The following is a 45,354-nucleotide window of genomic DNA, read 5'->3' as shown; positions in this document are numbered from 1 at the left end:
AGCCGCTCAACTATCCCCATACGACGGTCAACGAGCTACCGCCAATCAAGACACCGTCTTAGACCGTGTCCTATGTGGTGAGGCGGACGTTGACCCGGCTTGGGGCGGGGAACGTGGAGTTGGATCGTGCCGGACGGCTTGTGGGGTATCGCGAGGCCGCTGACCCCAGAGCAACGAGCACGGCCACAGGGCGGCGGAACATCGAACACCCCTGATGAGACGCTGTTCGCGGCCATCATCTACGTCCTGGTCAGCGGCTGCGCATGGCGCCAACGTCCACCGTGCTTCGGCATATCGAAGTCGACGGCTCACCGCCGATTTCTGATCTGGTCGGGAGCCGGCGTCTGGGGCCGCCTCCACGAGGCCGTGCTGCACCGTCTCGACGACGCCGGCCTCATCGACGTCACCCGCGTCGTCCTCGACACCGCGCACGTCAGGGCTAAAAAAAAGGGGGCGAACACACAGGCCCGAGTCCCGTGGACCGGGGCAGGCCGGGTTCCACGATGCACGTCCTGTCGGACGCGAACAGACTGCCCCTTCTCGTCGGTATCTCGGCCGGCGACATCCACGACAGCGAAGGGCTGAAGCCCATGATCGAGGGTCACCAAACGAGACACGACCCCTACCGCGGCCGGCACTTCAAGCCTCAGCCCCTGCACGCTGACAAAGCCAACGACCGGGCCGACCTGCGCAGATGGCTGCGGTGGAAGCGGATCGGAGTGCGCATCGCCCGCAAAGGGACCAAGTCCAGCGAACGATCAGGACGCCCCCGCTGGGTCGTCGAGCAGACCATGTCCTGGCTGTCCGGCTACCGAAGACTCAGCCCCCGCTACGAACGCAACCCCCGCAACTACCCGGCCTTTCTCGGCCTCGCCGCAGCCATGTGCTGCTACAAGCGACTCGCCCGCCTCACCACACAGGACACCGTCTAAGGCGATACATGGTGCCTGCGGAGCTGTCAGCCTGCCAGCCGAGCTTTCCAGATCTCCTCGCTGGGCCATTGCCGGGCCCAGTCGGCGGAGACTTCTGCGTAGTCCCGCTGCGCAGGCTCGGGTGCTTGAATCTCAATCAGGTCTTCCACGACGAAGCCGCAGCCCCGCAGCAGACGGAGCATCTCACCGTGCGGCAGGACGAACTCCACGTGATTCCCCCAGTCCAGCCGCGTCAGGCCGAACTGGCCGCGGCACAGAGTGGTGGATGCCGGCCCCTCGGGCGGTACACACAGCGCGAACAGCGGTGAGTAGCGCGAGAACAGCAGCAGGCCTCCAGGTACGAGAAGCCGGGCTGCCTCCGGGATCCACTGGTAGGGGTCACACCACAACGAGGCGCCGTACTCGCTGATCGCCAGGCCGAACGTGTTGTCCTCGTAGGGCACCTTCTCAGCATTGCCCAGGACAAGGGGGAAGTCGATGCCGAACTCCGCCTGCATGGCGCGAGCAGTGGCGAGCTGCTTCTCCGAGAGGTCGATCCCGACCGGGTGGGCTCCTGCTCTGGCCAGCCAAGCGGAAACGTAGGCAGTACCGCAGCCCAACTCAATGGTGCGCATCCCGGCAAGGTCGTCGGGAAGCAGGGAAACCTGCGACTCAGGGGTTGCCCACAAACCCCAGGACGGTTCCGCCTGCGCCCAGTGATCGCGGGCGAGCGGCCCGTGCCACGCAGCCGCCTCTTCATCCCAAAAGCGTCGGTTCTGCTCCACATGGTCCGCCGGGCCGTCATGAGTCATGGAGACATTCGATCGAAGATGCCGGCGTTCCGGCAACGGAATTACAACTCAGCAGCTCCGTCGCCAACGGGCAGCCAGGACGATGGTGAGGCCCCTCAGGCGCGCACCACCCTCTGCGGCACGAGTGGCTGCCGATAGCTCCGCCATCTGGTCCTCGTCATCGGCGCAATCCACGTCCAAGCTGCGCGTTCTACCCCGGAAGCTCGGCCACCACCATGCAGTAGGCGTTGCTGCTTCTCGGTGGCACATATCTTGCGAAGAGCTGCCTCTTGATCTTCTTGATGCGGTTCACGGCGCCTTTCGTGCCGCCGGAGCTCCACTGCAGACTGAGTCCGGCTGTCACGGCATCAAGGTCGCGGCGCAGGTGCCTCGCGACGCGGGTAAGGCCGGGCAGTTGGCTGGCCTCGACGGTGTCGATCCAGGCAGGGAGCATGGCGCGCGGCTGGTGAGCACCTCGGCGAAGTCGTGGATATGTCCGGCGGCCGCGTCCGGCTCGGGGCAGTTGGTCAGGACGTCCTTCAAAGCGGCGCGGTCCTGCTCGCTTCTTACAGCGAGCCGTTGTCCGAGTGTGCCGCTTCCGACAGCGACAGTGGGTCGACGGTCAATGGCTTGTGTTGCGGCGTCAGTGTGTGCAGGCATTTTCGGTTGGGCAGCGAGGCCGGGGGGGAGGGCGAGGCGATGGTGCGCCGGTGGGTGATGGCCAATCCGCGCCGGAAGGGCGGCGGCTCGGGAAGGCCGCGCAGGGGGCGGCGGAGCGCGCGCAGCAGCTGGCGGCGATCGGCCCGGACTGGAACTGCCCCTGGCCTGCTGGACTGACAACGCCGCTACCGCGTGCTCGCCGACTTCGCCGACGCCGACAGCAGCCTGCCGGCCATCGAGCCGGGCGTCCTCTTCGAGGACGACAATCTGGGCGAGCGGCTCGCACGGCGACGGGAGGCGGACATCTGGACCCACTTGTCGGAAGAGCGACGGCGGCGGCTGTCCGAGCTGGGCGTGACACACACTGAACGGCCCGCCGCAGCCCCGGCTGCCAAGGATGCCGGGAAAAAGGGCGCCGGGAAGGTGTCAGCAGCCTTCCAGCGGGGCGTATACAGGCTCGCGCCCAGCACATCGCCCGCCCGGGTGTCGACAACCCGATTTCGCGTGGGCATGTCGAACGCGTCGTCATCGAGGGCCAGGAGCGCGAGCACAAGCTGGGGAGGGGTACGCGCCCGGACGCACGAGACCCTCACCGACCAGGATCGGTCGCGTACGAGTCGGCCCTCGTCCTTTCGGGCGGCGGCGAACTCCACCGCGACGCGCACTGCGCCCACGCCACCTAGGGCCTGCGCAGCGCGCTCCGCCTACGCCCACGGAGCCAAGGACAAGCAATCGGATCTGCATACCCTGCGGTCCGTGGTACCGTCGCGATGGCCTGACTCGATGCGGATGTCCGCCGCCCTGGAGTTGAACACCGGCGGAGCAACCCGCAGACCTACGACTACCGCAGAAGCATCCACTCCCTGGTGGAGGAGCGAGCCCGCATCGCGCCCGACGCCCCGGCCCTGCGGTTCCTCGGCCAGGAAACCACCTACCGGAGCCTGGAGCGGCGGGCGAACCGCGACGCGACTGCGCGCACACGGCGCCGGCCCCGGCACCACGGTCGCCCTCTGCATGACCCACGCCGTGGAGTCCGTGCTGGGGATCATGGCCATCCTCAAGTCCGGGGCGGCCTACGTCCCCTTGGACCCCGCTCACCCCCCTGAGCGGCTGGCCTTCATGGACGCCGACGCCCGCTGCGGCCTCGCCTCGGCCCAGAGCTGGACCGCCGACTTGCTGGACGGGACCGGCCTTCCGGTCTTGCTCTGCGACGACGCCCCGGACGAGGAACCAGGCGACGCCCCGACCACCCGGGACGGCACACCTCCCGCCCCACCGGCCGTCGGCCCCGCCGACGTCGCCTACGTCCTGTACACCTCGGGCTCCACCGGAGACCCGGAGGGCGTAGTCGTGGAACACGGAGGAGTGGTCAACCGGCTGCTATGGGACCAGAAGGCGTTCCCCACCCGCCCCGGCGGCCGGATCCTGCACCACACCTCGCTGGGCTTCGACATCTCCGTATGGGAGATCCTCGCACCGCTGGCGGCAGGCGCCTGCCTCGTCCTCGCCCCGCCGGCCGATCTCCGCGACCCGCTGTCCCTGCTACGCCTCGTCGAGAACGAGTCCGTCACGGCCGTCGGACTTACACCCTCGCTGCTCCGCGCGCTGCTGGACGCGGGACTCGACGACCAGGCGGGCCGCTCGCTGCGCTATGTCTTCTGCGGCGGCGAACCGCTGCCCACCGAACTGGCCTGCCGCACCGCCGACGCCACCGGCGCGGAGGTCTTCAACTTCTACGGGCCCACCGAGGCCACTGTCGATGCGACCTTCTGGCGCTGCAGCCCCGATGAGCGGACCCCGGTGACCCCCATCGGCCGCCCCATAGGCAACTGCACCGTGCAGGTGCTCGACCCGCAAGGCGCCCCGGCAGGGATCGGGACGCCCGGCGAACTGCTGGTCGGCGGCCCCGGCCTGGCCCGCGGCTACACCGATGGCGTCGCCACTGACCGGGCCTTCATCATCGTCACCGACGGCGGCACGGCACGGCGCATGTACCGCACCGGCGACCTGGTGGCCTGGCGCGATGACGGCGGGCAGGGCTGCAGCCCCGGGACATCGAGAGTCGGCGTAAGGGCCATGGACCGTATCCGTCCCCCGGCTCACCACCCGCTCAGCGTGGATCGACCACGGCAGCGAACTCCCCCTCCTGAAGAGGACGTTGATGCGACTGGAAGTCGACCGACTGCCGCCGACCGCTGGACCTGGCTCGTCATCACCGCCCACGCCCAGCTCGGACTCACCCGCCCGATCGCCGAAGACCTCCGCCAGCCCCGCCCGAGTGCGCCGGGGGTTCAGGAACTCCGCCCGGCCCGGGCCTGGCCTCAGCCCGTGCACCCCAACGAGACCATCCTCGAACGCGACCAGGCCAGACCGCAGAGCCGCGGTCCCGGGCCTATCGGTCGCGCCGGGCAGAATAAAGCCCCGTGAGCCTCCACTTCGAAGTCGTCTTCACCTGCTTCCTCCGGGACAACACGCCCGACACCGTCCTGGAGGCCCTACGTTGGCACCTCGGCCTGGTCCCCGAGCGCCCGAGTTGGCTCGACGCGGACGAGCACACGTACCCAGTGCTCGCACCGGACCCGGACGGCCGCCTGCCCGGAGGAGACTTCGCGTCTCTCCGGCGTCAGTCCCGAGGCTTCGCGGCCGGTCGCGAGCTCTACGCATGGGGGGTGTTCAGCCGCAACTACTGGCTCGATGACGAGATGGGAGAGCTGGTGACGATCCTTGACCTGCTCGCCCCCCACATCGAAGAGCCCGGTTACGGCGGATACTTCCGCGAGGAGTACGACTCTGAACCGACCGTCTTCACCTTCCAGGACGGCACCTACGGGCCATTGAAGCTCTGACCGAGGCCAACCGCTCGCCAGCGGTACAGGGCGGGCGCGGACTCGAACGCACCCGTCACTCGTTGTCCCGCCGATTCAGCCGCACGCAGCCCCACGTGCCTGTCACGACGACCAGCGCTGCCAGGCCGCCGATCGTCCCTCGGTACGAGCCGCTTTCCAGGTCCACTTCCATGTCCGCCACCGGACCGGCTGCGCCCTTGGGGTCGTACAGCACGCGCAGTTCGTCGCCTGGCTCGACCAATTCCTTGTCGCAGCCGTCGCCCTCCGACAGCTGAGGTGAGATCGCCCGGCCGTCGCGGGTGCGGAGCGTGCACTTGTCGGTCTTGCGGTTCTCGACCTCGACCACGACGGCCTCGGTCCACCGGCCCCGTTTTTCCAGTGCCCGCTCGTCGCCGGCCTGTTGGGTGATGATCGCCAGCACGACTGCCGCGACGAGGGCAACGGTGAGCGCGAAGACGGCTGGTTTCGGCGTCTGCTTGTGAGGGACGTGGCGAAGCCAGAAGGCCGGCACCAGGACGAGCGCCAGCGGTATCAGCAGCGCGGAGACGAGGAAGGCCACGCCGCGCAGCAGGGCCGGCAGTGGCAGCACCGGCGCGAGCCACGCCAGGCCCACCGAAGCCGCCACGCACACGCTGTTGAACAGAAACCAGTGAATCGGGCCCGTACGGCGTCGAGGAACAGCGTTCCCGGCCGGCTGGGCCGCTCGATCGGCTCCTGCCGCGAGCCCGCGTATGTCCCTGTCCCCCGCCATGCGCTCCCTCTCCGCCTGCGTCGAACTGTCGACGGACGAGCGTACGGGGTGCGAAATCGACACTGATCAACGAGGCCCCGTCAAGTGACTACTGGACGACGACCCAGTCCGATTCACCGTCCCCTTCCGCAATCTCTGGGGGCCGTCGTCCGCCTGGTACGCCGGTAGGAAATCACGCACAGGCGCGACCAGTCGTAGACAAGTGCCCCATGATCGACGCACATGAGCTACAACTGATGCCCTTGCCAAGGAAGCACCACCGGGGACGTGGATGACGACTACCTCCGCACCGCCACCAGGGGATGACGCGACAGAACGGACTGCCGATGTCCCCCATCAGAACGCTGGACAACAAGCAGATGCGGCAGGCACACCGAGAACAGCGGACGAGATCACAGAGGAGGAGAAGACCAAGCGAACGCGTGCTTTACGCAAGTTGCGGACATGGTTCCTCATGGCAGTTCTTCGCCGTGATGCCCACCCTGGGCCAGCACGTCAGCGGAATGCAGAAGACGGACTACCAGAACCCGGGCCTCTACGTCCTGGCAGCTAAAGCCGATCTCTTCGTAGTCTCCATGGGCTTGGCTGCCAACGCCCTGGTCCAGTCCTACGACCGTGAGCGCAGCGAAGCCTTGAACTTCTGGGGCATCGTCAACGTCCTTGTGCTGGCCTTCACCACCTTCCTGGCGGCGACGGCCAACGCCGACGGAGTGAACGAAGCTCGTGTCGGCTTCCAATCCTTGATTGTCCTCGGCATCACTCTCGTGAGCGCTGGCCGAACCACATACTTGTGCGAGCGAGAGGCGGCGAAGTAGTGGAAGACTGGATCTCCTGGCTTGCCCTGGCGCCCGTGGCTCTCTCAGCCGTCGGCGCCATCGCCTACGAGGTGCTGGGGCGCCTCAATGTCAGCGCTCGCCTGCACACCTTGGTCACTGCCTTACTGAGGTTCATGCCTACAGCGCACCGCCACCTGCCGCGAAAGCGCCACGAGGATGCACATGATGAGTAACAGCAGCGCCAGCGCCTGGGGCAGCTCGGAATCGCGCCGCTCCCGCCTGAGCAGGGGCCGCCCGCGATGACAAACTCGAAGTGTTCCTGACCTGAAGGGGCTTCGCTTCCCCCAGTGGACGGCTCAGCCCCTCGTCGTCCTTGCTGCTGAAGCAGACAGCAACTTGTGGGTGTGCTGGTGTAGTCGCCGTGCTTCCTCGACGGTGAACCCGGGCCCGTGGGGACTGAGCGGCTCGCCCTGCACGAAGGCGCTGAGGGGTGCGGTGGGCGGGTCGTCCAGCACTTTGAGGATCGGCATCATGGCCTCCTCGACCGACTGGGCGGTCCGGCGGATGACCTCGATCTGCGCCAGGGTGTCCGAGGCGTATTGCCCCGAGAAGCTGGTGTTGACCGTTCCCGGGTTCAGCAGCACGTACCGCACTTTGGTGTCCGGTCGACGGTCCGCGAAGTCGACGCCGAGCAGGTCATTGAGCCGACCGCCTTGCATGAGCGCCCGTTGCCCGTCGTACTCCCGGGTGAGTTGCAGGTCTTCCCAGTGGATTGAGCCCTGGCCGCCGGGGCCCGCGACGTTGAGGATGACCGGGGCGTCGGCGGCTTCGAGCAGATCCGCCAGCCCGTGGCTCAGCAGGAAGCGGCTGAGGTAGAAGTGCGCGAAGGTGTTCTCGAAGCCTTCGGCCGTGACCAGGCGGGTGGTCCGGAAATGCCGGGCGCACAGCGCCAGGGTGTCGACTCTGGCAAAGGACGACCGGACGCGGTCGATCGCTGCTCTGGTCTCGGCTATCAGGCTGAGGTCGGCATGGACGAAGTGTGCTCGCCCGGCCGCGTCTCGTTGCCGCGCGGCGTCCAGCCATGCCTTGCCCTTCTCCGCGTTGCGCCCGACGACCACCACCTGGTGCCCTCTGTCCAGGTAGTGGTGGGCGACGGCCTTGCCGATGCCGTCCGTGCCGCCGGTGATGACGTGAGTCTTCATCGCACTGTCCCTTCGTCGTTGCGGCGGCTCACAGGAAGCGGGCCGCGATCTTCTCCGGGGTGACGTGGATGGTGACCAGTTCCGGGAGCGTGGCGTACGACTGCGGGTTGCGTTCGGCGTAGGTCCTGCCGGTGTGCTTGACCGCCAGTTCGTCCAAGCGCTCGCGGGCTCCCGCGCTTTCGAATCGGGCGGTGCCGCTGATCACCGCGTATCCGTAGGGCTCGTCCGGCGGGTTGACCGTCACGCTGAGTCGAGGATCACGCCGCAGATTGCGCACCTTGACCTTGTCCACGCCGGTCACGAAGAACAGGTTGTCGCCCTGCCTGCCCACCCAGACGACGGACTGGTGCGGACTGCCGTCGGGCTGGAGGGTCGCCACGGTGACGAAGACCCTGGAATCGAGGGCTTCCTTCAACTTCTCCGACATGTGGACCGGGCTCACGTATGACTCCTTGGGTGGGGGACCCGACTTGACGGCCGGCGCACCGGACTGGCCGCCACAACTATGTGGCACTTGATTGCCAACTTGCAATACTCATGTGACACCAGCTGGGTGAACAGCCCCACTTCTGGGTATGCTTCCGTCACGATGAGAGCTGACGCGGCACGCAACCTGGACGCGGTCCTGCAGACCGGAGCACACCTGCTGGCACGCGACCCGAGCACGAGCGTCGCGGCGATCGCGGCGGCGGCGGGCCTCGACCGACGTACCGTCTACCGCCGCTTCAAGACCCGCGAGGCACTGATGGCCGCCGTCTACGTGGCCAAGCTCGATGCCTGCGAGAAGGTCGTCGCCCAGGCGCGGCTGGCGGAGGCCCCTGTGGCGGTGGCACTGCACCGGTACGCCGAGGGCATCATCGCCGCCAGCAGGCGGTGGCCCGTGAACGTCCAGCAGGCGGACGACGACGCGATGGCCGCCCGCCTCCAGCGACTGCTCGAGCAACTCGACGCCTTCATGGCGCGTGCGGTCCGCGAGGGTGTCATCCGGCCCGGTCTTCCTGACCGCTGGGCCCGCTCCCTACTCGTTCACCTCACCAACATTGCCGCACACGAGATGCCGGAGCTGTCCCCTGCCCAGGGAGCCGACATGGTGGTCCAGTCCCTGATCGCCGGACTCGGCGCCACCTGACCCGGCCGGCCCAGCCGCGCGCCGACGGGTTTCGAGGGCTGTCGTCCGACCTGCATTACCGCTCATCTGCCTCCCCCGGGCTGCGCGGCGTGCGCAGCGTGCAGATAGCTGCGGCATGGAAGTTGCCGCGCGCCGTCTCGGCGACTGACGCGCAGGCGTCGCCGCTGGCGGACTAGCCCGCCACGCCGGTGCAGATCTGCTTGCGGCCGCCTGAGTAGCGGCTGGTCTCCAGGCAGGCCTGCACGCCGCTGTTGGCGTACGCGGAGGGTGTGTTGATGCCCGGGTTGCCCCGGACGCCGGGAGTGGCGTGCAGGACGTTGAAGTCGGCGTCCTTCAGGATCGCGACGTCTGACTGATTGAGCGGCAACAGGTGGTTCCTGTAGTTGTGCACGTTGGTGTGGTACAGCGGCCCGTTGTCGTCGATGCACCGCACCACGCGGATGAAGACCCCGTCGTCGGCGCGGCTGGGCTGCTCGGCGATGACCACGCACACGGCGGCCTGCGCTGCCGATGCCGGGCTGTGGGCGTGGGCGGATGTCGTCGTGCCGGCCAGCGCCAGGCCGAGCAGCGTGCAAACGATCGAGCGCGGCGTTGTCATAGGTTTCCCCCTGGATCGGGCAGGCGGGCCGCGTGGTCGGGGGCGGCCCGCCGCGGTGACTGTGCGCCTGTGATGTCCGGCGCGCCGCACCCTCACACCGAATCTGTCGCCGCGTCAGCCGAAGAGGTGAAAGGGGGCGTGCCGGGCAACCTTGACCGCCTGGTCCGGTGGCGCCGCCCTTCAGGCGGCCCAGCTCTCCCCCTGCGGGCCGGTCACCTCGACGGCGTCGATGTCGGCCGGCAGCTCCCCGCCGACGGAACCGCTGATGCCGGACAGGGCCTGAGCCAGGACAGCATGGGCGGTCACCCGCTGCGGCAGAGCCTCCCGGACGCCGGCCCCGCAGGATCCGCTTTCCGCAGGGAGTTTCGTCACTGCGCGTCCTGATCCCCGGGGCGCCGATGAGTTTTCCGTCCGTCGGGCGTCTCAACATCAGCAGCTCACGCCACAGCAGTACAGCCCCTGTGCGAACCTATGCGACGGAGAGAAGGACATGTCCGCACCCCAGCAGCCGACAGCCAAGACTGAACGCGTCGTCTCCGCCGACGGCACCGAGATCGCATTCGAGACGTGGGGCAGCGGGCCGGCCGTCATCCTGGTGGCCTCCGCCCTGGCCGACCGCTCCGACACCACCAAGCTCGCCGCCCTCCTCGCCGAGCACTTCATGGTGATCAACTATGACCGGCGCGGCCGGGGCGCCAGCGGCGATGCCGACAGCTATGCCGTCGAACGCGAGATCGAGGACATCGCCGCCCTGATCGAGCACGTCGGTGGGTCGGCATCGCTGTTCGGCTCGTCCTCCGGAGCGGTGCTCGCGCTGCGTGCGGCCGCAGCCGGACTGAATATCGACCGCCTGGCCCTGTACGAGCCGCCGTTCGTGGTGGCGGACGGCGACGACGGCCCGCCGCGAGACCTTGCGGAGCAGGTCGCGGCGCTGCTTGCACAGGGCCGTGACAGCGACGCGGTCAAGTACTTCATGACGAAGGTGCAGGGCATGCCCGGCATCGCCGTGCTCTTCATGAAGCTCATGCCGAAGATGTGGGCGAACCTCACCAAGCTGGCACCCACCCTGCCCTACGACATCGCGGTCATGGGCGACACTCAGCAGGGCAAGCCGCTCGACCCCGACGAGTGGAAGGGCGCGGCTGTGCCCATCCGTGTGCTGACCGGCAGCAAGAGCCCTGCCGCCTTCCAGCGCGCCGCCAGCGCCCTCACCCAGATCCTGCCCCAGGCCGACCACCGCTCCCTGCCCGGCCTCAACCACGGCGCCGTCGTCATGGCACCGAAGAAGATCGCTCCGCCGATCACCGAATTCCTCAACGGATGAGCTTGTCGTTCATGCAGTTCGGCGGGGCAGCGGCGCAGCCGGGCGGCCCGCCGCTTCTCACCCAGTGACGCCCTCGGCGATGCGCCTGCTCAGCTCCTCGGCCGTCAGGCTGCCCGGCTCGCGGCTCCGGCGCACGCTCTCCTGGGCGGCGTGCAGCAGGGCCTCGTTGACCGGGGTGGGCACGCCGTGCTCGCGGCCGAGGAGGACCATCTCCCCGTTGAGGTAGTCCGTCTCGATCGATCCCGCGCCCCGCGCCAGACTCTGCCAGGACGAGCCTCGCGTGGGCTCGCCGGCGATCGGCTGCGGGTCGACCGTCCCGCTGCGCAGCTCGGTGATCTCGGCTTCGCTCGCGTAGGCGATGCCCGCGGCGTCGAGGGCCGCGGCACCCTCGGCCTTCGCCCGGGCGACCAGGTCCCGCGCGGTGGTGCCCGAGGCGGAGCCGCACACGGCCTCGACCACGTTGGCGAGGTTGCCGAGGAGTTTGCCGTACTTCCAGCGCATCACGTCCGCCACCACCGGAGCCAGGAAGCGGGACTTCTCCAGGTCGTCCGCGATCCGCCGGGCGGTGTCGTCCGGGCCCGTCCCGTACCGGCCGATGACCAGGGCGCCGGTGTACGGGCCGCAGGGTGCGACGACCTCGCCCGGGTTCAGGTGGGTGCTGGGCAGGATGACGCACACGCCGTACACCTCGCGGAAGCGGCGCAGCGCCAGGCGCTCGTTCTCCACTCCGTTCTGGGCGCACACCAGAGGCAGGCGTTCGCCCGCCGTGCCTCCGCCCGCCACGGGCCGCGCGGCCCAGGCGTCCAGGGCGGCCACGCTGTCCTGGGTCTTGACGGCGAGGACGAGCACGTCGTCGTCGCGCAGTTCGACGTCCTCGGGCCGTGCCACGACGGGCACGTCGAGGGTGAGCGTGCCGGTGGGGACCGTGAGCCGCAGGCCGTTGTCGCGCAGCGCCTGGAAGTGTGCGCCGCGGGCGACCAGGACGACGGATCGGCCGCTTTCGTGCAGCCGCCCCCCGATCGAACCGCCGACTGCTCCGGACCCGATGATGACGTAGCGCATTCCGCTCCCTGGTTTTCAGCTTCAGTGTGTGTCGATCGCGTCGTCCGGGTCCGGGACTCCGCGCTCACGCAGGGGACACGTTCCCAGCACCGGGATGACGGCTACGCGAGTGGGGCGACCAGCGCGTCGGATTGATTCGCCCGCCGAAGTGCGTCCGCGACGAATCCGCTGGCCTTCAGCTCTTCGATCAGGTCCCGGAGGAACTGGACGGTCTGCGGCCGTCGGGTCCTGGTCGTGCCCAGCGCCTGCTGGATCTGCATGAACCGGCCCTCGATCAAGCGGAGTTCGGGATGCTTCCCGACGAACTCGGTCATAGGCTGCCTGATACCCGCCGCGACCTCCAAGTCCTGAGCCAGGAACACGTCCGCTCCTTCCTCCCCGCGCACCAGGGTGGCGTGCCGAAGGGTGCGGGTGAGGAAGAGGTCGTAGGCAGACCCTCGCTTCACGCCGATGCGCACGCCCGGGCTGTCGACGTCAGCGGTCGTGGTGAGGGACGAACCGTGACGCACTGCGAACACGCCCTCGATCACGACGTACGGTGCGGTGAAGGCGACTTCGGTCTCACGTGCGGGCTCGATCGCCATGAAGCACAGGTCGGCCCGGCCCGCCGTCATCGCCTCGTACGACTTCCGCGCCGCGTCGAAGCACACGAACTCCACCGGCACGTCCAGCCGTCTGCCGACCTCACGCGCGATGTCGACCGTGACGCCGGTCGGCGCCGTCGGTGTGCCCTGAGCCAGCACCGGATTGCCCAGATTGATCGAGACGCGTAACGCGGCGCTCGGCGCCAGGTCCTTGATGACAGCAGTAGGTATCGTCACGCAGCGGAGTGTAGTTCTCGCCAGTGGCATGGACCCCGACGGCGGTGGGCTCCTCGGAGAGAGACAGGCCTACGCCGGGTCGACGTCGGTGTGCAGGAGGTGGTGGTCCGAGTGGGGGGTGGGAAGGACGCGGTGCCTGAGGGGGGTGATGCCTCGCAGGAAGACGTAGTCGAACTTGCTCTGCCAGTCGGTGGTCGGCTGGCAGGTGCCGGTGGGCGAGGGGTGGCACTGGGGGTCTGTGTCCGTGGCCAGGGCCCATATCGGGTCGAGTTCCGGGGCGTCCGGCACGGCGTTGAGGTCGCCGAGAACGATCGCGCGGTCGTGCCGGGCGACGTCCGCGGCGAGTACCCCGGTCTGGCCTGCTCGGACTGACTCTTGGCGTCGCTGGGCGAGGTGGGTGTTGAAGACGCGGACGGGCCGGCCGCCCACGAGGGTGGTGACGGCCATGTATCCACGGTCCTCGGATCCGCCCTCGGGATATTCCACGTCGATGTGGTCTGTCATCGGTGCTGCCGAGAGGATCGCCTGCCCGAAGGCTCCCGGATTCCAGGGCGCTCCGCCGCAGCGGCCCCAATCCTGGAGAACCGTCCCGTACTTGACGTGGTAGACCAGCCCGTGAAGGTTCTGCAGGTAGTCGCGGATTCTCTCGACGTCGCGCACGCACGCTTCTTGCAGGCCGATGACCTGGGGGGCGTACGTGGCGATCTCCGCTGCCCGGTCGACGTTGCCGGCGTCGCAGGGGTTGCAGATGTTCCACGTCATGACCCGGTTCGGTACGGCGTCCCTGACGGCTTCGACGGGCCGCGCCCCGGCGACGGCACCGCTCGGTGCGCTGGGACCGACCAGCACCATGCAGAGCATGGCCATGGCGCCTGTGAGCAGCCGCGCGCCCCTTGGGAGCACCATCGCCTCCTTGACGTGGCTAGGTGTGGCGTCTGAGGTCTTCCTCCCTGAGGTTATGAGACGGGGTTGTGAACCATGCCTTGGAAGGGAAGAAAAGGCTCAGTTGATTCTGGGCGAGCGTGGCAGAATGCCGGCATGGTTTCGATGCGAAAGGGCAATGCCGCGTAGGCGCCCGAAGGCCGTCCGCGCCGAGCGGTGGCGGCCGCCCAAGCACCTGCCGGTCCGTCGGATTCCGTCCGTGTCGGCACGAACTCGAGCCGCGGTGCGACGCGTCGAGGCCCGATTCCTGCGGCCGGACGCCGTCGCTGATGCACTGAGCCGGTTCGAGCGGGCTTTCCAGCAGCCGGGACGGTATCTCACAGACCCTTACGAGAGCCCCGGCATCGAGATCGAAGACGGTCGAGACGACCTGGACGTGGCCCTGCGGCACCTGCCCCGAGGGGCCCGAGCCGATCTGGGCCGCCTGGTGGAGCGCATCGACGAGGAGTTCGAGCGCCGTACGCTCCCGGACCCGGGCTGGGCGAGCGAGTGGACGGCGGGGCGCTGGTGGTGGTGGCGCCTTCGGGAACGGTGAGTGCGGGTCCTTCAGCACGGCTCCCTCCGTGGCGCGTTGCGGAGCCGGGTGGTGTGCTGGTTGATCTCGATCGCGAGGGGGGCGGCCGTGAAGACGGAGGAGTACGTGCCGATCGCCAGGCCGATGAGCAGGGCGAGGGCGAAGTCAGTGAGGGTGTCGGTGCCGAGGACGGCCAGGGCGGTGAGGATGAGCGCGGCGCCCATGCCGGTGTTGACCGTGCGGGGCAGCGTCTGGAGGATCGCCTGATTGGTCAGGAGCGGCAGCGGGGCTTTGCGGTCGCGCCGCCACAGCTCCCTGATGCGGTCGAAGACGACGACGGAGTCGTTGACCGAGTAGCCGATCACCGTGAGCAGCGCGGCCAGGAACACCCCGTCGAGGGGCTTGCCGAGCCAGGCGAAGACGCCGACCAGGATGACGACGTCGTGGGCGAGCGCGGCGACCGCGGCGGTGCCGAACAGCCAGCGGAAGCGGACGGCCAGGTACAGCAGTTGGGCGGTCAGGGCCACGCCGAGGGCGATGAGGGCGTTGCGGCGGAGCTCCTCGCCCAGGCTGGGGCCGATCAGTTCGTCGCGGATCTTCTCCGTGTCTCCGCCGAGTGTGGTGAGGGTACGGGTGACCGTGTCCGCTTGCGCGTTGGTCAGGCCCCCGGTGCGTACGGTGAGGGCGCTGTCGCCGGAGGACTGGACGACGGCGCGTGGGAAGCCGGCGTCGGCGAGTGCGGTGCGGGCGCGTTCGGGGTCGACGGGGCGGGTGGTGGTGTATTCGATCAGGCGGCCGCCGGTGAACTCGACGCCTAGGTCGAGGCCGCGGACGGCGATGCCGGAGGCGGCCAGGGCCAGCACGGCGGCGGAGACGGCCAGCCAGCGGCGTGGCCGGCGCACCAGCTGGGGCTGGGAGCGCTCGATGCGGTCGCGGACCCGGCCGGCGGTGGCCAGTCCGGTCAGGTGGGGACGACGGCGCACCCACGGACGGGATGCGGCGTGGTCGGCGAGGACGCGGGTGACGACCAGGGCGCTGATCATGGAGGCGAGGACGCCGATGCCCAGGGTGACGCCGAAGCCGCGCACGGGGCCGGAGGCGAGGAGGAAGAGCAGGCCGGCTGCGATCAGGGTGGTGATGTTGGAGTCGGCGATCGCGCTGAAGGCGTTGCGGAAGCCGGCGGTCAGGGCCGAACGGGGGCTGGAGCGGCGGCGGTTGGTGTGCTCCTCGCGGGCGCGTTCGAAGACCAGCACGTTGGCGTCGACGGCCATGCCGATGGCCAGGACGAACCCGGCCAGGCCCGGCAGGGTGAGGGTGGCGCCGAGAGCGGCCAGGGCGGCGTAGGAGATCAGGCCGTACGCGGCCAGGGCCAGCACCGCGAGGGCGCCCATGAGCCGGTAGACGGTGATGATGAACAGTGCGGTCAGGGCGGTGCCGATGACGGCGGCCCAGGCGCCGGCGGTGATGGCCTCGGCGCCCAGGGTGGGGCCGATGGTGCGCTGTTCGACGGTCTCCACGGGGACGGGCAGGGCGCCGCCGCTGATGAGCAGCGCCAGTTCGCGGGCCTCGGTGCTGGTGAAGGACCCGGTGATCTGGGTGGTGCCGCCGGTGATGCCGGCTTCGCAGGGCACCGACGGGTCGACCTGCGGTGAGGAGATGATCTTCTCGTCGAGGACGATGGCGATACGGCGCGCGGGATCCCCTGCCGGGTGGCAGGCGGCCTCGCCGGTCAGCCGGCCCCATGTCCCGCGGCCGGAGGCGTCGAAGTCGACGGTGACGTGCCATCCGGCGCCCGTCTGCGGGTCGAACCGGGCCTCGGCTCCCTTGACGTCCTGTCCGGTCAGGGCCGCGGGTTTCAGGCGCAGGAGCCGGCCGGACTCGTCCGGCAGGACGTGTTCGCGGGGCCGCTTCGGCCGGGGGTCGGGGGCATCGTCGGCACCGCGGGCCGCGGCGGATACGGGGTGGACGGTGAGCTGCGCGGTGCGGCCCAGCACGTCGGCCGCCTGCTTCGGGTCCTGCACGCCGGGCAGTTCGACGATGATCCGGTTGCTGCCGGAGCGGTGCAGGGTGGGTTCGGCGACGCCCAGCGCGTCGATACGGCCGCGCAGCACCTCCAGGGTGCGGTCGGTGGCCTCGGGGCCGGCCTCGGCGGTGGGCGTGGAGCGGGTTTCGAGCACGATCTGGGTGCCGCCGCGCAGATCCAGGCCGAGGCGGACCGGCACGGTGAAGGTGATGTACAGGGACAGGGCGATCACGGTGAGAGCGAGCAGGGCTCTCACCCGGGCGGAACGAATCAAGCGGGGCCTCCGGCGGGCACACCGCGGCGGCGGCCGGCGCGGCCGCGGTGAGGGAACAGGGTGGGGTCAGATGCCGGAGGGCGGGGGCGGTGCGCGGCCGCGGTCTGCCGGTGCCGGGTCCGTGAGGAAGGCCGCCGGTGACGGCGATGCCGCCGGCCGGGCGAGGTGGCGCGGGGCGGTGGCTTCGGCGTCGGCGAGGGTGGCGAACTGCCCGGGCGGGGATGGGCGTTCGCCGTGCTGCTCGTGCCGGGTCGCTGCCTGGAGGACGCAGGCCGTGGCGCATCCGTCGTCGGCATGTCGGCCGGTGCCGGGGGCTGCGCCGACCACACCGGTGGGTACCGCGTCGGCCGGTGCGAGGCGTGGACCGGCCGGGATCACGGCGGTGAGCAGCATCAGCAGCAGGGCTGCCCATGCGGCGACCGCTGCGGCAGGGCGGTCGCCGACGGTGGCACCGGGTGCTCGGGGGGCCGGCTGAGGAGTGGGCGGCCGGGCCTCCCGGCGGTTGCGGCGGCTCATGGTTCGATCAGGCCGGCGCGGATGGCGTAGCGGGTGAGTTCGAGGCGGTCGCGCAGGCCGAGCTTGTGGAGCAGGTTGGCGCGGTGGCGCTGGACGGTCTTGATGCTGATGAAGAGCAGATCGGCGATCGCCTGGGAGGAGTGTCCCTCGGCCACCAGCTTCAGGACCTCTTCCTCGCGAGGGGTGAGGACCTGGTCGGGGGTCTCCTCGCCGTGGCGGGCCCGGTCGAGGTAGTTGCGGATCAGGGCGGTGACCGCACCCGGGTAGAGGAAGGGCTCGTCGCGCATCGCGGCCCGGCAGGCGGCGACCAGGTCCCGGTCGGCGACGGACTTCAGCACGTACCCGCTGGCGCCGGCCTTCAGCGCCTGGAAGAAGTACTGCTCGTTGTCGTGCATGGTGAGGATCAGGATGCGCAGGCCCGGCTTCAGGCCGGCCAGTTCACGGGCGGCCTGGAGGCCGGTCATGCGCGGCATGGCGATGTCCAGCACGGCCAGGTCGATGTCGTGATCGCGGACCCTCTCGATCGCCTCCGCCCCGTCGCCCGCCTCGGCGACCACCTGAAGACCCGGTTCCTGATCGAGGATGAGCCGCACGCCACGGCGTACCAGGGCGTGGTCGTCGGCCAGAAGGATGCGGATGTTCTCGGTCATGAGGACGGCTGCTTCCTGGGCAGGGGCACGGTGAGCTTGACCTGGGTACCGGCGCGGGGTGCCGGGGTGATGTCCAGGGTCGCGCCGATGAGCAGGGCGCGCTCGCGCATGCCGAGGATGCCGGCGCCCTCGCGGGGGGCCTTGATGCCGCACCCGTCGTCGGTGACGGACAGCACCACACGGGCGTCGGTGTGCTCCAGGGTGACGACGACCCCGGCGGCGTCCGCGTGGCGGGCGGCGTTGGTCAGCGACTCCTGGGCGACGCGGTAGAGGACCAGCTCCGTCTCCGGCTCCAGCGCGGGCAGGTCGGCGGCGAAGCGGCGGGTGACCTGGAGCCCGGTGTGGGTGGCGAAGTCCTCGGTGAGCGAGGTCAGCGCGCTGACCAGGCCCAGGTCGTCCAGCACGCCGGGCCGCAGCCGGCGTACCAGGCGGCGGACCTCGTCCAGGCTCTCCCGGGTGATCTCCTGCACCTCGTGCAGGTCCTCGCGCAGCGGTCCGGGGGCGTCGTCCGCGGCGCGCTTGAGTCCCAGCAGGATCGCGGTCATGCTCTGCCCGACCTCGTCGTGCAGCTCCTGGGCGATGCGGCGGCGTTCGGCCTCCTGGGCGAGCAGGACCCGGCCACTGCTGGCGGCCCGCTCCTGCTCCAGCCGCTCCAGCATGGCGTTGAAGGTGCGGATCAGCTCGGCGACCTCCCCGCCGCCGTGCGCGGACAGCCGCTGCCCGGGCCGCAGCAGGTCCACCGTGGTCATCAGCCTGGTCAGCCGGTCCAGCGGGGCCAGGCCCCAGCGCAGCAGAGCGGCGTTGGCGACCAGCATCACGGCCAGACCGCCCAGCAGAATGATCGCCTCGGTCAGCAGCACCGGCACCGAGACGGTCACCGGAGCCCACAGCAGCAGCGCGGTGGCCGTGCCCAGGACGACGGCGTTCAGGGCGAAGATCCGCCAGAACAAGGACACCGGACGTTACGCCTCCTTCTGAGATGCGGCCTTGCCTCCACTGTCGGGCATCACGCATCCCGGACGAGCCGCCGCGCCCGGCCGCCGGCCGAGCCTGGCCACAAGCCTGCCCGCTGCGACGCGGCCGGGTCGATGGGGCCTGGCCCCCATTTCCCGCGGCACGGCCTGCCCACGCCCTGGTGGCCTGCATCCTCCGGTCTGCCGCAAATGGGGCCCGCGCCCGATGGGGATCCGCCCCGGAGGCGGCCAGGGTGGAGGCATGACCACGCAGTCGGAGCATCGCCCCCAGAGCTCCCAGAGCTCCCAGAGCCCCCATGGCTCCCAGGGCTCCCAGGGCTCCCAGGGCTCCCAGAGAAAGAGGCCTGCCGTGTCTGTCGACGCACCCCTCACCGGCCCCCGCCCCGAGCGCATGACCGCACACGACGTGCGCCGGCGTCTGGAACACGCCCGCAGCACCCGGCTGACGCAGTTGCACGCCCTCGACGAGACGGGGCAGGGCGGGGACGATCACCTGATGTCCATGCAGCGCAGCGCCATCGAACGCGTCCTGAAAGAGATCGACGAGGCGTTCGCACGCGTCGAGGACGGCACCTACGGCAGCTGCCTGGGCTGCGCCGAGCCCGTCCCCGCGGAACGCCTGGAGATCCTGCCCTACACCCCCTACTGCGTTGCCTGCCAGCGCCGCGCCACCGCCTGACCACCGGCAAGCCGGTCCCCGCCGTTCCTCTCCATCGCTCTTTGCCCAGGGGGTGCAGTGGTGAACGACCAGATCGTCGCCGACCGCGTGACGCGCCTGTCGGCCGAGGACCTCGCCGCCCTGCGTGCGAACCTCACCGAGCAGCGCCTGTTCCGTCTGGAACAGCTCCAGCAGCTCGCCGACGCGGCTCCCTCCCGCGCGGACGACCTGCGGCGGCACGACGCTCCCTCCCAGGTCGAGGTGCACGTCATGCTCGCCGCCGCCGCGCGCATGGTGCTCACCGACGTCGAAGCAGCCCTCCGACGCATGGACGAAGGCCGCTACGGCACCTGCCGGCTGTGCCGGGGCCCCATCGCGCGCGAGCGGCTGATGATCGTGCCGCAGGCCCGCTACTGCGCGCGCTGCCAGCACGTCAGGGAGGCCGGCCGATGACCGCACAGCACCGTAGGGGCGCTCGTGCGGCATGGCCCTGGGCGTGGGCATCGGCGCGCGCCGCTGCGCGTGGTGCCGGACCCGCACATCGCCGCCGTGCGCGGCGCCGCCCGGCGCCTCCGGGCAACCCAGGTCCGCCCGCCCAGCCGCATCCGACGATCGATGGAGGGACACCATGGACCGCGGCATACCTCCCGCGCAGCCGCCCCCGGAGGAACTCCCCCGCCGCATGCTGTGGCTTCTGCGGCGCCACCCGCTGCGCCGCCGCACCGACCTGCTCCAGGCGTGGATCGGCCTGGGCCTGCTGCTCGCCGTGCCGGCCGTCACCCCCGCCGCCGTGATCCTGGCCGGCGACGCCGCCCACCGCCACTACACCCGCACCGCCCGGCACCAGGCGCTGACCCGGTACGAGACCAGCGCGATCCTCCTCCACGACGCCCCACGCCACCCCGAGCCGGGATCGCCCGAGGCGAAGAAGACGCTCTACCCGGTCAAGGTCCGCTTCACCGACCCGGCCGGCCGGATCCACACCGCGGAGACCGACGTACAGCCGCGGTTGGCGGCGGGCAGCACCGTCCGCGTCTGGGCCGGCGCGGACGGAAGCATCACCGATCCGCCGCTGACCGCCGAACAGGTCCGCAACCGCAGCATCGCGAGCGCCGTCCTCGCCGCCCTGGCAGTCCCCGTGACCGCCGTCATCGGCTACGGCGCCGCCCGCCACGTCCTGCAGCGGCGCAACCTCGCCGGCTGGGACGCGGACTGGGCGAGAACAGCACCCCGCTGGACGATCTCCCCCTGACCCGACCGCGGTCGCCGGCGGTGCCGACACGCAGCCGCGGCGGGTGGCGTTGTTCTCCGGGGGCGAAGGCGCGGCGGTGGGAGCGATGAAGATCCCGATCTTGGGCAGACAGCGGAAGTGATCTTTCTGCCGGTCCCATGAGAGGGGGCATGTCGTGACCGCACCTGTGCGTCCCGCACCGCCTGCGAAGCGTCGGCGCGGGTTCGATCTCCGCTCGACCACCCTGTTCTTCGTCTTTCTCGCTGTGCTCGTGAGCGTCGTGGGCCTCGCCGTCCGGATAGTGGCAGGGGCCGTCGAGCGGCGCCCGGCCTGGGTCTTCGTCCTGGTCGCCGTGGGGGTCACGGCCTTCGCGGGCCTGGGACGCCGGTGGCACCTGGCGAGAGCGGCGCGCCGGGCCGCGGCGGCGCTCGACGAGGCGGCCCGGGAGGTGGCCGACGAGTGGGAGGCTCGGGCGCTTCCCCGTCAGCGCCCGGCCGCCGAGGTCGCCGTCGACTACGACGCCCTGACGGCCGAGGAGTTCGAAGAGGCGGTCGCCGGCCTCTGCGCACGCGACGGTTGCTCCGACGTCGACGTCGTGGGAGGTGCCGGGGATCTGGGTGCCGATGTGGTGGCCGTGACTCCCGACGGGCGCCGGCTGGTCGTCCAGTGCAAGCACTACGAGGACTCCCACCGGGTCGGCTCGCAGGATCTCCAGCGCTTCGGCGGTACGTGCTTCACCGTCCATGAGGCCGACATCGCGCTGCTGGTCACCACGAGCGACTTCACCACGCCGGCGCTGGAGTACGCCGACCGGTGCGGGATCGTCTGCGTGGACCGTGAGGGCCTACGGGCATGGACGGACGGCACCGGTCCCCGGCCCTGGGAGGGCGGGCCGGGAGACCGGCCGGCGGAGCCCGTCAGTGGAAGGGGTCGAGGGTGAGGTAGGCCTGGCGCGGGTTGCCGTCGTGGACCAGGGACTCGTGGTGGCCCACGTCGTCGAAGGCGAACGCGTACGCCTTCCCGTCGGCCATCTGCGCGTGGATCTCGCGGGCGTAGTGGTTGGTGACGTCGTCCTTGTAGAAGGCGTCGGCCGTGGCATCCGGCTGGTTGGGGTTGACCAGGAGGGTGGAGCGGTTGAATCCGGCGCACAGCGTGCGGGAGATCGGGCCGCGTACCTGGTCGTTCGGTGCGTCGAGCCTGCGGTGGCAGCCGAATACCGAGGCGGCATCCGGCTTCTGGAAGCTGGTGACGGTGGCGCCGGAGCCGTCGGTGAAGTGCATGACGCCGCCGGAGACCCGGCCGTGGTACTTGGTGCCCGGCCGGTCGGCGAACGGGGTGACCGTCAGGGTGGAGGTGGAGTACTTCTGCCAGACGCGGTTGACGTAGTCGTCCATGACGGTGGCCGGCAGGGCGCCGGTCTCCAGCCCGTACAGCGGTGACAGGGCGCGCAGCACGGTGCCGTCGGGGCGGGTCTGGATCAGGCCGGCCCAGCCTCCGGGCTGCCCCCTGAGGGCGTTGAAGAAGCCGGTGTATCCGCCGGGCTTGAGCCGGCCGGTGCTCGCGGTGGTGCCGTCGGCTCGCTGCACCCCCACCGCGTACGGCGCGGAGAACATGTCGACCTGTGTGCTGTTGATCCACAGGCCGGAGTCGTTGAGTGTGTACTCCGACCAGTTGAACAGGATGTTCCGGTTGGGGTCGGTGGGGTTCTGCACGGCGGGCTGGACCAGGCCTCCGGTGGTGAGCCTGAAGACGAGTTTCTGGCCGTAGGAGAAGTAGACGCGGCCGGAGAACTTCGGGATGCGGATCGTGGTCGACTGTCCTGCCGCCGGGCCGGGGATCGAGGCGTCGGGGGCGGGTGTCGGCGGGTTTCCGCCGGCCGGCCAGGGGTGGAAGGTGCCGTTCGCGTCGGCCCAGCCCTGGCGTCCGGTCGACAGCTCCGTGCCGAGGTTGTAGAGGTACACCTGCTCGCCGCGGGCCGAGTTGTTGGTGATCTTCAGGGGGATCGTCGCGGGGACCGCGGCGTGGGCCGGTGCGGTGGCTCCGGTCGCGAGCAGTGAGCCGGCGAGGGCCGTGGCGAGGGCCGTGGCGAGGGCCGACCCCACTGCTCGAGCCCGGCGTCTGAGTGTCCGTAACATGCTCTGCCTCCGTTCGACGAGGGGCCGATCCAGGTTTTGAGAGCGCTCTCAGAGTTGCGCGTTGGTACAGACATGTCAATGAGTCTGCCCTCAGACCATGCTGGAGGTGCGCCGGGGAGCGGCGCACCTCCGAGCGGCGTCGCGGCGGGAGTCAGTCTCCGAGCGCCCGGGCGGTCTCCTCGCGCAGGAGGCCGACGTAGTCGCGGGCCCAGGCCTCGATCGTGGCGCGGTCCCACAGGTCGGCCGAGTACTCGACGAAGCCCCGCAGTTCGTCCCCGGCGGGGACGAGACCGAAGGTGAGTTCCGTGCGGGACGCGGCGGGGGCGAGGTCCTCCACGGCCGTGGTCAGGCCGGGCAGTTCGACCTCCGCGTCCAGGGAGTTCTGGTACGCGAAGCCGACGTCCAGCCGGTCCGGCACCTCGACGCCCGTGTGCTCCCGCAGCGCGGGGGCGATGAGCCGCACCGGCATGGCCTGGTCCATGCACTCCACCGCCGTGCGGGCGATCCGGTCCGTCAGCGTGGTGAAGGAACCGGCGGTCCCGTCGCGCACCGGCAGAGCGAAGCCGGTGATCGTGCAGGCCAGCAGGGAATCGAACGCGCGGCGCTCGCGGTTGGCGTAGGAGATGTTGAACACGACGTCGGGCTGCCCGGACTGCTGAGCGAGCATCCGGCCCAGGGCCGCCGCCGTGACGACGAACGGCGTCGTGCCCCGCTGCCTCGCCAGTCGTTCCACGGCGGCCCGCACGCCGGCCGGCACGGTGAAGGTCACGGCCCCGCCCCGGCCGCTCGGTTTCTCGGGCCTGGGCCGGTCCAGGGGCAGGCCGACGGTGAACGGCACGCCGTCCAGTGCGCGCAGCCAGAACCGCAGTTTGCGTTCCTCGGCCTGCTCGTCGGCCTGGTCTCGCTGCCAGCGCGCGTAGGCCACCGGCTGGCACCGCACCGGCGGCAGGGCGTGGGGTTCGCCCCGCCGGGCAGCGCCGTAGAGCACGGCGAGTTCCTTCAGCAGCAGGCTGACGGACCATCCGTCGCAGGCGGAGTGGTGCAGGACGAGCAGCAGGACCCAGGTGCTGTCGCCGGTGCGCAGCAGGCGCAGGGTCATCGGCGTCCCGCGGGTGGGGTCGATCGGTGTCTCGGTGGCCTCGGCGCTCGCCTGGTCGAGGGCGGCCTGCCGCTCGTGCGCGGGCCGCGCGGTGAGGTCGTCGAGGGGCAGGTGCACCGGGCCGGGGCGCAGGACCTGCTGCTCCCAGCCGTCCACGCTGCGGGCCAGGCGGGTGCGCAACCCCTCGTGCCGCTCGACCAGTTGGGTCAGGGCCGTGCGCAGGGCCGGTACGTCGAGATTCCCGGTGAGGGTGATGCGCAGGGCGACGTTGAAGACCTGCGGCAGGAGGTGGTCGGCGTGCACCGTGGCGAAGCGGGCCTGCTGGGCGGTGGCGGGTGCGCGGCGTTCCACCGTGCCTGGGGCGTGGCCGGGCTCGGGCGCCGGGTCGGGCGTCGGGTCGCCGACCGCCTCGGCCAGTCGGGCCGTCATGGCCCGCAGGGTCGGCTCCTGGTAGAAGCTCAGCATCGGGTACTCGGTGCCGAACTCCTCCCGGGCCTGGTTGACCAGCCGCATCGCGGTGATCGAGTGGCCGCCCAGGTCGAAGAACGAGGTGTCGGCCGCGAGGGCGTCGGCGTCCAGGTCGAACTCGGCCGCCCACAGGGCGCGGACGCGCCGCTCGACGTCCGTGCGCGGGCCGGCCGTCGGCTCGCCGCCGGTGACGCCCGGCCGGTGGCTCGGTGCCGTGGTGACGAGGTCGGGGGCCGGGAGCGCGGAGCGGTCCAGTTTGCCGTTGCCCGTCACGGGCAGGGCGGGCAGGACCCGCCAGGCGCGCGGTACCAGGTACTCCGGCAGGCGGGCCGCCAGTTCCCCGGCCAGGAGGTCGGCGAACGTCCGCCGGTCGCCGGGCGCGGCGCCGATCGGGTCGGCGGGGACGGCGTAGGCCGCCAGATAGGCCTCGTCCTGGTGGTTGCGGTGGGCCAGGACGGCCGCCGCGCGCACGCCGTCCAGTGTGCCGAGGACGCGGGAGACCTCCTCCGGCTCGACCCGGAAGCCCCGGATCTTCACCTGGTCGTCGGCCCGGCCGCGGAACTCCAGCTTGCCGTCGCCGTTCCAGCGGACCAGGTCGCCGGTGCGGTACCTGCGGGCGTCCGGTCGGGCGCCGTCCGGGTCCGGCAGGAAGCGCTCCTCGGTCAGCCGGGGGCGGTGCAGATAGCCGAGGGCGACGCCGGGGCCGCCGACGTACAGCTCCCCCACCGTGCCGACGGGCACCGGGCTGCCGGAGGCGTCGAGCACGCTCAGCGTCACGTTGTCGGCCGGGCGCCCGATCGCGATCGGCTCGGCGGGCTCCTTCCCCTGCGGGGAGACGGTTTCCGTGGTGCACAGCACGGTGACCTCGGTGGGCCCGTACACGTTCACCGTCTCGTACGGCGCCTCCGGGCGCGGCCGGGTGCGCAGCACGTCGCCGCCGAGCAGCAGGTGACGCAGCGGCGGCTGGTCGGCCGGAGGCAGCCGCAGCACCTGCTCGCCGAGGGCGGTGGGCAGGATCGAGAAGGTGACGCCCTGCTCGGCGTACCACCGGGCCAGGCCGAGCGGGTCCCCGCGCAGCTCCTCGGCGGCGATCGCGACCGAGGCTCCGGCCGTCAGCGCCGGCCAGATCTCCAGCAGGGAGGCGTCGAAGCTCTGGCTGCACACCACGGCACTGCGGTCGGCCGGGGTGAAGGCGAAGCGGCGGTGCTGCCACGCGCACAGGTCGACGACCCCGCGGTGCGACACCACGACGCCCTTGGGGGTGCCGGTGCTGCCCGAGGTGTAGAGGACGCAGCACGGCGCCTGGTTGCCGGGGGTGGACTCGGCGCGGCGCGGCGCGGTCGCGTCCGGCCCCACGACGGTCACGTGCCCGGGCAGCTTCAGGGCTGCCGCCTCCTCGGGCGTCGACACCAGTGTCCGGGCCCCGCACTCGGTGATGACCTGCTCGGCCCGTGCCCGGCCGAGGGACGGGTCCAGCGGGACGTAGGCGCGGCCCGCCTTGAGCACGGCGAGCATGGCGACCACGAGGTCGGCGGAGCGGGGCAGCCACAGCGCCACCGGCTCGGCTCCGTCCGTCGCGTGCCGTTCCCCCAGTGCGGAGGCCAACCGCTCGGCGTGGTCGTCCAGTTCGCGGTAGGTCAGCCGGCGGTCGCCGCTGATCACCGCCGTGCTGTCGGGCTGCGCGGCGGCCCGCCGGGCGAAGAGGGCGTGGACGGTGGTGTCCGCGGGCGGGCGGGACGGGCCGTGCTGCCAGGACCTCGGCACGGGGTCGCCCTCGGCGGCTGTGCCGGCGGCCGGCGGGCCGAGCCGCGACAGGGGTGCCTCGGGAGCGTCGACCGCTGCCGCGAGCAGGTCCCGGAAGGTGGCGAAGAACCGGTCGACGGTGTGCCGGTCGAACAGGTCGGTGTTGTACTCCAGATGGCACCGGATGCCGTGCGGCTGGTCGGTGAAGTAGACGGTGAGGTCCGTCAGGGACTTGTCCGGGCCCGCGTCCAGCGGTGTGGCCTCGATCCCCGGCAGGTCGAAGCGGAACGGCTCGGCCCGCTGGAACTCGGCGAACGCCTGGAACACCGGTGTCCGGTCGACCGCCCTGGCCGGGGCCAGTTCGCGCACCACCGTTTCGAAGGGCACGCGCGCGTGGTCGTACGCGTCGAGAGCGACCGTGCGGACCCGGTCCAGCAGCGTGCCGAACGCGGGGTCGCCGGACAGGTCGAGCCGCAGGGCGAGCGTGTTCACGAAGAAGCCGAGCAGGTCCTCGGCGCCCTCGGGCCGGTCCGAGATCGGGGTGCCGACGATCAGGTCGGTCTGTCCGGTGACCCGGTGCAGCATCGCCGCGTATCCGGCGAGCAGGGTCATGAAGAGGGTGCTGCGGCGGGTGCGGCTCAGCTCGCGCAGCCGCCGGGAGAGTTCCGGGTCGAGGGTGTGGAAGACCGCCCGGCCGTGGGAGGTCATCGTCGCCGGGCGCGGCCGGTCGGTGGGCAGCGCGAGGACGGGCAGCTCACCGCCGAGGGTGGCGCGCCAGTACGCCAGGTCCTCCCCGGCCTCCCGGCTCCGCGCCGACGCCGCCAGCTCCCTGGCGTGGTCGGCGTAACTCCGGGTGAGGGCAGGCAGGGTGTGGGGAGTGCCGTCGCGTGCGGACCGGTAGAGGGCGGACAGGTCGCGGGCGAGGACCGTGGCGGAGGCGGCGTCGACCACGATGTGGTGCAGGGACAGCACGAGGACGTGCTCCGCCTCGGCCGTCCTGACCAGCCGGGTGACGAACAGCGGGCCGTCCGCCAGGTCGAAGCGGCGGGCGCTCTCGGCCGACAGGACGTCCCGCAGCGTGGTTCCGGCAGCGCCGGTGGCGTCCACGACCTCGAAGTCGGGTTCGGCGGACGCCCGCACCACCTGCCGGGGCTCGCCTCCCGTCTCCCGGAAGACCGTGCGCAGGCCCTCGTGCCGGGCGACGAGACCGCGCAGTGCCGCGCGCAGGGCGGGTAGGTCGAGGGGGCCGGCGAGACGGATCGCCTTGATCTCGTTGTAGGCGGTTCGCCCCGGCAGGAGGCGTTCCAGGAACCAGATGCGTTCCTGGCCGGGTGACAAGGGGGCGTCGGTGGGGACCGGTCGGACGGATGCGGGGCGCGGGGGTGTCGAGCCGGCGGTGGCCCGCCGGTCGTAGTGACGGCGCAGGGCGTCCAGGCGCGGCAGGCCCGTGCGCAGTTCGTCCGCCGCGACGCCGAAGTCGACGAGTGCCACGATCTCGTCGGCTCCCGCCGCGGTCACGGCGTCCACCACCGGACGGACACTGTCCGCCGTGCCGATCAGGGCGCGCTGGTCGCAGTAGCGGCCGTAGGCGCGGCGGAACAGCGTCTCCAGGTCGTCCTCGCTCAGGTCGGCCAGGTCGACGCTGTGCCCGAGGCTGCTGGTGACGCCACTGAACAGGGACAGGGACGCGCGCATGTAGCGGGACAGGGGCTCGTACGCCTCGGTGCGCGCGGTGTCGTGGTCGTCCGCGAGGTAGGTGTGCAGCAGGACCGCCACCCGCCCGGCCTCCGGGTCCAGGCCGTGCCGGGCCCGGGTGCTCCGGTAGCGGGCGATGTTCTCCCGGAGCTGTTCGACGGTCTGGGTCATCAGGTTGGTGACGACGCCCAGGTCGTGGCGGGCGGCCAGTTCGTACGAGGCGGGGTTGCCGACGACCGCGGTGTACAGGGGCGGAACGTCCTGCACGGGGCGGGGGAAGAGCCGCAGGTCGGCCTCGCCGTCGCCGGTGGTGCGGCGCAGGGCGTCACCGCGCCAGAACTGCCGTACCTCTTCCAGCTGTTCGTACATCAGCTCCTTGTGCCGGCCGAAACGGTCGGGGAAGAAGGCGAAGTCCTTGGAGCTCCAGCCGCTGGCGACGCCGATGCCTACGCGCCCGCCGGAGAGGTTGTCCACCATCGACCACTCCTCGGCGACCCGGATCGGGTCGTGGAGCGGCAGGACGACGGAGCCGGCGTTGAGGCGGACGCGCTCGGTCTCACGGGACAGCGCGGCGGCGAGGACCGCCGGGTTGGGGAAGAGGCCGCCGAAGGAGTGGAAGTGCCGCTCGGGCATCCAGAGTGCGTGGAAGTCGTGCCGGTCGGCGAACCGGGCGATCTCCATCAGGAGTTCGTACTGGCCGTGGCGGGGCGCGGGTTCGTCCTGCGGGTAGTCGCCGAAGAAGTAGACGCTGAAGTGGGTGGTGCGCGGGGCGGCTTCCTTCGCGGGCGCGGTGCGGGGCGCGGTGACCGCCGCGGCGTTCCAGGGCATGGCGGCCACGGGGGCCGGCTGCGACGCGGGAGCAGCCGCTTGCAGTCGCGGCCGTGCTTCCGGCTTCGGTGCCGGTTGTGGTTCCGGCTTCGCCGGCGCGGGCTTCGGCGCCACGATCGGCCCGCCCGGGAAGAACCCCGCCGACCGCAGCTCGCGCAGGGAGTCCCGTACGGCGTCCGCCACGAACTCGATGTCGCCGTCCGAATGGGCGGTGGACAGGAAGAAGTTGCGCCACTCCCAGACGTGTACGCCGCGCAGCATCAGGTGGTGGTAGAGCAGCTCCATGTCGGCGCGGTGCTCGAAGCGGAACTGGGAGCCGAAGTGGCTCATCCGCAGCGGGTACTCCTCGGCCTCGAAGAAGTCGTTGAGCGTCGCGGCCAGTTCGGCGGTGCGCGCGTTGAGCCGCTCCTGGAGGCGGGGGCTGTGCTCCTTGAGGTGGGTCAGTACGGCGCGGGCGGCGACCATCGACACCGGGTGCTGGATGTACGTACCGCCGAAGAAGGTGGTGTCGGCGGGCGGGTAGCTGTCGTCGCCGTAGGACCAGTGGCCGCCGTCGACGCCGTCCATGATGTCGGCGCGGCCGGCGATGGCGCCGATGGGGAAGCCGCCGCCGAGGAGCTTGCCGTAGGTGGCGAGGTCGGGGGTGACGCCGTACAGCTCCTGGGCGCCGCGCGGGGCCGGGCGGAAGCCGGTCAGCATCTCGTCGAAGAGCAGCACGATGCCGTGACGGCGGGTCAGTTCCCGCAGCCTGCGGACGAACTCGGCCGGCTGGAGCGAGGGGTGTCTGCTCTGGACCGGCTCCACGACGACCGCGGCGATGTCGCCGGCGTGCCGGGCGATCGTCTCCAGGACGGTGTCGCTGCCGTAGTCGAGGACCAGCAGATCGGAGACGGCGGCCTGGGGGATGCCCCGGGAGACGGGCACGGTGATGCGGTCGGGGCCACTGCCCGAGGAGCGGCCGAGGACGTTGTCGGCGTGGCCGTGGTAGGCGCCGAGGAAGGTGACGATCTTGTCGCGGCCGGTGGCGGCGCGGGCGAGGCGGATGGCCGCCGAGTTGGCCTCCGTGCCCGAGTTGGCGAAGGCCACGCGCTCCAGCCCGGTGAGGTCCGCGAGGAGTTCCGCCGCCTCACCGGTCTCGATGGTGCGGGGGCCCAGCTGGATGCCGCGGGACAGGTGCTCGCGTACGGCGTCGGTGACGAAGTCCGGCTCGTGGCCGAAGAGGAGGACGCCGAAGCCCATCGTGATGTCGACGTACTCGTTGCCGTCGACATCCTCCAGCCGTGCCCCGCTCGCCCTGCGGCCCGCGATCGGGTACAGCATCTCCTTGGTGGCGCTGCGGAAGCCGACGACGGCTCGGCTGTCGGCCAGGACGCGGCGGTAGCGCTGGGCGATCCGCTTGGAGGTCGGGGTGCGGGCGGTGTAGCGGCGGACGAGGTCGTCCAGGTGCTCCTGCTGGGAGTGCGGGGAGGCGTCCCGCACCATGCCGGAGGTCCGCGTGACCGACACCCGGGGGCCGTGGACGCGCGGCGGTTCCGGGGCGGGCGCGGCGGGTGTGCCCATCTGCTCGGCGATGCGCCGCGAGAGTTCGGTCATCGCCGCGAGGTCGCGGTCCAGTGCGGCGGATATGCCGTTCAGCCCGGTCACTTGACGGCCTTGCCGTTGAGCCGGTCCGTGACGGAGGCGGTCTGGAGCGCGAGCAGCTGGGAGAGCTGGGACATCATCTGGAGCTGTATCCGGGACATCTGCTGGATCTTGTGGGCGAGGTCCTCTAGCTCTTCTCGGGTCGCGTACTCGGGGAGGGGCGCGGGTGGGGTGGCCGCAGGCGCGGGAAGGGGCTCGGGAGCCGGTGCGGGTGGGGTTGCCGCGGGCGCGGGCGCGGGATCGGGGGTCCGTGCGGGTGCGGCGGTCCTGGGCGTGACGGGCTCGGCCGGCTCGGTCCGCTCCCCCGCGGGTTCGGCCGGTGCCGTTCCGGTCGTGTCCGGCATACGGGCCACGATGAACTCGGCGAGCCGCTGCGGCGTGCCCGTCTCCTCGAACAGCTGCCGCATCGTCACCCTGACCTGGTGCTGCTGCTCCAGTTCCCGCAGCACACTGATCATCTGGAGCGAGTCGGCGCCGAGATCGAAGAAGTTCGCGTCGCCGGCGATCGCCGACGGATCCGCGCCGAGGTGCCGGGCGGTCGCCTCGACGATGGTGTGCCGTACCCGTGCGACCGCTGCTTCCTGCTGAACCACTACGGTTCCCTTTCTCGCTGGTGTTCCCGTGCTGAGGACCGCCGGCTCGGGCCCGGTCCAGTGGTCCTGGTGCTGGAACCGGTATCCGGGCAGCGGGACGCGTCTGCCGCCGCTGCCGGCCAGGAGCGGTTCCCAGGCCAGGTCCGCTCCCGCGCAGTGCAGGGCCCCGGCGGCGCCCCAGAGGGTGCCGAGTCCGGTGCCGCGCCGCAGGGACGGCAGCGCCCGTACGTCGGGCAGGGCCCGGCGGGCCAGGCCGCTGAGGGTGGTGTGCGGCCCGATCTCGAGCAGGATGTCGGGCCGCTGTCCGCCGATGCCGCGCAACGCCTCGTCGAAGCGGACGGGCTCGCGGGTGTGCCGGAGGAGGTGGTCCGTGTCCGGGATCCAGCCGGGCGGGCGGACCGCGCCGTCCAGTGCACTGACGAACGGGATCCCGACGGGGCGGAATTCGACGTCGTCGAGGACTTTCCGGAACTCCTCCAGCATCGGTTCCATCAGGGCGGTGTGGAAGGCGCGGGTCACCGGCAGCCGCTGCCCCGGTGTGCCGCGTTCCTCCAGCAGGGCGCACGCCCGGTCGACGGCGGCGACGGGCCCGGCGAGCACCTGGGCGCGGTCCCCGTTGCTGACGGCCGGTTCCAGTCCGGGCACCTCGGCGGCCAGGGCGAGGGCCGCCGCCCGGTCGAGCGGCGCGGCCACCATCGCGCCCGGCGCACAGCGCCGCCACATCAGCCGGCCGCGTGCGGTGGTGAGGCGCACGCCGTCCTGGAGCGACAGGGCTCCGGCCGCGTACAGCGCGGCGTACTCCCCGACGCTGTGCCCGGTCACGGCGTGCGGCTCGACGCCGGTTTCGTGCCAGAGCCGGACGAGGGCGCACTGCAGGGCGAACAGCGCGGGCTGCGCGGTGTCCGTGTCCCGGAGGGGCCCTTCCTCCGTGGTCAGGGCGGCGAGCAGCGAGTCGCCGGTGAGGTCGCGGTGGTGGTGGTCGCACGCGTCGAGTACGGCGGGGAAACGCGCGTAGAGAGCGGCGGCCATGCCGGGGTACTGGCTGCCCTGCCCGGTGAACTGGAACGCCACGCGCGGGGTGCCCTCCCCCGGCGCCGTCCCTGTGGTCACCGCTGTCCGGGCGGTTCCGGCGAGCCAGGCGTCGAGGGCGTCGGCGAGGGCCGCGGGGGTGGTGCCGCGGGCCGCGAGGCGGTGGCTGCCGTGGACGCGGCCGAGGGCGGCCGTGGTGACCAGGTCGGCCGGGTGCGGTGCGGGCAGCCGGCGTAACCGGTCGCGGAAGGCGCGGGCGTTGTCCGCGAGGGCCCCCGGGGTGCTTCCCGAGACCAGCAGGACGTCCGGCGGGGCGGCCGTGCCGCTCCTGGGCGCCGGTTCGGGGGCCTGTTCCAGGATCAGGTGGACGTTGGTGCCGCCGACGCCGAGGGAAGTGAGGCCCGCGCGGCGCGGCAGGTCGCTCTCGGGCCAGGGGCGGGCGGTGCGGGTGATGTAGAAGGGGCTGTGGTCGAGGTCGATGAAGGGGTTGGGTTCGCTGAAGTTCGCCATCGGCGGGAGCACACCGTGGCGCAGCACCAGCAGGGTCTTGACCAGGCCGGCCAGTCCCGAAGCGGCGTCGAGATGGCCGAGGTTGGCCTTGGTGGAGCCGAGGGCGCAGTAGCCCACGCGGTCGGTGTCCTCGCGGTAGGCGCCGGCCGCCCCGACGAACTCGATCGGGTCGCCCTTGAGGGTGCCGGTGCCGTGGGTCTCCAGGTAGCCGATGGTCTCGGCGCCGACGCCGGCGCGTCGCAGGGCCTGCCGGATGGCCGTGCGCTGGCCCTCGGCGCTCGGGGCGCTGAACGCCGCCTTCCCGGCGCCGTCGTTGGCGATGCCCCAGCCGCGGACGACCCCGTGCACGCTGTCGCCGTCGGCGACGGCCCGGGCCAGCCGCTTGAGTACGACGGCCAGGACGCCCGTGCCTCCCACGGTCCCGTCGGCGCCGGCGTCGAAGGGCCGGACGCGGCCGGACCTGGACAGGATCGAACCCTTGACGTGGCGGTAGCCGAGAACCTGCGGGACGTGGACGGCGGTGGCGCCGACGAGGGCGATGTCGCAGTCGCCCATGAGCAGCGACTGCGCGGCCGTCTGCACGCCGACCAGGGAACTGGAGCAGCCCGTCTGGATGTTGACGGCGGGGCCGGTCAGGCCCAGCCGGTAGGCGACACGGGTGGCGGTGAAGTCGGCGTAGTTGCCGATGATCGTCTCCATGCCCGTCGTCCAGTCGGTCGGGGGCCGGCTGGGCAGGACGTTGTTCAGGAGGTAGCTCTGCAGGGTGTACAGGTGGTATCCGGTGCTGGCGTAGACGCCGATACGGGTGCCGTCCCGTTCCCCGGGGTAGCCGGCGTTCTCCAGGGCGTGCTGGGCGCATTCGAGGAACATGCGCTGCTGCGGGTCGGTGATCCGGGCCTCGCCCGGGCTCATCGCGAAGTGCCGGGCGTCGAAGCCGGCGAGATCGCCCAGGATGCCGGAGGCGCCGACGAAGTCGTCCGCCCCGTACTCCTCTGCGGGGATCCCCGCGGCGGCCAGTTCCTCGTCGGTGAAGCGGGTGACGCAGTCGGTGCCGTCCCGGATGACGCGCCAGAAGTCCTCGGGCGTGTCGGCGCCGGGCAGCCGGAACGCCATGCCGATGACGGCCATCCGCGGGTCCGGATCGCTGGTGGGCATCAGCCGCGTCCCTCCGTCACCGTCGGCCGGTCGGGGCCGGCCGGTTCCGCAGCGGGCGGGGCGGGTGTTCTCCTGCCCCGGGCGGCCAGCAGCAGGAGCAGGGCCGCGCACAGGGCGATGGCGAGGCCGTGGAAGGCGGCCACCACCTGCAGCGGCGAGAAGCGCTCCAGGAGTGCGCCGCTGACGAGCATGCCGAGGCCGAAGCCGGTGTTCTCGGCCGAGGCGGAGAGCCCGAAGAGGCGGCCGCGCTGGTCGTCGGGGGCGGTCTGGAGCCTCGACACGTAGACGATCTCGGTGAAGCCGTCGGCGGCTCCGGCGACGAGCGCGGCGATGACGGCGGGCACGGTCGGTAGCCCGCAGAAGACCACGATGAACCCGGCCGACATCACACAGGCGCCGAGCGCGAACGCCCGCTCCCCCGGTGTCCGCCCGGTCTTGGCGGTGACCCGGCCGATCACCTGCTGGGCGACGATGTTGCCGATGGCCCAGGTGGCCCAGAACTGGCTGATGAAGGTGGCCGGGTGGTCGGGATCCAGGCTGCTGGAGTAGAGGGGCAGGGCGACGTTGTGGGAGGAGGACCCCAGCCCGTCCACCGCCCGGACGGCGATCATCGCCATCAGCAGCGGGGCCGTGCCGAGCAGCATCCGGGCCGTCCAGCGGGCGGCGCCGGAGGCCTTCGCGGAGCCGTCGTCCGCGGGGTCCCCGGCCGCCCGGGTGCGGACGGGGAGGAGGAACAGCACGGTCGCGGAGACCAGGAACGTCGCGGCGTCCAGGGCGAACGCGGCGGAGTAGCCGAGCTCCGCCACGACCACGCCCGAGGAGGCGAATCCGGCGATCATGGCGAGCGAACGTCCGGTCACCAGCAGCCCGTTGGCCCGGACCCGGTGCTCCGCTCCGACGATCTCGGGGACGCTGCTGCGCAGGGCCACCTGGGAGAGCGTGGAACAGCCGCCCGTGACCACGGCCAGGGCGTACAGCAGCCCGACGCGCGCCCCGTCCAGGGCGAGCAGCAGTGTCAGCAGTGCCACGGCCTGGCACAGGTCGGCGCCGACCATCAGGCGCTTGCGGTCGTGGACCGAGACGAGCCGCCCGCTCACCCAGCCGGAGACGACGCTGGTGCCCAGCCGTACGGCCATGAACAGGCCGGCGGCGAGCGCGCTGCCGGTGGCGTCGTAGACGAAGACGTTCAGCGCCACCATGTTCAGGTAACTGCCGTACGCCGAGATGCCGTTGCCCAGGACGAGCAGACGGAAGTACCTCATGCGCCTTCCCCCGGTCTGCATGAGGGGTGCGCGTTCCCCCCGGTACGCCGCCGGAACGGCGGCCATTGGTCCGTCACCCAAGCAGAACCGAACAGACGTGTTCAAGACTCGGAAGTGGTCCAGACGACTTCCGGTCTTGTTTTGGCGCTTTCGGAGCGACCGGCCAACCCGTCGCGGGCGCTCAGCGTCGCGGGTCCGCGTCGTTCGCCGCCTCGATGACACGGTCGAGTGCCGCCAGGACCGGTGCCACGCCGTCCTCCTCGGCGAGGTGGCGGGCCAGTTCCCGGGCGCGGTCGCGGTGGCCGGGGTCGCTCACGGCGCGGCGCAGGGCGGGGGCGAGTGCCTCGGCGGTGAGGCGGCGGAGGGGCACGGCGCAGGGCGCGACACCCAGCGCGACCAGACGGGCCGCCCAGAAACCGGCGTCGAACTGCACGGGCACCGGGACGGTGGGCACACCGGCGCGCAGGGCGGCGGCGGTGGTACCGGCTCCGGCGTGATGGACCACGGCGGCCATCCGGGGGAACAGCAGCGAGTGCGGCACGTCGCCGACCGTGAGCACCTCGTCGGTGCATGCGGTCAGCCCCGCCCAGCCCCGCTGCACGACACCGCGCAGTCCCGCCGTGCGCAGGGCGCGCACGATCTCGCCGCTGAGCCGCTCCGGGTCCGGCACGGTGGCACTGCCCAGCCCGACGAAGACCGGGGCGGGCCCGGCGGCGAGGAACTCCTCCACGTCCGCGGGCAGTTCGCGGGTGTCGTACGGCCACCAGTAGCCGGCCATCTCCAGTCCGGGTCGCCAGTCCCGGGGCCGGGGCACCACCCGCTCGCTGAACCCGTGCAGCACCGGCCACCGGGCCCGCTCATGGGCCCGGCGGCTCGCGGCCGGGCCGGGCGGGGTCAGGCCGTGCCGGGTGCGCAGCCGGCGCATGGCCTGGGTGAAGATCCGGTCGAGGGCGGTGGTGACGGCCAGTCCGCCCAGGTGGTTGCCCACCGGGCCGAGCGAGCGTCCGCCGAGCATGGGTGCGCCGAACTCCCGCGTCGGATGCTGGGGTTGGAGGAACAGGCCCAGGCTGGGCAGCTTCAGTCCCTCGGCGATGGCGCGGCCCAGGGGTGCCACGGCACCGGCGGCCAGGACGACGTCCGCGGCGCGGGCCGCCTCGACCAGGGCGTCGGTCATCTCCTCGGCCGCGGACCGGGCCATCGACGCCGCGCGCAGCAGTTTGCCGAGCCCCGTGGTGCTGGCGTGCAGGCTGCGGCCGCGGTCGGAGTGGGACAGGGCGTGCGGGTCGACCGGGGTCGGGTGGAACCGCACCCCGCAGCCGGCGGCGAGCGACTCGAACAGGCCGTGTGTGGCGAGCGTGACCTCATGCCCGCTCCGTACCAGCCCCGCACCCAACCCGGTGTACGGCGCGACGTCGCCGCGCGACCCCGCCGTCATGATCACCACCCGCATGCGTCCCAGTGTGGACCGCCCGGGCGGCCGACACGCTGGGTACGGCGATACGTGGACGAAAATCGCCGGTGCAGGTGAGGGCAGGCCGGTTCCGCTTACGGCGGGTCGGGCGCCGGGCCCGCGTCCAGCGCTTCGAGGAGGCCGGCGGCGGCTCGGCTCACGCGGGACGAGGCGTCCGCGGTGAGGGCGGTCAGCCTGGCGCGCGCTTCCTCGTCGCCGGGCGGCAGCGCTCCGGTGGCCTCCACCCAGCGCGCGAGGCCGTGGACGGCCTGGTAGCGGACCGCCTCGTCCGGGTCGTCCAGACCGCGCAGGAAACGCCGCACGTCGCGCCGGGCTTGCTCGTCGGTCGGGTCGTCCGCGTCGAGCAGAGACAGCGCGGCGGCCCGGACCTCGCCGGACCGGGTGTGGTCCGCGAGGCGCCGTACGGCGGGGAGCGCCTGGGCGAGGCCGGACAGCGCGTTGCGGGTGCGCCAGATGTGCTTCGCGTCGATCTCCAGATGGGCGGCCAGGGCCCAGGCCACCGGATGGCGCTCCCAGAGGCGCAGTCCGTTCTCGACGCATGCGTCGAGTCCGTCGAGCGCGCCCGCGCGCAGGTCGTCGTCGGGGTCGTCCAGCAGGGGCAGCAGGAACCACACCGCGTCCCAACGGCCTCCGGCCCCGATGGCCGTGGCGCAGGCGGCCCGGGTCGGGGTGGGCAGCGTCTCGTCGTCCAGCGCCGTGCGCAGGCGTGCGGCGGCCGTATCCGTGTCCACGCCGCCCAGGGCACCCGCGGCCGACGGCCCGGCGACGGGATCCCGCAGCCATCGCACCGCCGGTTCGGTGACGCGCTCGTCGCCCCGTTCGCCGAGGCCGCGCAGCAGTCGCGCGGCGACCTCGGGGTCCCGCTCGTTGCGCAAGGCCGCGGCCAGTCTGTCCTGTACCTGTCGTTGTTCCACGTGGAACAGCCGGCGGGCGACCGCGATGCGTACCGCGGGAGAGGGATCGTGCAGGCCGGTGAGCAGCGAGTCGAGGAGGTGCTCGGTGCAGCGCGCCGGCAGCCGGTCCAGGGCCCGCGCGCGGGCGGTGCCCGTGCCCTGGCGGGCGGTGCGGATCACCTCGGCCCGTACGGCCTCGTCGGCGGCGCACTGGTGGATCAGGCTCCGGGCCCGTCCCCACACGCGCGAATCGGGGTCGCCGAGGAGGCCGACCAGGGCGGCCGCGTCCCCGGGCGCGCCCAGCGCGGCCAGCCCCTCCAGGGCGTTGATCCGCACGGGGCGGTCCGGGTCGGACAGCAGCCGGGCGAAGGCCCGGGTGACCGCGGGTCCCCGGAGTCCCAGCCGGGTGGCGGCGACCGCCGCCCTGCTGCGTACGCCCGGATCCTCGTCGCTCATCAGCAGCGGCAGCACCTCGCCGCCCGCCTCCGGGTCCCCGAGCCGGCCCAGCCCCAGGGCGGCTGCCGCGCGCACCGAGGGCGCGGGGTCGTCGGCCGCCGCGGCGAGAACGGGGGCGTGCTCGGCCCGGCCCGTCCTCCCCAGTCCTTTCAGCGCCGCGGCGCGCCGCGCGGGATCCGGCGCCGCCGACTCGCGCAGGAAGAAAGCGATCTGATGGTCCGCCCCCATGGCCACCTCCAGAAGGGAAGACCTCCGAGCGACGCGAAGGTTGCTCCCGGGTCCAGGAGATGCCAGTCAGGGGCGTCGACAAACGACATCCGGTGGGCGGTTGACTCCCTGAGGTGTCGGAGGGTGCCTCGCCGGCCTGCTATGCGGGGGGTGCCGGAAGGATGATCCCCGCCTGCTCGGCGTGGAGTTCGGAGCGGACGAGTTCCAGGAGGCGGCCGGTCCAGTTCCGGCCGCGGCCTCCCCGGTCGCCCCAGTAGTCGGAGTCCGAGTCGTCGTAGACGAGTGTCGCGTCGGCCGTGTCCAGGAGGACCCGGGCGAGAGCCGGGTGCTGGGTGTACTTGGCCCTCAGCAGGGAGGTCATGACCGCGGTCCGGGCCTGTTCCCAGCCGTCGCGCCGGGGGACGCCGGCGGCCGCGTCGCGGGCGGCGAACGTCGTCTCCGCTTCCCGGACGGCGGTCCGGGCGCCGGGGTCGGCGGTGGAGAGGGCCCAGTACGCGTGTGTGACCGTGGGGTAGGTGGCGCCGTCGACCAGCAAGGGCGCGGGGAACTCGTTGCGCAGGGCCTTGGTGCCCGGGTCGTCCGAGGGCCTGAGGGGGTAGCTCTGGTAAAGGTGGATCGCGGGGGCGGTGGGGGTCGCGGGGCCGTCCGCCGGGACGCGTGCGGGGCGTTCGGCCAGCCACTTCGCCCGGTCCTCGAAGTAGGCGACCGCTTCGTCGTACTCCTCCTGCGTGACCGGTTCGTCGGGCAGGTCCTCCAGGTGTCCGCCGGGTCCGGTCACCAGGACCTGGAGCGGCTCGTCCTTGCGGTCCATGTCGCCGAGGGCGTAGAGGCGTCGGGTCTCCGGGATGGCGTGGTAGGCGGCGCGGGCGGTGGCCCGGTTCTCCTCGGTCCGATCGGCGAGGAACACGTCGACGGCGGCCAGGCACCGGTCCGTCGAGTCCGGGCGCCCGTTGAGCTCGTCGATGGTGTCGCGGATCTCGGCGAGCAGCAGTTCGGGGGTGTACCGGGTGCGCGGCTCGCCGAACCGCCAGGAGGCCAGCTGGTGGCCGGACGCCCGGGCGCCGTCCGGGAGTTCGGTGGCGACCCAGCCGCACCGCAGCTTCTCCTCGAACTCCTCCAGGGTGACCAGGCCCCAGCAGTCGATCAGCCCGTCCGCATAGATGAACAGGTCGGTCAGGAAGTAGTCGCCGTTGCGGATGAAGGCGTGGCGCCAGGTTCCGGGGACGCGAACGCCGTCCGCCGTGCGGTAGGTGATCCGGTTGCCGATCATTCCGGCATTGTGCCGTAACCGCTGGTCAGCGCAACGGGTTTACCGTCGCCGCGGATCGTCGTAGGCATGGCCGGAGCCGGGTCCTCCGCCGGTGGTGCGGCGCAGGACCCGGCTCCCGGTCGGGCGGTGGATCAGGACGACTGGGCGCTCTGGTACAGGTTCTGCGCGTCGGCGCCGAAGTACGGGCCGTACATGGCGTTGGGCAGGAAGTTGTACTTGAAGCTGTTGACCGAGGACTGGAGCCCGGTCCCGGTCGCCTCGTTGAACTGGGTGAACCACGGGCCTCCGCTGGAGCCGCCGGTCATGTCGCAGGTCAGACCGTGGTCGCTGGAGAGCAGGAAGTCCCGGTAGGTGGTGCCGCTGCAGTAGATGAACTTCGAGCCGTCGTACGGCGCGGCGGCCGGGAAGCCGAAGGCGTACATGGCCTTGTTGTAGCCGGAGTTGAAGGCGAGCCCCTGGCCGCCGACGACATCGGTCAGCTTCTTTCCGTCGAGCGGGGCGACCACGGCCGCGCCGACGTCGTAGTTGATGTCCTCACTGGCCGTCCACTGCGGCGTGGACAGGGTCTTGGACGCCGTCCACGTGCCGTACGGGGCCTGCCCGTCGTGGTAGCCGGGCACGAACACCCAGTTGGTGTGCCAGGCCCCCTGCATCTTCACGCAGTGCCCGGCGGTGAGCACGGTGCTCTTGTTGGCGCTGGTGACGGCGTTGCCGGAGCAGGAGGCGGTGCGGCCCTGGTAGGTGAAGAACACCCGGCCCGCGGTCTTGACCACCGCTCCCCCGCCGGACCAGGGTCCGCCACTGTGGGGAATCGCCAGGGGTCCCACGGCGGAGGCGGCGGCGCTGGGAGCGATGACGGTCGCCTTGCCCTTGCGCGGTGCCGACGCCCGCACGTCGGAGCGGTCGACGGACAGGACGTCGAGCGGGGTGGCCTCGCGCATCCGCTGCGGGGTCCAGAAGGCGCGGGCGCGTTCCTGCGCCGAGGGTGCCATCGCTCCCGGTTCGGGCGCGGCGCTCGCCGGTGCGGCGGTGACGCCGGTCGCCAGCAGGGCGGCGATGCCGGCGAGTGCGCCGAGGACGGTGCGGCGCACGGGCGCGCCGCGGCGGGACGAGCGGAGGCTACGGGGTCTGCCTATCACGCGGTCTCCTTCTGCTGTGGGGGCCGGGCGGAGGGTCCGTCCGCCCGGTCAGGCAGGGGTGTCGCTGCGGACAGCCAGAGGGCAGCGTGCCACCAGGAGACCGATATGGACAGGTGCATGTCACCACGATGGCCGAAACGTCACACGCTCTTCGCGTGGGGCACACGCGGGCACGGAAGAACCCGGCCTCCATGGTGGAGGCCGGGTCCGGGACGGAGGAGCTGCGTGCGGGTCAGAGGGCGGGGCCGGTGCCGCCCGGCCGGATGCGTCCGCGCCAGGCGCCGGACTCGTCTCCGCGCTCCTCGATGTACTGCTTGAAGCGCTTCATGTCGCCCTTGATCCGCCGGTCGATCGTGCCGATCATGTCCGCGGCCTTCTCCACCGCTCCGCTGGGCTCGACGTCCATCACGAGCTCGACCCGGGTGTGGGTGTCGTCCACGCGCTCGAAGCGGACGGAGCCCCTCTGGTTGGTGTCTCCGCTGGTCGTGCGCCACGTGACCCGCTCGTCGGGCAGCTGGTCGACGATCTCCGTGTCGAACTCGCGCCGTACTCCGCCGATCTTGGTGGTCCAGTGGTTGTGGCGGTCGTCGAGCTGCCTGACCTCCTCGACGCCTTCCATGAAGTTCGGGAACTCCTCGAACTGGGTCCACTGGTTGTAGGCGGTGTGCAGCGGGACGTCGACTTCCACGGTTTCCTTGACGGTGCTCATCTGTATGCCTCCGTTTTCTCTGATCGACTGCGGGAGGCCCATCGGCCCACACACAGGTCCGGGCTCGGTGCGACGAGTACCCGGCATGCCGCGGTTGCCACATGGGATCTGATCAGTGGCGTGTACCACGTACCGGCGGCGCCGGCGGGCCTTCTTCCGGCGGACCGTGCCGTTCCGTCGGGTCGGGGTGTGGGAGGGCCGTGAGCTGATCGCCGTAACCGGTACGGGACGCGGCGCGGGGCAGGCGGCGGGGGCGGCGGTCCCGGCCGTCTCCGAGTGGAAACCGTGGCCGAGTTCGGGGGCCGGGCCGTGGTCGTGGCGGGAGTTGTGGCCGCGGCCCTGTTCGGCCGCGCGCTGCGGGCGTCCTGGCTGGTGCACGCCGACGGCTCCCGCGTGGTGCGGCCGACGGACCCGGGGCGGGAGGCCTTCCGGCGGCAGCTGGGTCTGGCGGAAGAGCTGCTCGCGACGGGCTGAGCAACGCCTCCGCCGGCCCGGCCCGCCGGGATCAGAACCGGTCGTGCTGCTGCTGCGGCTGCCCGTGCGCCTGGCCGCCCGCGCCCTGCGCCTGCAGCTGCTCGGCCTGCTCCTTGGTCAGCTTCTGTTCCGCGCCGCAGAAGGTGCACTGCGTCTGGTACTTCGTCGAGATCGGGAACAGCGGCACGAAGAACAGCGTGAACTTCGTGACGCGTTTCCTGAGCGTGTGCGCGGCGGGGTTGCCGCACTGGCCGCACACCAGCGTCAGTATCGCCAGCTGGTACAGGTAGCCCTTGGTGCCAAAAATGATCACGTGTCGGTCCTTCCCGGGTCGGATCTTTCTCCAGTGTCCTGTATCGCGGCGTCCGATGCGCGCGCCCCTCGTTCGTGTGGAGAGCCCGGCGGCGTGTGGTCCGGGCGGGTGACAGCGGACCGGGGGGCGTCCGGCACGCGGATACGGTTCCGCGGTGACCTCGATCTCACCCGAAACGCAGTCCGTGCACACCGACGACCTGGTCTCCCTCGTCCTCCTGTCCTGGCGGGGCACGACCCCCGACGGGGACGTCCCCTACCTCCTGGCCTGCTCCCTCGGAGACGGCGCGAACGGTCCGGAGGCCACGGCGAAGGCCATCGAGCAGCTGCTGGCCGGCGTCGGGCTCCCCGTGGGCGAAGGCCTCGTCCACGCGACCCAGCGGCCGAGTCTGCCGGTGAGTCTGCTCGTCGTGCCCGGGTCGGCCGTCCTCACCGTGCGGCACCTCAAGTGGCAGTTCGTCCCGCCGGAGACCTGGATGAAGGCCGTGGCCGAACTCGGGTACGTCTACCTCATCTTCGCCACCCGCCCGTGGCCGGAGGGCGCCGAACCCGGGGACCTCGAGACGCTGGCCGCCTTCACCTCCGACGAGGACGTGCTCACGTCGGCGGCGCACGTCGTGCTGCCCGCCCGCAGCCTGCGCGGCTGACGCCCGTACGGCCCGGGCCACGTGACGGTGGCCCGGGCCGTGCCGTGCCGGTGCTCAGTCGGACAGGGCCGCCAGCACCACGGACTTGGCCTCCTCCTGCACCTGCCGGAGGTGGTCGGGGCCGCGGAACGACTCGGCGTAGATCTTGTAGACGTCCTCGGTGCCCGAAGGGCGGGCCGCGAACCAGGCGTCGGCCGTGGTCACCTTGATGCCGCCGATGGGCGCGCCGTTGCCCGGGGCCTCGGTGAGCACCGCGGTGACCGCGTCCCCGGCCAGGGTGTCCGCGCTGACCTGGGCCGGGGAGAGCCTGGCGAGCAGGGCCTTCTCCTCGCGGGACGCCGGGGCGTCGATCCGGGCGTAGGCCGGCTCGCCGAAGCGGGCGGTCAGCGCGGCGTAGTGCTCCGACGGGGTCTTCCCGGTGACCGCGGTGATCTCGGAGGCGAGCAGCGCCAGGATGATGCCGTCCTTGTCGGTGGTCCACACCGAGCCGTCCCGGCGCAGGAAGGACGCCCCGGCCGACTCCTCCCCGCCGAAGCCGATGGTGCCGCCGGCCAGCCCGTCGACGAACCACTTGAACCCGACGGGCACCTCGACCAGGTCGCGGCCCAGGTCGGCGGCGACCCGGTCGATCATGGCGGAGGACACCAGGGTCTTGCCGACGCCGGTGCCGGCCGGCCAGCGGTCGCGGTGGGAGTACAGATAGGAGATGGCGACGGCGAGGTAGTGGTTGGGGTTCATCAGGCCCGCGTCCGGGGTGACGATGCCGTGCCGGTCGGCGTCGGCGTCGTTGCCGGTGGCGATCCGGAAGCGGTCGCGCTGCCCGATGAGCGAGGCCATCGCGTACGGCGACGAGCAGTCCATGCGAATCTTGCCGTCCCAGTCCAGCGTCATGAACCGCCAGGTGGGGTCGGTGTGCGGGTTGACCACGGTGAGGTCGATGCCGTGCTGTTCCGCGATGCGGCCCCAGTAGGCGACGGACGCGCCGCCCAGCGGGTCCGCCCCGATGCGCACCCCGGCCGCGCGGATCGCGTCCAGGTCGAGGACGCCGGGCAGGTCGGCGACGTAGGTGCCCAGGAAGTCGTAGCGGCCGGTGGTGGGTGCGGCGAGGGCCCGGGCGTAGGGGATGCGCCGTACGTCCTTCAGGCCGCCCCGGATGATCTCGTTCGCCCGGTCCTGGATCCAGGAGGTCGCGTCGGAGGCGGCGGGGCCGCCGCTGGGCGGGTTGTACTTGAACCCGCCGTCGGCGGGCGGGTTGTGGGAGGGGGTGACCACGACGCCGTCCGCGAGGCCGGTGGTGCGGCCGCGGTTGTGGGCGAGGATGGCGTGCGAGACGGCCGGGGTCGGCGTGTAGCCGTCCGCCTCGTCGATCAGTACCGTCACCTCGTTGGCGGCGAACACCTCCAGGGCGGTGACCCGCGCGGGCTCCGACAGGGCGTGGGTGTCGGCGCCCAGGAAGAGGGGCCCGTCGGTGCCCTGGCCAGCCCGGTACTCGCAGATGGCCTGGCTGGTCGCGGCGATGTGGTCGTCGTTGAACGCGCTCGCCTGCGATGATCCGCGGTGTCCGGAGGTCCCGAACGCCACGCGCTGCCCCGGGTCGTCCGGGTCGGGGTGGAGCGCGTAGTACGCGGTGACCAGCCGGGCGACATCGACGAGATCCTCGGGACCGGCCGGACTGCCCGCTCGCTCGTACTGCATGGGCCCGCTCCTCCGCATGGGTTGATCCTTCGTGTGCGCTCTCATCCTTCCTCGTCACAGCGGTGACGCGCGAGGGGGCGGCGCCGCGGAGGCCGGAGGTGTGGGCCGCGCCACGAAGACGGAGGTGTCGCACCGCGAGAGGGCGGCGCTACGGACCACCGGGACACCCGGTGGTGCGCCGCGCCGCCTGCTCCCCTCGTGGCCGGCACGCCGGACGTGCCGGCCGCGGTCAGATCCGCCCGCCGGTGAGCCGGGTGAGCGGGCCGTGCGTGCCGCGTTCCGCGCGGCGCCCCACGGCGTACGAGGCGGCGCTCAGGGCGGTGATGCCGGCTCCGACGCCCGCGGCGACGAGCTTGCGCTGGGCGATGACCGTCCAGGCGGTCCTGGCCGTGGCCGCGACCTGGCCCGAGGCGGCGACGACCGCCTGGCGGCCCGCCTCGACGCTCCGGGCCGCCGTCTGCGCGGCCGCCTTCGCCGTCTCGGCCGAGCGGTCGACGCCGGACGTGACCGCTGACGCCGCGTCATCGGCCTTGCCCGCCGCGCGCTTCGCGGCCTGGGACGCCGGCGCGGTCGCCTTGTCCGCCGTGCGGCGGGCCTTGGACTCCGTCGTCCGTATGGTGGTCGGCTTCTGATTCGTGCGCTTGTTCTCTTCAGTCATGGACACCGACTTGCCCCTGGCTCCGGCGGCAAACACGTTCGGTCGCGCGCCGACCGGGCGGGCGCGTGCCTGAGCAGGTCGTCGCAGGGGTAGGCGAGCTAATGACAGAACGACGTCAGGAAACGAAGGAAGGTACGTCATGGCCGGATTGCTGAATCGCATCAAGCAGTTCGCACGCAGCCCGCAGGGGCGGCGGGCGGCCGAGCAGGCACGGCGGGCGGCGGCCGACCCCCGCAAGCGCGCCCAGGCCCAGCGCCTGCTCGGCAGGCTCCGCGGCCGCCGCTGACGGGACCGCACCGCCCGCATCACGATGCGCCCGGAAAACCAACTCCTCGGCCACCCGCGTGTGTTCATGCCAGGCATGGGCACTTGGGTCGCACCACACACCTGAGAGGAGCTGGTCCGATGGGCAGGGCAGGCAACGGCAGGAAGGTCTGTGCCTTAGGCGTCGCCGGAGTCCTGGCGGGAACGGTGCTGGCCGGCTGCGGCGACGACAAGGGCGACGGGGCTCGGGGTTCCGCCACGCAGGGCGGCGCGCAGGAGCAGGGCACGCGGGCGGTGCGCTCGGCCTACGACAGGACGGCCGAGGAG

General features: G+C 71.8%; 41 protein-coding genes (1 of these 41 running past the window's edge). 15 read left to right on the top strand and 26 right to left on the bottom strand.

What is annotated here, in order from left to right; all coding sequences use genetic code 11:
• Positions 1-99 precede the first annotated feature (99 nt).
• Positions 100-932, top strand: a protein-coding gene (locus IE255_RS34235) for an IS5 family transposase (protein WP_190054299.1) whose coding sequence is annotated in 2 segments (ribosomal slippage) — positions 100-441 and positions 444-932 — 831 coding nt in all. Because the reading frame shifts where the segments join, the coding sequence is not laid out codon by codon here.
• A gap of 26 nt (positions 933-958) precedes the next feature.
• On the opposite strand, the gene IE255_RS34230 is transcribed toward IE255_RS34235, so the two are convergent.
• Positions 959-1,723, bottom strand: a complete 765-nt coding sequence (locus IE255_RS34230) for a class I SAM-dependent methyltransferase (RefSeq protein WP_190054298.1) — start codon at positions 1,721-1,723, stop codon at positions 959-961.
• A 190-nt stretch (positions 1,724-1,913) separates the two neighbouring features.
• A complete protein-coding gene (locus tag IE255_RS40480; RefSeq protein WP_190054297.1) occupies positions 1,914-2,156 on the bottom strand; it encodes a transposase in 243 nt (80 codons plus the stop codon).
• Positions 2,157-2,872: 716 nt separating this feature from the next.
• On the opposite strand from IE255_RS40480, the gene IE255_RS34220 reads away from it, so the two are divergent.
• Both IE255_RS34220 and IE255_RS34215 read left to right on the top strand, forming a co-directional pair.
• Positions 2,873-4,789: an amino acid adenylation domain-containing protein gene (locus IE255_RS34220; RefSeq protein WP_372487595.1), complete on the top strand. Its 1,917-nt coding sequence runs from the start codon at positions 2,873-2,875 to the stop codon at positions 4,787-4,789.
• The gene (locus tag IE255_RS34215; protein WP_190054296.1) at positions 4,786-5,208 is read left to right on the top strand and encodes a hypothetical protein; all 423 of its coding nucleotides are present in this window, start codon (positions 4,786-4,788) and stop codon (positions 5,206-5,208) included. The genes IE255_RS34220 and IE255_RS34215 overlap by 4 nt, the downstream gene beginning before the upstream one ends.
• 55 nt (positions 5,209-5,263) lie before the next feature.
• Here the strand turns inward: IE255_RS34215 and IE255_RS34210 are convergent, their stop codons facing one another.
• Positions 5,264-5,833 carry a hypothetical protein gene (locus tag IE255_RS34210; protein ID WP_190054295.1) on the bottom strand — a complete coding sequence of 190 codons (570 nt, stop codon included), beginning with the start codon at positions 5,831-5,833 and terminating at the stop codon, positions 5,264-5,266.
• Positions 5,834-6,429: 596 nt separating this feature from the next.
• Between IE255_RS34210 and IE255_RS34205 the strand changes: the two genes are divergently transcribed.
• Positions 6,430-6,774 carry a hypothetical protein gene (locus IE255_RS34205; RefSeq protein ID WP_190054294.1) on the top strand — a complete coding sequence of 115 codons (345 nt, stop codon included), beginning with the start codon at positions 6,430-6,432 and terminating at the stop codon, positions 6,772-6,774.
• A gap of 317 nt (positions 6,775-7,091) precedes the next feature.
• On the opposite strand, the gene IE255_RS34200 is transcribed toward IE255_RS34205, so the two are convergent.
• Together IE255_RS34200 and IE255_RS34195 are read right to left on the bottom strand one after the other, a co-directional pair.
• Positions 7,092-7,937, bottom strand: a complete 846-nt coding sequence (locus IE255_RS34200; protein ID WP_190054293.1) for an SDR family NAD(P)-dependent oxidoreductase — start codon at positions 7,935-7,937, stop codon at positions 7,092-7,094.
• Between the two features lie 28 nt (positions 7,938-7,965).
• Positions 7,966-8,379, bottom strand: coding sequence for a PPOX class F420-dependent oxidoreductase (locus IE255_RS34195; RefSeq protein ID WP_229906710.1), 414 nt, complete (start codon positions 8,377-8,379; stop codon positions 7,966-7,968).
• 147 nt (positions 8,380-8,526) lie between these two features.
• Here IE255_RS34195 and IE255_RS34190 point away from each other — a divergent pair, with 147 nt between their 5' ends.
• Positions 8,527-9,066: a TetR/AcrR family transcriptional regulator gene (locus IE255_RS34190; protein ID WP_190054292.1), complete on the top strand. Its 540-nt coding sequence runs from the start codon at positions 8,527-8,529 to the stop codon at positions 9,064-9,066.
• Between the two features lie 172 nt (positions 9,067-9,238).
• Here the strand turns inward: IE255_RS34190 and IE255_RS34185 are convergent, their stop codons facing one another.
• Positions 9,239-9,664, bottom strand: coding sequence for a hypothetical protein (locus tag IE255_RS34185; RefSeq protein WP_190054291.1), 426 nt, complete (start codon positions 9,662-9,664; stop codon positions 9,239-9,241).
• A gap of 180 nt (positions 9,665-9,844) precedes the next feature.
• A complete protein-coding gene (locus IE255_RS40045) occupies positions 9,845-9,970 on the bottom strand; it encodes a hypothetical protein (protein WP_267975126.1) in 126 nt (41 codons plus the stop codon).
• Between the two features lie 184 nt (positions 9,971-10,154).
• Between IE255_RS40045 and IE255_RS34180 the strand changes: the two genes are divergently transcribed.
• Positions 10,155-10,988: an alpha/beta fold hydrolase gene (locus IE255_RS34180; RefSeq protein ID WP_190054290.1), complete on the top strand. Its 834-nt coding sequence runs from the start codon at positions 10,155-10,157 to the stop codon at positions 10,986-10,988.
• Between the two features lie 57 nt (positions 10,989-11,045).
• On the opposite strand, the gene IE255_RS34175 is transcribed toward IE255_RS34180, so the two are convergent.
• The 3 genes from IE255_RS34175 to IE255_RS34165 form a co-directional block, all read right to left on the bottom strand.
• Positions 11,046-12,050 carry a ketopantoate reductase family protein gene (locus IE255_RS34175; protein ID WP_190054289.1) on the bottom strand — a complete coding sequence of 335 codons (1,005 nt, stop codon included), beginning with the start codon at positions 12,048-12,050 and terminating at the stop codon, positions 11,046-11,048.
• Positions 12,051-12,151: 101 nt separating this feature from the next.
• Positions 12,152-12,871, bottom strand: coding sequence for a transporter substrate-binding domain-containing protein (locus IE255_RS34170; RefSeq protein ID WP_190054288.1), 720 nt, complete (start codon positions 12,869-12,871; stop codon positions 12,152-12,154).
• A 69-nt stretch (positions 12,872-12,940) separates the two neighbouring features.
• Positions 12,941-13,777 carry an endonuclease/exonuclease/phosphatase family protein gene (locus IE255_RS34165; RefSeq protein WP_190054287.1) on the bottom strand — a complete coding sequence of 279 codons (837 nt, stop codon included), beginning with the start codon at positions 13,775-13,777 and terminating at the stop codon, positions 12,941-12,943.
• A gap of 235 nt (positions 13,778-14,012) precedes the next feature.
• On the opposite strand from IE255_RS34165, the gene IE255_RS34160 reads away from it, so the two are divergent.
• On the top strand, positions 14,013-14,348 hold the full coding sequence (locus IE255_RS34160; RefSeq protein ID WP_229906709.1) for a hypothetical protein: 336 nt from the start codon (positions 14,013-14,015) through the stop codon (positions 14,346-14,348).
• 11 nt (positions 14,349-14,359) lie between these two features.
• Here the strand turns inward: IE255_RS34160 and secD are convergent, their stop codons facing one another.
• From secD to IE255_RS34140, 4 genes are all read right to left on the bottom strand, one after another.
• On the bottom strand, positions 14,360-16,624 hold the full coding sequence (gene secD / locus IE255_RS34155; protein ID WP_190054286.1) for a protein translocase subunit SecD: 2,265 nt from the start codon (positions 16,622-16,624) through the stop codon (positions 14,360-14,362).
• Between the two features lie 66 nt (positions 16,625-16,690).
• A complete protein-coding gene (locus IE255_RS34150; RefSeq protein ID WP_190054285.1) occupies positions 16,691-17,140 on the bottom strand; it encodes a hypothetical protein in 450 nt (149 codons plus the stop codon).
• Positions 17,137-17,790, bottom strand: coding sequence for a response regulator (locus IE255_RS34145; RefSeq protein WP_190054284.1), 654 nt, complete (start codon positions 17,788-17,790; stop codon positions 17,137-17,139). Before IE255_RS34145 ends, IE255_RS34150 begins: the two co-directional genes overlap by 4 nt.
• On the bottom strand, positions 17,787-18,746 hold the full coding sequence (locus IE255_RS34140; protein WP_190054283.1) for a sensor histidine kinase: 960 nt from the start codon (positions 18,744-18,746) through the stop codon (positions 17,787-17,789). Before IE255_RS34140 ends, IE255_RS34145 begins: the two co-directional genes overlap by 4 nt.
• A 367-nt stretch (positions 18,747-19,113) precedes the next feature.
• Here IE255_RS34140 and IE255_RS34135 point away from each other — a divergent pair, with 367 nt between their 5' ends.
• The 4 genes from IE255_RS34135 (at position 19,114) to IE255_RS34120 (ending at position 21,593) form a co-directional block, all read left to right on the top strand.
• Positions 19,114-19,443, top strand: a complete 330-nt coding sequence (locus IE255_RS34135) for a TraR/DksA C4-type zinc finger protein (RefSeq protein ID WP_190054282.1) — start codon at positions 19,114-19,116, stop codon at positions 19,441-19,443.
• A 57-nt stretch (positions 19,444-19,500) separates the two neighbouring features.
• A complete protein-coding gene (locus IE255_RS34130; protein ID WP_190054281.1) occupies positions 19,501-19,875 on the top strand; it encodes a TraR/DksA family transcriptional regulator in 375 nt (124 codons plus the stop codon).
• Between the two features lie 175 nt (positions 19,876-20,050).
• Positions 20,051-20,674: an Rv1733c family protein gene (locus IE255_RS34125; protein ID WP_190054280.1), complete on the top strand. Its 624-nt coding sequence runs from the start codon at positions 20,051-20,053 to the stop codon at positions 20,672-20,674.
• Positions 20,675-20,828: 154 nt separating this feature from the next.
• Positions 20,829-21,593, top strand: a complete 765-nt coding sequence (locus IE255_RS34120) for a restriction endonuclease (protein WP_190054279.1) — start codon at positions 20,829-20,831, stop codon at positions 21,591-21,593.
• On the opposite strand, the gene IE255_RS34115 is transcribed toward IE255_RS34120, so the two are convergent.
• The 9 genes from IE255_RS34115 to IE255_RS34075 form a co-directional block, all read right to left on the bottom strand.
• Positions 21,571-22,788, bottom strand: a complete 1,218-nt coding sequence (locus IE255_RS34115) for a glycoside hydrolase family 64 protein (RefSeq protein ID WP_190054278.1) — start codon at positions 22,786-22,788, stop codon at positions 21,571-21,573. The two genes, IE255_RS34120 and IE255_RS34115, sit on opposite strands and share 23 nt — an antisense overlap.
• 151 nt (positions 22,789-22,939) lie before the next feature.
• Positions 22,940-30,214 (bottom strand): non-ribosomal peptide synthetase, encoded by a 7,275-nt coding sequence (locus IE255_RS34110; RefSeq protein ID WP_190054308.1) that lies wholly within the window; start codon positions 30,212-30,214, stop codon positions 22,940-22,942.
• Positions 30,215-30,261: 47 nt separating this feature from the next.
• Complete coding sequence (locus tag IE255_RS34105; RefSeq protein WP_190054277.1) at positions 30,262-33,549, bottom strand: type I polyketide synthase; 3,288 nt, start codon at positions 33,547-33,549, stop codon at positions 30,262-30,264.
• Positions 33,549-34,811, bottom strand: coding sequence for an MFS transporter (locus tag IE255_RS34100; RefSeq protein WP_190054276.1), 1,263 nt, complete (start codon positions 34,809-34,811; stop codon positions 33,549-33,551). Before IE255_RS34100 ends, IE255_RS34105 begins: the two co-directional genes overlap by 1 nt.
• Positions 34,812-34,992: 181 nt before the next feature.
• A complete protein-coding gene (locus tag IE255_RS34095) occupies positions 34,993-36,261 on the bottom strand; it encodes a glycosyltransferase (RefSeq protein WP_190054275.1) in 1,269 nt (422 codons plus the stop codon).
• 95 nt (positions 36,262-36,356) lie between these two features.
• On the bottom strand, positions 36,357-37,859 hold the full coding sequence (locus IE255_RS34090; protein WP_190054274.1) for a HEAT repeat domain-containing protein: 1,503 nt from the start codon (positions 37,857-37,859) through the stop codon (positions 36,357-36,359).
• Between the two features lie 139 nt (positions 37,860-37,998).
• A complete protein-coding gene (locus IE255_RS34085) occupies positions 37,999-39,129 on the bottom strand; it encodes an NADAR family protein (RefSeq protein WP_190054273.1) in 1,131 nt (376 codons plus the stop codon).
• A gap of 131 nt (positions 39,130-39,260) precedes the next feature.
• Positions 39,261-40,268, bottom strand: coding sequence for a trypsin-like serine peptidase (locus IE255_RS34080; protein WP_229906707.1), 1,008 nt, complete (start codon positions 40,266-40,268; stop codon positions 39,261-39,263).
• Positions 40,269-40,500: 232 nt separating this feature from the next.
• Positions 40,501-40,977 (bottom strand): SRPBCC family protein, encoded by a 477-nt coding sequence (locus IE255_RS34075; RefSeq protein WP_190054272.1) that lies wholly within the window; start codon positions 40,975-40,977, stop codon positions 40,501-40,503.
• Between the two features lie 285 nt (positions 40,978-41,262).
• On the opposite strand from IE255_RS34075, the gene IE255_RS40040 reads away from it, so the two are divergent.
• Positions 41,263-41,451 (top strand): hypothetical protein, encoded by a 189-nt coding sequence (locus IE255_RS40040; protein ID WP_190054271.1) that lies wholly within the window; start codon positions 41,263-41,265, stop codon positions 41,449-41,451.
• 31 nt (positions 41,452-41,482) lie between these two features.
• Here IE255_RS40040 and IE255_RS34065 read toward each other — a convergent pair whose 3' ends face one another.
• Positions 41,483-41,764, bottom strand: a complete 282-nt coding sequence (locus IE255_RS34065) for a zinc-ribbon domain-containing protein (protein WP_190054270.1) — start codon at positions 41,762-41,764, stop codon at positions 41,483-41,485.
• Positions 41,765-41,918: 154 nt separating this feature from the next.
• On the opposite strand from IE255_RS34065, the gene IE255_RS34060 reads away from it, so the two are divergent.
• Positions 41,919-42,410, top strand: a complete 492-nt coding sequence (locus tag IE255_RS34060) for a DUF5949 family protein (protein ID WP_190054269.1) — start codon at positions 41,919-41,921, stop codon at positions 42,408-42,410.
• Positions 42,411-42,464: 54 nt separating this feature from the next.
• On the opposite strand, the gene pgm is transcribed toward IE255_RS34060, so the two are convergent.
• Positions 42,465-44,105: a phosphoglucomutase (alpha-D-glucose-1,6-bisphosphate-dependent) gene (gene pgm, locus IE255_RS34055; protein WP_190054268.1), complete on the bottom strand. Its 1,641-nt coding sequence runs from the start codon at positions 44,103-44,105 to the stop codon at positions 42,465-42,467.
• 229 nt (positions 44,106-44,334) lie between these two features.
• Positions 44,335-44,763, bottom strand: a complete 429-nt coding sequence (locus IE255_RS34050; protein WP_190054267.1) for a hypothetical protein — start codon at positions 44,761-44,763, stop codon at positions 44,335-44,337.
• Positions 44,764-44,902: 139 nt separating this feature from the next.
• Here IE255_RS34050 and IE255_RS34045 point away from each other — a divergent pair, with 139 nt between their 5' ends.
• Together IE255_RS34045 and IE255_RS34040 are read left to right on the top strand one after the other, a co-directional pair.
• Positions 44,903-45,049, top strand: coding sequence for a hypothetical protein (locus IE255_RS34045; RefSeq protein WP_190054266.1), 147 nt, complete (start codon positions 44,903-44,905; stop codon positions 45,047-45,049).
• A 119-nt stretch (positions 45,050-45,168) separates the two neighbouring features.
• Positions 45,169-45,354, top strand: partial view of an SCO4651 family lipoprotein gene (locus IE255_RS34040; RefSeq protein ID WP_190054265.1) — the start only. It continues 684 nt past the right edge of the window; the window shows 186 of its 870 coding nt (coding positions 1-186); its start codon is at positions 45,169-45,171; its stop codon lies beyond the right edge, outside the window.

The sequence above is a fragment of the Streptomyces lomondensis genome, from assembly GCF_014651035.1.
GTDB classification, from domain to species: Bacteria; Actinomycetota; Actinomycetes; order Streptomycetales; family Streptomycetaceae; genus Streptomyces; species Streptomyces lomondensis.
The sequence above is the reverse complement of the archived record's forward strand: the minus strand, read 5'-3'. Positions and strand labels throughout refer to the sequence as shown.

Coding starts and splice junctions, on each gene's coding strand:
- IE255_RS34190 (WP_190054292.1), top strand. CDS start 8,527: ATGAGAGCTGACGCGGCACGCAACCTGGACGCGGTCCTGCAGACCGGA.
- IE255_RS34105 (WP_190054277.1), bottom strand. CDS start 33,549: ATGCCCACCAGCGATCCGGACCCGCGGATGGCCGTCATCGGCATGGCG.
- IE255_RS34200 (WP_190054293.1), bottom strand. CDS start 7,937: ATGAAGACTCACGTCATCACCGGCGGCACGGACGGCATCGGCAAGGCC.
- IE255_RS34125 (WP_190054280.1), top strand. CDS start 20,051: ATGGACCGCGGCATACCTCCCGCGCAGCCGCCCCCGGAGGAACTCCCC.
- IE255_RS34175 (WP_190054289.1), bottom strand. CDS start 12,050: ATGCGCTACGTCATCATCGGGTCCGGAGCAGTCGGCGGTTCGATCGGG.
- IE255_RS34090 (WP_190054274.1), bottom strand. CDS start 37,859: ATGGGGGCGGACCATCAGATCGCTTTCTTCCTGCGCGAGTCGGCGGCG.
- IE255_RS34185 (WP_190054291.1), bottom strand. CDS start 9,664: ATGACAACGCCGCGCTCGATCGTTTGCACGCTGCTCGGCCTGGCGCTG.
- IE255_RS34115 (WP_190054278.1), bottom strand. CDS start 22,788: ATGTTACGGACACTCAGACGCCGGGCTCGAGCAGTGGGGTCGGCCCTC.
- pgm (WP_190054268.1), bottom strand. CDS start 44,105: ATGCAGTACGAGCGAGCGGGCAGTCCGGCCGGTCCCGAGGATCTCGTC.
- IE255_RS34165 (WP_190054287.1), bottom strand. CDS start 13,777: ATGGTGCTCCCAAGGGGCGCGCGGCTGCTCACAGGCGCCATGGCCATG.
- IE255_RS34145 (WP_190054284.1), bottom strand. CDS start 17,790: ATGACCGAGAACATCCGCATCCTTCTGGCCGACGACCACGCCCTGGTA.
- IE255_RS34075 (WP_190054272.1), bottom strand. CDS start 40,977: ATGAGCACCGTCAAGGAAACCGTGGAAGTCGACGTCCCGCTGCACACC.
- IE255_RS34110 (WP_190054308.1), bottom strand. CDS start 30,214: ATGACCGAACTCTCGCGGCGCATCGCCGAGCAGATGGGCACACCCGCC.
- IE255_RS34100 (WP_190054276.1), bottom strand. CDS start 34,811: ATGAGGTACTTCCGTCTGCTCGTCCTGGGCAACGGCATCTCGGCGTAC.
- IE255_RS34150 (WP_190054285.1), bottom strand. CDS start 17,140: ATGAGCCGCCGCAACCGCCGGGAGGCCCGGCCGCCCACTCCTCAGCCG.
- IE255_RS34095 (WP_190054275.1), bottom strand. CDS start 36,261: ATGCGGGTGGTGATCATGACGGCGGGGTCGCGCGGCGACGTCGCGCCG.
- IE255_RS34220 (WP_372487595.1), top strand. CDS start 2,873: ATGTCGAACGCGTCGTCATCGAGGGCCAGGAGCGCGAGCACAAGCTGG.
- IE255_RS34050 (WP_190054267.1), bottom strand. CDS start 44,763: ATGACTGAAGAGAACAAGCGCACGAATCAGAAGCCGACCACCATACGG.
- IE255_RS34085 (WP_190054273.1), bottom strand. CDS start 39,129: ATGATCGGCAACCGGATCACCTACCGCACGGCGGACGGCGTTCGCGTC.
- IE255_RS34180 (WP_190054290.1), top strand. CDS start 10,155: ATGTCCGCACCCCAGCAGCCGACAGCCAAGACTGAACGCGTCGTCTCC.
- IE255_RS34045 (WP_190054266.1), top strand. CDS start 44,903: ATGGCCGGATTGCTGAATCGCATCAAGCAGTTCGCACGCAGCCCGCAG.
- IE255_RS34230 (WP_190054298.1), bottom strand. CDS start 1,723: ATGACTCATGACGGCCCGGCGGACCATGTGGAGCAGAACCGACGCTTT.
- IE255_RS40480 (WP_190054297.1), bottom strand. CDS start 2,156: ATGCTCCCTGCCTGGATCGACACCGTCGAGGCCAGCCAACTGCCCGGC.